This window comes from Lysobacter terrae (assembly GCF_054782215.1).
Map to the genome: position 1 here is coordinate 257,172 of NZ_BAAGSX010000010.1, position 56,635 is coordinate 313,806.

The following is a 56,635-nucleotide window of genomic DNA, read 5'->3' on the forward strand; positions in this document are numbered from 1 at the left end:
GCGGGTGATCGCGCCGCTGGCGGGTTCCACGCGCGCCAGGCCGAGCTGCCAGCTCGTCCACACATGGCCGCGGCGATCCTCGAACACACCGGAAAGCCCATAGCCGTTGCCGACATCGCGCGCGACATGCACGGCCTTGCCGGTCTCCGGGTTGAGGCGATCGAGCGTGCTACCGCTGCCCACCAGCCACATGCCGCCATCGGCCGCCGGCGCGATGCCGCGCACCTGCGCGTTGGCGATCGAATCGGCCGCATCGGCGCGCTGCGACAGCACCGAGAAGCGGCGCCAGTTCGTCGGCAGATACCACAGGCCGTTGTCAGAGCTCAGAAACCACAGGCCGCCTTCGCGGTCCTCGTGCGCACCGACCCATGATGGGCTCACCAGGCCATTCGCGGCCGCGCTGTAGAGCGGCACCGTTTCGCCGTCGCCGCCCATGCCCAGTCCTGCCGGGATGTCGAGCCAGTACTGCCCGCTGCGATCGCGCGACAAGACCCGCCGCACTTTGGTGGCGCCGGCATCGCCCCACGGGGAACGCGCATAGCTGCCGTCCGGACGTCGCAGGCTGACGCCTCCCGGAGTGCCGATCCACAGCCGGCCATCGCGTTCGACCGTCAAGCTGTTCACTACGGACGAGTTCAATGCATCGGCGGGCAAGCGCTCGAAATCGCGACCGGTCCAGCGCGCGACACCACCCTGAGTGCCGATCCACAGCGTGCCGTCCGGCGCCATGGCCAGGGCCCGAACGCTGGCGCTGGGCAGGCTGCGCGGATCGCGGGCGCGTGGCATGAAACGGGACACCGATTTGCCATCCGCGGCGATCCGATACAGACCGGCTTCGGTGGTGCCGAACCAGATCGCGCCATCCGCAGTCGATACGACCGCACTGACATCGTCGCTCGCCATCGCCGGCGTGTTGCCGCGGTGGTAGTAGCGGAACTGCCGCCGCTGCGCGTCGAACACGCCCAGGCCGGCCTGATGCGTACCGAACCAGACGCGATTGGCGGCATCGACGTGAACTGCCCACACGACGTTGTCGTGCAGCCCCTGTTCGACCCGCCAGGTGCGGAAGTCGACGCCGTCGTAGCGCGCCAGTCCGTCGCTGGTAGCGATCCACAGATAGCCGGCGCGGTCCTCGGCCATGCCGTTGATGCGATTCGACGGCAGGCCGTCGCGCACCGTGAGTTGTCGCAGCCGCGGCGTTTCCGGCAAGCCGGCACGCGCGGTCGGCGCCAGGCCCGCGGCCAGCGCGATCGCGACCACGATCGCGAACCCCCACTTCGCACTTCCTGTTCCTGTGGCACGGAGGCAGCGCGGAACGACGCGCACCGCCAGTGCCCTAACGGCTCCTGCCATGGTTGCTCCCCCCGGATTCCCCGCCGCTAGGCTCGACGAAGCCGCAGCCGACTGCAAGTCACTCGCTTCGTTCAGCGCCGGAAGCTCAGGATCAGGGCCTCTAGAACCAATCACCCTAGAATTGCTATCCATGTGAAAGCACATTCAGCGAGGTCGCCATGCCGCACCGCGTACTCAGCATCCTGATCACGAGCCTCCTGGCCGCATGGCCGGCCCTGGCATCGGCGGCGCCGGAGACTTACACCATCGACCCGGTGCACACACGCGTCGTCTTCATGGTCAGCCATGCCGGTTTCTCGCACGCGATGGGCGCGATTTCCGGCAGTTCCGGCACGCTCCGTTTCGATCGCGACGACTGGCGCAGTGCGCAGCTCGACGTTACGGTGCCGGTCACCCGCCTGGACTTGGGCGACGCGAAATGGAACGACGCGGTGCTGGCCTCCAACCTGCTCGACGGCAAGCGCTATCCGCAGGCCCGTTTCATCTCCGGCGACGTCCAGGGCGTCGACGCTGATCACGCCAAGGTCTGCGGCGATCTCACCCTGCACGGCACGACCGCGCCGGTCTGCCTGGAGGTGACGTTCAACCAGCTCAAGCGCCATCCGCTGCCGCCGTTCCATCGCACGGCCGGCTTTTCCGCGACGGCGACGCTGAGCCGCAAGGCGTTCGGCATCACCACGTGGCCGACCGTGATCGGTGACGAGGTCAAACTGGTGATCGAAGCCGAGGCGGCGCGCCAGCGCGACAACGGCAAGACCGAGGAAGCCGCGCCCGAGGCTCCTGAGAATGCCAACGAAATCCAGACCCAAAGTAAACCCGAAACCGAACCTGTTCCCGTCCCGCCCCCCTCTCACTAACGAGCCCCTCCTCGAGACCCGACCATGACCTGGAAGAACAGCAACGACCGCTGGGGAGCCGTGAGCCAGCTACTACACTGGCTGATCGTGCTGATGATCCTTGGCCTGGGCACCGTCGGGTTGCTGATGACGGAGATGCGCAATAGCCCCGACAAGATCCAGCTCTATCTGCTGCACAAGTCGTTCGGTCTCACAGTGATGGCACTGATGGCGCTGCGCCTGCTGTGGCGTGTGTATGCAGGCGCGCCGCGGCCGGTGGCCGGCACGCCGCACTGGCAGGAGCGGATCGCATCGCTCACCCATGCCGCGCTGTACCTGCTGGTCTTCGCCATGCCGATCAGCGGCTGGGTGCTGAATTCCGCTTCGGGCTTCCCGCTGCGCTGGTTCAACCTGTTCAACCTGCCGGCGATCACGGCCAAGAACCCATCGCTGCACGAGCTCGCGGTGGAGGTGCACGAGTGGCTGTTCTGGACGCTGATCGCCGTGGCGCTCGTGCATGCGGCCGCCGCGATCTACCACCACGTCTTCCAGCACGACGCCACGCTCGCGCGCATGTTGCCGCGCGGCTGGCTGCGCGCCCCCGGAGCCGTTACCCACTCCCCCGTTGTCGAGGAACGTCGCGATGTCGCCTAAGTCCCTTCTTCTCGCCGCGCTACTGCTGGCGCCCTGCGCCCACGCTGCGGATTACACGCAGGCGCCCGGTTCCGTGCTCGCCTTCGCCGGCACCTACCAGGGCGAAGCGTTCACCGGGCGCTTCCCGGGCTTCGTCAGCAAGTTCTCCTTCGATCCCGCGCAACTGGCGACGGCGAAGCTCGACGTCACCATCCCGCTGGCGACCGCAAGCACCGGCAACAGCGACTACGACGGCGAGATGCGCGGCAATTCGTTCTTCAACGCAGCGAAGTTTCCGCAGGCGCGCTACACGGCGACGAAGTTCCGTGCGCTGGGCGGCAACAAGTACGTGGCCGACGGCATGCTGAGCCTGCACGGCGTGAGCAAGCCGGTCACCCTGGCCTTCACCTGGACACCCGGCGCGAAGCCGGTGCTGGCCGGCAAGGCGACGGTGAGGCGGCTCGACTTCGGCGTGGGCGAAGGCGATTGGGCCGACACCTCATTGATCCCGAACGAGATCGCGGTGAGCACCAAGGTCATCTTCGCCGCCGCGAAGTAAGGCGCCGCGCGGCCGCCATGCCGCGCTACGTTGCGGAGGGGGCGCCGCTGCGCAGCGCGCCGCCCGCCAGCCATGCACGGAGCTCGTCCGCGCCGAACGGCCAGTCGAGCTCCGCGCCGCTACCCGCATCGCGCAGCACCGGCACACGGGTGCCGTAGCGCGCTTCCAGCGCATCGTCGCCATCGATGAAGACGCTGTCGAATTCGGGCGCCCGCGCCAGCGCCAGCACCTCCAGGGCCAGGTCGCACAGGTGGCAGTCGTCGCGCTGGTAGAGGACTAGCGAAGGGATCGGCGAAGCCATGGTCGGGTTTTGCGGGCTAGATACGGCGGCTGGGCACGCCGGTTGGATACGCCGGCGAATAGTGAATACGCAAGGGCACCCCCGCGCGGGAGGCATAGAATAGGCGTATTCACGCAGCCGTCTGGCGCGTCTTCCGGAATCATCATGGCTGTCAGCACTTTCGACTTGTTCAAGATCGGCGTCGGGCCGAGCTCCTCACATACCGTGGGCCCGATGCGCGCGGCCTGCCGCTTCGCGCAGAAATGGCTGGAGGAGAACGGCAACCTGGAACGCACCGCGCGTGTCCGCTCGGAAGTGTTCGGCTCGCTGGCGCTGACCGGCCGCGGCCATGGCACGGACAAGGCCGTGCTGATGGGCCTGGAAGGCCACCTGCCCAATCAGATCGACCCGGACGTCATTCCCGACGCACTGGCGCGCATCCGCAGTGAAAAGAAGATCCGCCTGCTCGGCAAGCACGAGATCGCCTTCGACGAGAAGAACGATCTGATCATGAACAAGCGGCAGAAGCTGCCGTTCCACACCAACGGCATGCGCTTCAGCGCCTACGACGCGAACGGCGAAATACTTGCCACGCGCGACTACTACTCGGTCGGCGGCGGTTTCGTCGTCAATCAGGACGAAGCGGCGGAAGACCGCATCGTCGCCGATACGACCGAACTGCCCTACCCGTTCCACAGTGGCGCCGAACTGCTGCAGCAGTGCGAGACGCATGGCATGACCATGGCCCAGCTGATGTTCGCCAACGAACACGCCTGGCGCTCGGGTCCGGAAATCCGCGACGGCCTGCGCGAGCTCTGGACGGCGATGCAAGCCTGCGTCGCCCGCGGCATCCGCGAGGAAGGCACGCTCCCGGGCGGCCTGCATGTCGCCCGCCGTGCGCCCTCGCTGTACAACGAACTCTCCACGCGCCCGGAAGCGGCGATGCGCGACCCGCTCACCGTGCTCGACTGGGTCAACCTCTACGCGCTCGCCGTCAACGAGGAGAACGCCGCCGGCGGCCGCGTCGTCACCGCGCCCACCAACGGCGCGGCCGGCATCATTCCCGCGGTGCTGCACTACTACGACCGGTTCTGCCCGAGCGCCAACGAGCAGGGCGTGTTCGACTTCCTGCTGACCGCGGCCGCGGTCGGCATCCTCTATAAGGAAAACGCCTCGATCAGCGGCGCCGAAGTGGGCTGCCAGGGCGAAGTCGGCGTGGCCTGTTCGATGGCGGCGGCCGGCCTGACCGCCGCGATCGGCGGCACGCCCGGCCAGATCGAGAACGCCGCCGAGATCGGCATGGAGCACAACCTCGGCCTGACCTGCGACCCGATCGGCGGCCTGGTGCAGATCCCCTGCATCGAGCGCAATGCGATGGGCTCGGTCAAGGCGATCAATGCCTCGCGCATGGCCATGCGCGGCGACGGCAAGCACAAGGTGTCGCTGGACAAGGTCATCAAGACCATGCGCGACACCGGCCGCGACATGCAGGACAAGTACAAGGAAACCTCGCGAGGCGGCCTCGCCGTCAACGTGATCGAATGCTGAGCTTGGCCGCCACGCGCATGGACGGGCAGAAAAATGAAAACGTCTGGAGGAAGGCGGCGAGAATGGAAGCATCCAGTGCCCGGATTTGCCCTGTAGACTCGCCCTATGCACGGTAAGGCCCGCGACATCCGACGCTTTCTGCTGTGGACTGCGCTCTATTTCCTGTGCGCGGTCCTCGCCTCGCGTTATCTGCTCGGCCCCGAGGGCACCTCGATGCTGTGGCCGAGCGCCGGCATCGGCTTCGCCGTGGCGATCCGCTATGGCCTGCGCTGGACCGCCGTGGTGGCGGTGGGCACGTTCTTCTTCAGCCTGCTGACGAACGGACCGGATTGGCTTTATATCGCGCTCGCCGTGCTCGGCAAGACCGGGGCGACGGCGCTCGCCGCCTGGTACGTGCTGCGCGGCCGCTCGATGCACCTGCGCACCGAGGACGGCATGCGCCTGCTCGGAGGCGGCCTGATGCAGAGCGTGCTGAGCGCCGCCTTCGGTATCTTCGCGCTGCACCAGACCGGTCGCCTGGAGATGGCGCACGCGGTGGATGCCTTCATGCGCTGGGCATTGGGGGACATGCTCGGCATCGCCGTGGTGGCGCCGGCCATCCTGCTCAGCACGACCACGCGCAATCCGCATCATCAGCTTTCCCCCTTCCACGACGGCTCCACGCTGCGCGAACGGGTGTTCTGGATCGCGCTGCTGGGCACCAGCTTCCTGGCGATCCATTCGCTCGGCGGCCGCGGCATCTACGTGCTCGGCCTGATCAGCCTGCCGCTGGTCCTGCTGTTGTGGGCGGCGCTGCGGTTCTCGCCGGTGTGGACGTCGGTGGCGACCGGCGTCACGGTCACCTACCTGAGCGCCGCGACGGGCATGGGCCTGGGCGGTTTCACCGCGCCGAAAACGCTGCTGGAAACCGCCGTGCTCCTGCTGCTGCTGTGCCTGATCGCGGTGATCCCGGTGATGATGGCCCTGGCCGGCCTCGAGCAGCGCACCACGTCCTATGCGCTCTACCAGCGTGCCACCCGCGACACCCTGACCGGCCTGCTCAACCGCACCGCGTTCGAGGAAGAAGCGCGCAAGCGCCTGGCGGCCACGAGCACGCCGGCGACGCTGCTGTACCTGGACCTGGACAACCTCAAGATCATCAACGACAGCACCAGCCACGTGGCCGGTGACGACATGATCCACGCGATCGGCGGTGCGGTCGCGGCGGCGGTCGGTGACGAGGCGCTGGTGTCGCGCACCGGCGGCGACGAGTTCGCGATCCTGCTGCCCCGCGGCGAAGCCGGCGCGATAGTCGAGGCGCGTCGCCTGCTCAACGAGATCGAAGCGATGCGCGTGCCCTGGGGCGACCAGGTGCTGACCACGACCGCGAGCATCGGCCTGGTCTCGGCGACGACGCAGGCCGACGGCCGCGACTACGACACGCTGTTCTCGCACGCCGACGCGGCCTGCTTCGCCGCCAAGGAACTGGGCGGCAACCGCTTTCACGTCTCCTACCCCAGCAGCGACGAGGCCCAGGCGCACAGCGCGGTGATGCGTTCGGCGTTGCGCATCCGCGAAGTGCTGGAGCGCGAGCAGTTCCTGCTGTACGTGCAGCCGATCGTGCCAACCCGCAAGACCAGCGGCGAAGGCGTCCATTTCGAAGTGCTGCTGCGCTGGCAGGAGCCGGGCGGGCGCATCCACGTGCCCGCCGAATTCATCTCCGCGGCCGAACGCTTCCGCATGGGCCCGCGCATCGACCGCTACGTGATCGACGCGACGCTGCGCTGGCTGGAGCGCAACCCGCAGGCCGCGAAGGGCGTGGCCAGTTGCGGCATCAACCTCAGCGGCGCGACGCTGACCGACGAGCATTTCGCCGACTATCTCGCCGCGCGGCTGCGCCGCAGCAGCTTCCCGGCCGAAAACCTGTGCCTGGAAATCACCGAGACCAGCGTCGTGCGCGACCGCCAGCGCGCGCAGCGCTTCATCGGGCAGATGCGCGACCTGGGCTGCCGTTTCGCCCTGGACGACTTCGGCACCGGTTTCTGTTCGTTCGGTTACCTCAGCGATCTGGACGTCGACTACATCAAGATCGACGGCAGCTTCATCCGCGGCCTCGAGGCCTCGCAGCTCTCGCAGGCGGTGGTGCGCTCGATCGGCGACATCGCTCACGTGATCGGCAAGAGCACCATTGCCGAACAGGTCGAGACCGAAGCCGAACACCAACTGCTGACCGCGATGCAGGTGGATTACGCGCAGGGCTATCTGTTCGGGCGTCCGCAGTCGATCGAGACCTTCTTCGCCGCGCCGGCCGTGGCGTAACCGCCGCTCTGTTACCGGCGTCCCGCGGCAGCCTCAATGCCCGCGCGCGATGCGCAGGCAATCGTCCAGCAATCCCGCGGCCGTGACTTCGGCGCCCGCTCCCGGCCCCTGGATCACCAGGGGTTGGATGCGATAGCGGTCCGACCAGATCGCGACCTTGTTGTCGGTACCGGCGCCGCCGGCGAGCGGATGGTCGCCGGACAAGGATTCCAGTCCCACGCGCGCGCGCATCGCGCCTTGTGCATCGCGCTCCAGACGCGCGACGAAGCGGAGCTTCTCGCCGTTCTTGTAGGCGGCGGCGAAGCGTCGACGCAAGGCGTCGTCGAGCGCGGGCAGTGCGGCATCCACCGCTTCCTTCGACAGGATCGCCAGTTCGGGCGGAATGAGCGAGGTCACATCGACTTCGTGCGCTTCCAGTTCGATGCCCGCCGCGCGCGCCAGGATCACGATCTTGCGCCGTACGTCCTCGCCGGACAGATCGTCGCGCGGATCCGGTTCGGTGTAGCCGGCATCGCGCGCCTGCCGCACCAGTGCGGAGAACGGACGCATGCCGTCGTATTGATTGAACAGCCAGGCCAGCGAACCGGAGAGAACGCCCGCGATCGCGTGGATGCGGTCGCCGCCTGCCTGCAGCTCGCGCAGCGAGCGCAGCAGCGGCAGGCCCGCGCCGACGGTGGCGCTGTCGCCGTAGCAGGTCGCGGCGGATGCGCACGCGGCGCGGATCGCGCGCCAGCGCGCCAGCGTCGTGCCCTGGCCCAGCTTGCAGGCGGTGACGACATGCACGCCTTGCGCGAGCCAGCGCGCGTGCTGCTCGGCCACGGCCTCGCTGGCGGTGGCGTCGATGACGATGCGTATCGCCGCGTCGGCCAGGATGCCAGGCACGGTCGCCAGAGACGACGGTGACGATGCAGGTTCCGTAGCGCCGGGGCTCATGGGCAATGGGGCTTGTGTCGCCGAAACCAGTGCGTGCGCAGCGTGATGCGGGCACACGCCAGTCGGCGCCGAAACCGCGCGCCGCGAATTGGCGACATGCACCAGCTGTACCTGCTCGCCCAGCGCAGTGCCCGACCACGATGCAAGGCGCGCGAGCACGGCACGGCCGACCGTGCCCGTGCCCAGCAGCGCGACGCGCGCGCGTGGTGCGTGATTGCGTTGCCGATCGTCTCCGCGCGGATGCAGATCGATCGACTTTGCCGCGGAAAGCGCAGCGCTCATTTCGCCACGCGTCGTTTGCCGCCGCACGCGGCTTCAGCACGATCGAGCGCAGCCGCAATATCGGCCACCAGATCCTCCGCATGCTCGATGCCCACCGACAGGCGCAGCAGCCCATCGCCGATACCGGCAGCCGCACGCGCTTCCGGCGCCATGGCGGCATGGGTCATGGTCGCCGGATGCGCGATCAGGCTTTCCACGCCACCGAGCGATTCGGCCAGGGTGAAGCACTGCAGGCCATCGAGGAACGCGCGCACCGCGTCGGTACCACCTTCGAGTTCGACACTGAGCATCGCGCCGAAACCGCTCTGCTGCTTCGCCGCGACGGAATGGCCGACGTGGCCTTCCAGGCCCGGGTAATGCAGCGCCGCGACGGCAGGATGGCCGTCGAGCAATGCGACCAGTGCCTGCGTGTTTTCCTCATGCACGCGCAGGCGCGCGTCCAGCGTGCGCAGGCCGCGCAAGGTAAGGAAGCTGTCGAACGGCGAACCGGTCAGCCCCAGCGCATTGGCCCACCACACCAGCTGCTGGTGCTGCGCGGCGTCCTTCGATACCACGGCCCCGCCGACGACGTCGCTATGGCCGTTGATGTACTTGGTGGTCGAATGTGCGACGAAGTCTGCGCCGAACGCGATCGGCTGCTGCAGCGCCGGCGACAGGAAGGTGTTGTCGACCACGGCGAGCGCGCCGGCCTTGTGCGCGGCCTCGATGACGAAGCGCAGGTCGGTGATGCGCAGCAGCGGATTCGACGGCGTCTCGATCCACACGACTTTCGGCGGTTCGCGCAGGGCCTCGGCCAGCGCACGCGGATCGGTGAGGTCGGCGGTGACCAGCTCGAAGGCGCCCTTTTTCGCCAGCGCATTGAACAGGCGCCAGCTGCCGCCGTAGCAATCGTGCGGCACCACCAGGCGATCGCCCGGCTGCAGCAGGGCGTTCAGCAGCAGCGTGATCGCGCCCATGCCCGTCGCGGTGACGACGCCGCCGGCGCCGCCTTCCAGTTCGGCCAGCGCTTCGCCCAACAGGTCGCGCGTCGGGTTGCCGCTGCGCGTGTAGTCGTACTGCCGCTTCTGCTCGAAACCGGCGAAGCTGAAATTCGACGACAGCACGATCGGCGGCGTCACCGCACCGAAGGCGCTGTCGCGATCGATGCCGGCACGCACGGCGCTGGTACAGCGGTGGCGGGAACCAGGGGCGTTGGAACGGAAGGGCGTGCTCATGCGGCGGCCTCGATGGCGATGGGGTTCGATAGGGGCAACGCCGCGTCCTGCAGCGCCTGGGCGAGAACGGCCGCGATGGCGACCTCCTCCTTGAGGAAGGCATCGTGGCCATACAGCGACGAGAGGATTTCGGTGCGCGTGGGGCCGCTCAGGCGCTGCGCGAGCGCGCGGCTGTCGGCGATGGGGACTAGCCGGTCCTGCTCGATCGCGACGACGGTCGTCGCCACCTCGATGGTCTCCGGCTCCACGCGCTGCAGATCGATCGACTCGGACAGCCGCTGGAAAGCGACCGGCGAGGTGCGCGCCGTGTACTGCGCGCCGCAGTGATCCAAGTAGCTTTCCGCATCTACACGCACGCGGCCGTCCGCGACATGCGCGGCATCGAAGCGCTCATCGAACTCTTCCGGCGTGCGATAGCTGAGCACCGCCAGCTGGCGTGCCAGGGCCAGGCCATGGTTTTCGTCGCACTGCAGCGCGCCCAGCGCGACGGCGCGGCGTTGCAGCGCGCGCCATGCACTGGAGAACGGGTGGGCGCGATGCGCGCCGCTGATCGCGACGAGATGATCGAGCCGCGCACCGTAAAGGGCGGCGAACTGCAGGCCGACCATCGCTCCGTACGAGCAACCGACGAAGGCCAGCAGGCGCTCGATGCGCAGCGCATCCAGTACCGCGGCGACGGCGTCGGCCTGGTCCGCCGGATCGATGACGGCGTCCACGCTGCCGTCGCTGCCAACCCAGTCGAACGCGATCAGGCGATGGCTGCTGGGATCCAGGGCGCGCCCGGGACCGACCTGGACTTCCCACCAGCCGGCTTCGGCGAAGGCTTCGCTGCTGCCGACGTGGCGATGCGCGGAAATGCCGCCGGCGACGAACACCGCGGGGAGTCCCGCATCACCCACGGCTTCGTAGCGCAGGGTCACGACCCGCGTGCCGGAATGGCGCAGGGTCAACGGCACCGTGACTTCGCCGCGCAGCGCGGGCGCCGCGGCCTGCACGATGCCGGTGTCGGCCGTGTCGGTGGAACGGGAGGGGACGTGGGGGGAATAGCTGGCGAGGGTCATGTCGGTGATTCCGTCCGGAGCAGGACCACCGAGCGTCAGCTGCGCCTCGCCCGGCGTGGGCGAAGTCCGCAACCATCTTTCGACCCGCATAGGGGCCGCAGGAGTTGGCACCTTCCCACTGCACCGCAAGGCGGTGGAAGCGGTAGGTTGCCCCGGCGTCAAAGGGCCTGTCCCTCAGCCGGTCTCGATGGATAGACGCAGTCTGCCAGCCGCGCGGCGAACCAGTCAATCGCTTTATCTGGATAAAGCGATATAAATTCCAATTAGTCATAACCCGACCCGGAGCGTTCCTCTCGCCGGCCCCGCCCCCCATCGCACGGGTTTTCCGAGCGCGATGGTTTCGCCACAATCGGCGCCAGCACCGTCCTCGGCTTTCGTACACTGTTCGAATGAATCCTCGCCTCCTGACCGCAGCAGGCCTCGCGGCCCTGCTGACCGCCTGCGCCACCGCCCCGCGCCAAACCCAGCCCTCCGTTCCGGTCGCTGCTCCCAACCCGGTCACCGTCGTCGAGGCCTACGTCTCGGCCGACGTGCCGCAGGAGGAACTCGATTCGCTGGCCACCTGGCCGACCGAAGACGGCAAGACCTGGCTGATCGCCACCGGCAAGTCCAGCCATCGCCTGGTGGTGTTCGATGCGGACACCGGCGAGGAGCTGCGGACCTTCGGCGAAGAAGGCCAGGGTCCGGGCCAGTTCAAGCGCCCCAACGGCATCGCCGTGCAGGGCGACTACCTGTTCGTGGTCGAACGCGACAACCACCGCGTGCAGCTGCTGTCGCTGCCCGGCTTCAAGACCATCGGCACCTTCGGCGAAAAAGAACTGCGCAGTCCGTATGGCATCTGGCTGACCGAGAAGGAGCCGGGCGAGTACGACGTCTACATCACCGACAGCTTCATGTACGGCAAGAAGTTCGACGAAGTGCCGCCGTTCAACGAACTCGACCAGCGCGTGCGCCGCTATCGCGTGTCCTTCGACCAGAACGGCGCCATGCGTTCGCAGTACGCCGGCTCCTTCGGCGACACCCACGAGGAAAGCGCGCTGCGCATGGTGGAGTCGATCGCCGGCGATCCCGAGAACGACCGCATGCTGGTCGCCGACGAAGACCGCCGTCACCTGTCGACGCTGCGCGAGTACACCTTCAGCGGCAAGTACACCGGCCGCTCGCTGCCGCAGGACGCCTTCGGCGCCGAAGCCGAGGGCGTCGCGCTGTGGACCTGCCCGGATGGCAGCGGCTACTGGATCGCGGTCGACCAGCTGGCGCCGCTCACCATCTTCCATCTGTTCGACCGAGTGACGCTGAAGCCGGTCGGCAGCTTCCAGGGCGCCAAGACCGCACGCACCGATGGCGTGGCCCTGCACGCGGCGGCGATGGCGGGCTTCCCCGGTGGCGCGCTGTTTGCCCAGAGCGACGATAAAGCGGTCACGGCTTTCGACCTGCGCGATGTGGCAAGCTCGCTGGGACTGAGGCAAGGCTGCACCGAGTGACGGTGCGCGGGTCCGTTCCATGGCTTTCCAGCGTCATCCTGCTGTCTTCCTCGCCGCTGCACTGACGTGCGCGCTGGTGACGTACGCGCTGGCGACCAGCGCGTACGCGGCCAAGGTCTACAAGTGGACCGACAAGAACGGCATTACCCATTACGGCGACAGCGCTCCGGACGGCGCCAGCCCCGCGGTGAAGTCCGGATCGGTCAAGGTCATTCCCGTCATCGCCGAGCCGCGCGCCGTGGCTCGCCTGCGTCTGGAAACACGCGACGGCCGCTATCTCGCCTTCGCCGACAACAACCTCGCCGGCCCGATCGAAGTCCTGCTGCAGGCGCGCGGCGGCGGCGTCAGCAGCGACCCGCCCCTGCCCGCGCGTGCCACGGTGCCGGCGCGCGGTTCGATACTGGTTGCGGTGCTCGACGGTTCGCGCGACGGCGAACTGCTGATGGACAGCCTGCCGGGCGATCCGGGCGCGCGCCCGCGCGATTACGAATACCTACTGCCGCTGCAGCAGGTCGCCCTGCGCATCGACCAGGGCTTCGGCGGCGGTTTCAGCCATAACGACCCGCAGAACCGCTACGCCATCGACCTGGCCGCCGACATCGGCACGCCCGTGCTGGCCGCGCGCGAAGGCGTGGTGATGCAGGTCGAGAACGACTTCGAGAAAGCCGGACTGAACCGCGAGCGCTACGGCGGCCGCGCGAACTTCATCCGCATCCTGCACGACGACGGCACGATGGCGCTGTACGCGCACCTGAAGTCCGAGGGCGCCATGGTCCGCGTCGGCCAGCGCGTGCGCGCCGGTCAACAGATCGGACTGTCCGGCAACACCGGCTTCACCACTGGGCCGCATCTGCATTTCGTCGTGCAGGTGAATCGGGGCATGAAGCTGGAATCGCTGCCGTTCCGCATGCGCGGGCCGTCCGGGCCGCTGCGGATCGCAGGCGGCCCGCCGTAGCCTATAATTCCCGTCCTTCCCCGCTTCCCGACGCGCCCTGCGGTGCGCCGCTGCCATGTCCGACGTTTCTCTCGAAGCCCTGCGCCGCCGCACGTTCGCGATCATCTCGCACCCCGACGCCGGCAAGACCACGCTGACCGAAAAGCTGCTGCTGTTCGGCGGCGCGATCCAGATGGCCGGCTCGGTCAAGGGCCGCAAGGCCGCGCGCCACGCCACCTCCGACTGGATGGCGCTGGAAAAGGAGCGCGGCATCTCGGTGACCTCGTCGGTGATGCAGTTCCCGTACGAAGGCCGCATCGTCAACCTGCTCGACACGCCCGGCCACGCCGACTTCGGCGAGGACACCTACCGCGTGCTCACCGCGGTCGACTCCGCGCTGATGGTCATCGACGTCGCCAAGGGCGTCGAGGAACGCACCATCAAGCTGATGGAAGTGTGCCGCCTGCGCGACACGCCGATCATGACCTTCATCAACAAGCTCGACCGCGAGGGCAAGCCGCCGATCGAGCTGCTCGATGAAGTCGAAAGCGTGCTGGGCATCCAGTGCGCGCCGGTCACCTGGCCGATCGGCATGGGCCAGCGCCTCAAGGGCGTCGTGCACCTCATCACCGGCGAAGTGCACCTGTACGAAGCCGGCCGCAATTTCACCCGCCAGGACTCGACGATCTTCGCCTCGGTCGACGACCCGGCGTTGGCCGAGCGCATCGGCCCGGACATGCTGCGGGAACTGCGCGACGAGCTCGAACTGGTGCAGGGCGCCTCGCATCCGTTCGATCCGGCTGCGTACCTGGCCGGCAAGCAGACGCCGGTGTTCTTCGGTTCGGCGGTCAACAACTTCGGCGTGCAGCTGCTGCTGGACTTCTTCGTCGAGCAGGCGCCCTCGCCCAAGCCGCGCGCGACCACCTCGCGCGAGATCGCGCCGTACGAAACGCACCTGTCCGGCTTCGTCTTCAAGATCCAGGCGAACATGGACCCGCAGCACCGCGACCGCGTCGCCTTCATGCGCATCTGCTCGGGCAAGTTCAGCGCCGGCATGAAGGCCTTCCATCCGCGCAGCGGCAAGGAAGTGAAGTTGGCCAACGCGTTGACCTTCATGGCCTCCGACCGCGAGATCGCCGAGAGCGCATGGCCGGGCGACGTGATCGGCATCCACAACCACGGCACGATTTCGATCGGCGACAGCTTCAGCGAAGGCGAGATGCTCAGCTTCACCGGCATTCCCAACTTCGCGCCGGAACTGTTCCGTCGCGCGCGTCTGCGCGATCCGCTCAAGCTCAAGCAGTTGCAGAAGGGGCTGGCGCAGTTGTCGGAAGAAGGTGCCACGCAGTTCTTCCGCCCGCTGATGTCGAACGACCTGATCCTCGGCGCAGTCGGCATGCTGCAGTTCGACGTCGTCGCCTACCGCCTGAAGGACGAATACGGCGTAGACGCCAGCTTCGAGCAGGTCAACGTCGCCACCGCGCGCTGGATCCGCTGCGCGGACGCGAAGAAGCTCGAGGAGTTCCGCGACAAGAACGCGATGAACCTGTCGGTGGATGCCGCGGGCGAACTGGTCTACCTCGCCCCCACGCGGGTCAATCTGCAGCTGGCGCAGGAACGCGCGCCGGGCGTGCAGTTCCTGGCGACCCGCGAGCACGCCCACGCGGTCGCGATGGACTAAAGCTTGACTGGCTTCACACTTTCACCCCGATGAGCTAGTGTCCGGATGTCGCCAGGGGGCCGGCGGCATTCATCCATCTCGAGGGGAAAACCTATGTTCTGGTTGGGAGTCGCTCTTGGCTTCATCGGCTGGCTGTGGCTGGTCGTCAATGCATTTCGCTCAAGCGCGCTGTGGGGCATCGGCTCGCTGGTTATCAGCCCGATTGCGTTGATCTTCGGGCTGCTCAACTTTGCCGAAAACAAGATTCCGCTGCTGCTGAGTGTGCTTGGCCTAGTGCTGTACTTCATGGGCGCCGGCGCCGCGATGCAGCAGGCGATGACGATGGGGCAGTGACACCACGCGTCCGAAAGCCAAACGCCCGGCATCGCCGGGCGTTTTTCATTTCAGCGTCGCCAGCCAGTCCGGCTCGGGCTGATCGAGATCGTAGTACTCGAAGATCAGATGGATACGATCGGTATCGCCATCGTTGCGGACGGCATGGATCCCGAGATTGTTGACCTCCACCGCCTGCCCTTCCGGCAAGTGGTGGATGGTGTCGCCAATGCGGAAACCGACCCCGGGGTTGGTCAGCAATGGCACATGGATCTTGTGCGGCCATTGCGCGGCGGGATTGGCATCCACGTGTGGAAGAATCTCCCCGCCCGGCGCCATGCGCGCCAGCATGACGCGCGGATAGACAGCATGGGTGTAGCCATAGGGCCGCGTAGCCTGCTCCATCACCGGCAACAGACGGTCCCGCCATTGCGCCCAAAGCGGCCAGTCCGCGGATTCGCGCCAATCCAGATGATTGGTGATGAAGCGGAAGATGATGTGGCGCGTGTGGTTGAACGCGCCGTAGCGCTGATTGGGCTTGTCCTCGTTTTCGGCATTCCAGACCGACTCCGGAATGGCGAGCACGGCCCTGCGCAACTCGGCGATATCGACCGGGCCAAGCTGTCGCAACGATGTCGTTTTGCGGGGATTGGGCCACATGGTCAGAACTCGTATCCGAACAGCTCGATGTCCCGCTGGTACAGCTCGCGGACGCCATCGATCAGCGGCTGATCGTAATAGTCGCGATAGCTGCCGCGGCGCGAGCTGTTGACCTGTTCCAAGGCCTGGCTGGGGATGCCGATACGCTCGCAGATCGCATCGTAGGAGGTCTGCATCTCCTCTACGCGACCGACGTAGTCCGTCAGCAGCGCGCCATCCTCACCGGTGATGAAGCCGTGCTGCGGCTGGAACAGCACGTGATGCAAGGGGCGCACCTTGAACAGCAGATGGTTCATGACTTCACGCGGGTTGCGCTCGAACGCGCCGTTCTCGCGCGTCATGAAGGCGCAGTAGGACACGAATCGATCGAACGGATTGCGCACGAACGCAAACTTGAAGTATCCGGAAAACACCTCTTCGCCGACGAACGGGCGGACCTGCTGCAGCGAGAGGTGACCGTGCGAGATCTGGGCGAGTTCCGCGTAGGGAAAGCGCTTGTTGATGAACAGGCCGACCTGCTCGAGATCTTCCGGGCTCATGTGCTCCCGCAGCGCCCGACGGACCGAATGCGTACCGGTTTTGGGAATGGCGGCGAAGATGAAACGGTGCTGGTGCGAAATGATCATTGGACGGCGGGGCTGACAGTCGACGAATCATAGGCGACATTGGCGCACTGAGCATTTGCTCCAGACCCCCAGCCGATCCTGCCCCCATGACCGCGCCCTCAGCTTCGACCCCTCTGGCGGATCTTCGCGAAGAGATCGCCAACGCCCTGACCCACGGCCTGGGCGCGACCGCGGCGCTGGCCGGCGGCGCGGTGTTGATCACCCTCGCCGCGATGTACGGCGACGGCTGGCAACTAGTCAGCGCCATCGTCTTCGGCGCCTGCCTGCTGTTGCTGTACATCGCCTCGACGCTGTACCACGCGATACAGCACCCAGTAACCAAGGCCCGGCTGAAGGTATTCGATCATTGCGCGATCTATCTGTTGATCGCCGGCACCTACACGCCCTTTACCCTGATCGGCTTGCGCGGCCCCGTGGGCTGGTGGCTGTTCGCCGCGATCTGGACGCTGGCGCTGGCCGGCCTGGTCTTCAAGCTGTTCTTCACCGGCCGCTTCAAGCTGCTGTCCACGCTCATCTATATCGCGATGGGCTGGCTGGTGCTGGTGGCGATCGTGCCGGTATTCCGCGCGCTCGACGCCTGGACCTTCGGCTGGCTGCTCGCGGGCGGGCTGTGCTACACGTTCGGCACGATCTTCTATCACCGGCCGTCGATGCGTTATTCGCATGCCGTGTGGCATATGTTCGTTATCGCCGGCAGCGTGTGCCATTACGTTTCCGTGATGGCGCAGGTCGCCATACCGAGAACCTGACGTTCGCATCGCTGAATCGGGCACAACGCATTCACCGATGCTTGACCCGCGGTTGCCGATGGTGAGAACTCACCACGGCGCTCCGCCGCCGTGCGAACCGACTCGGCGATGGATACGCAACGCTCCCGCGAAAAAGTCCGTACCGCAGCCGCCACCGTGTGGCGGCATCCCTGGCGATCAGCGCTGGTCTTGATTGCGCTGGCGCTGGTTGCGCTCGTGCTGCTCTGGGACTGGAACTGGTTCAAGGGCCCGATCGAACGTCAGGTCGAGGCACGCACCGGCCGCAGTTTCGATATCGGCGGCAACCTCGACGTTGACCTGGACTGGCGCGCGCCGACGATCCGCGCCGATGGCCTGCGCTTCGGCAATGCGCGCTGGTCGAAGCAGCCGCTGATGGCATCGGCCGGCCGTGTCGAATTCAGCATTCGCGTGTGGCCGCTGCTGCGCCGCCAGGTTCGTATTCCCGAATTGAAGTTGACACGGCCGGTGCTGCATCTGGAGATGGGCCCGCAGCGGATCGGCAACTGGAAGTTCGGCGACGAGAACAGCCAGACGCAGGCGCAATTCGCGAAACTTTGGATCGACACGGGCCGCATCACCTTCCTCGACGCGGCCAAGCGCACCGATATCGGCGCCGACGTCACCAGCGTCGAGGATGCGGGCGCCGGCGCCTCCGCCATCCAGGTCGCGGGCGGCGGCCGCTGGCAAGACAACCGCTTCACCATGAACGGCCGCGCCGAATCGCCACTCGCGCTGCGCGACCGGCAACGGCCCTATCGCATCGATGTGCGCGGCAGCGCAGGCGCCACCCATGCGCATGCGCGCGGCACCTTGACCGACCCGGTGCTACTGCGCGATTTCGACTTGCAATTGGCGCTCTCCGGCCAGGACATGGCCGACTTGTATCCGCTGATAGGCGTGGTCACGCCGAACACACCGCCCTACACGCTCGACGGCCGCTTGACCCGCGAGATCATCGATGCGCGCAAACACGTCTGGCACTACGACAATTTCCACGGCACCGTCGGCGACAGCGATCTCGCCGGCGACGCGAGCGTGGCCGTCGGCGGTGCGCGGCCCTTCCTGCGCGCGAACCTGGTGTCCAAGCGCCTGGACTTCGACGATCTCGCGGGTTTCGTCAACAAGGCCCCGCAATCGGGCAAGGGCGAGTCGACCAATAGCCAGCTCGCGGCCCAGGCAGCCAGCGAGCGCGCGAAGACGCGGCTGCTACCCGATCGTCCGTACGACCTGGAAAGACTGCGCGCCATGGATGCCGAGGTGCAGTACAAGGCGCATCGCATCGACACACCGAAGCTGCCTCTCGACGACATGGATACGCACCTGCGTCTCGATGCCGGACTGCTGCGACTGGAACCGCTCAACTTCGGCGTGGCCGGAGGCCAGATACGCGCCATTGTGCGGATGGACGCGCGCAACACGCCGATCCGCACGCAAGCGCGCATCGATGCGAAGGGCCTGCAACTGCGCCGCCTGGTTCCGGACGTGAAGCTGGCGCAGGATGCCATCGGACGCATCGGCGGCGATGTCGCGCTCAGCGGCACCGGCAATTCGATCGCCTCGATGCTGGGAACCAGCAACGGCGACGTCAGCGTCGGCATGGGTAGAGGCCAGATCAGCAACCTGCTGATGGAGCTCGCCGGCATCGATATCGCCGAGGCGCTGAAGTTCCTAGTCCGCGGCGACCGCAAGGTGCCGGTGCGCTGCGCCTTCGGCGACTTCGCCGTCGACAACGGCGTGATGAACTCGCGCTCGATGGCCTTCGACACCACCGACACGATCATCGTCGGCGAGGGCACGATCGACCTGCGCGACGAAACCCTGCATTTGAAACTGCGGCCGCGTCCGAAGGATCGCAGCCTGTTCGCGCTGCGCTCGCCCTTGTGGATCGACGGTACGTTCAAGGATCCGGACTTCCATCCAGACTACGGCCGCATCGGTTTGCGCGGCGCGCTCGCGTTGACGCTGGCCAACATCGCGCCGCCGGCGGCGCTGCTTGCGACGTTGGAACTCGGCCCTGGCAAGGACGCGGAGTGCGGTGGCCGTTACGCCAAATAGGCCCGACGAAGCACGTTGAACAGCGCGAATCAGCTGGCGATGTAGCGCTGCAACTGGTCCAGTTCGACCTGCTGGTCCTCGATCACGGCCTTGACCAAATCGCCGATCGACACCAGGCCGATTACTTCGCCATTGCGCAGCACCGGCAGGTGGCGGATGCGCTCGTTGGTCACGATCTGCATGCAACGCTCCGCCGTGTCGTCCAGGCGGACGGTGACGACCTCGGCGGTCATGATCGTGCTGACCGGCGTATCGCTCGAGGAGCGGCCCTGCAGCACGATCTTCCGCGCGTAGTCCCGTTCGGAGAGGATGCCGACCAGGCGCGGCCCCTCCATCACCAGCACGGCACCAATGCGTTTCTCCGCCATCAGCCGGATCGCGTCGATCACCGGCGCCTCAGGCGAGATCGCGTAGATCTCCGGGGTTTTCGCTTCGAGCAGCTGCCGTACGGTGCGCATGGCTCTCTCCTCCAATGGCGGCGGATGGCGCGACGGATGACGCAGAGAATACTCCTGCGGCCGGCTTCCAGACATCGACCAGGTACAGCGGGCGGTGCTTGGCTTCCTCGTACAGGCGACCGAGGTACTCCCCGATCAAACCCAGCGCGATCAGCTGCACGCCGCCCAGGAACAGGATGACCGCCATCATGGTTGGCCAGCCGGCGACCGGATCGCCCCACAGCATGGCCTTGAGCACGATCCACAGCGCGTAAAGGAAGGCGACGGCCGCGGTCATCAGGCCCAGGTAGGTAGCCAGCCGCAACGGCGCGGTGGAGAAGCTGGTGATGCCTTCGAGGGCGAAGTTCCACAGGCGCCAGAGGTTGAACTTGCTGGCACCGGCGTTGCGTGCTTCCCGGTGGTAAGGCACCGCGACCGAGTTGAAGCCGATCCAGCCGAACAGCCCCTTCATGAAACGATGCCGTTCCCGTAGTTGCCGCAGGGCGGCGAGCGAGCGCGGCGAAAGCAGGCGGAAATCGCCGGTGTCGGCGGGAACGGGCGTATGCGAAAGGCGTCCGATCACGCGGTAGAACGCATGTGCGGTAGCGCGTTTGAGCCAGCTCTCGCCTTCGCGTTCGATCCGCGTGCCGTAGACGTCGTCGTAGCCCTCGCGCCACTTCGCTACGAATTGGGGAATGAGCTCAGGCGGATCCTGACAGTCCGCGTCCAGGATGATCGCCGCGCCGCCGTCGACATGATCCAGGCCTGCGGTGAGTGCTGCTTCCTTGCCGAAGTTGCGCGACAGGCGCAGCAAGCCGACTTGCGCATCGCTGGCCGCAATCTGCTGCAGCACCGCCCAGGTGTCGTCGCGGCTACCGTCGTCGATGTAGAGGATCCGACTGTCCAGGTCGGACATGCCGTCGAGCACGGCGCGCAGGCGCGGATGCAGCAACGGCAGGGCGTCGGCTTCGTTGAAAGCCGCCACGACGACGGTCAGCAGGTCACGGCTCATGGGGAGCATGGTATCCGGCACGGCAGCCCAACGCGCTAATCGATCCGCTGAAGGAAGGTCGGACCGCCCATGTAGCGCATCTGCCGCTGGATCGCACCGCTGCGCCTCTCTACGTACGGACCGGGTCGCGCGATGCTGTAACGGCGCGGATTGGGCAGCACCGCGGCCATGCGCGCGGCTTCGGCGGGCTGCAGATTCTTGGCGTCCTTGTTGAAGTAGGTGCGGGCCGCGGCCTGCGCACCGTAGACGCCGTCGCCCAGCTCGACCGTGTTGACGTAGACCTCGATGATGCGGCGCTTTGGCCACAAGGTTTCGATCAGCACGGTGTACCAGACCTCCAGGCCCTTGCGCGCCCAGCGGGTTACGCCCTGCCCTTTCCACAGGAACAGGTTCTTCGCCGTCTGCTGGGTGATAGTGCTGGCGCCGCGAATCCGCCGCACCGGCCGGTTGCGCTTGCGCGCCCGCTCCTCGGCGCGCTCGTTGTGCACGCGCGCCTTCTCGATCGCCTTGAAGTCGAATCCGTTGTGGTTGGCGAAGTTCTGGTCTTCCGACGCGATCATCGCCAACGGCACGTTACGCGAGATCTGATCGAGATCGCGCCAGTCGTAGGCGATGCGGAATCCAAAGTCGCCCGAGCCCCACGCCTCTAACTGGCGCCCGACCATGAAGGCCGAAAACGGCGGATCGATGAACCGCATCAACAGGACCTGCAGCACCGTCACCGCGATGAACAGCAACGGCAGCCGCCATAGCCAACTGCGCCAGCGCCTGCGTGCCGGCCTTGCCGCCGCCATGTCGGCCCCCTGTGGATTCTCGTCTTGCACCCGCTGTCCTCCGTCCCCATGTCGCGGCTACCCCGCAACCGATGGCGCGCATTATCGTGGATGCCGCGCGCCTTACCGTACGAGCCGCCATGACCACTGCCCCCGCGACGACCGCCCCCGCCCAAAACGCCGACCAGGACCAGCTCAGCCGCTTCCTCATCGAAGGCGCCGGCGTGCGCGGGGTGCGCGTGCACCTGCAGGACACCTGGCAGCAGATCCGTACGCGGACCGAATACCCGGTCGCGGCCGCCGAGCTGCTGGGCGAAGCCGCGGCCGCCGCCGCGCTCTTCACCGGTCACGCCAAGGTCGACGGCCGGCTGTCCGTGCAGTTGCGCGGCCATGGCACCCTGCGCACCCTGTTCGCCGAATGCACCGCTGCCGGCACGCTGCGCGGCATTGCCCAGCTCGACGAGTCGGGCACGGTATCGCGCGACCTGCGCGACCTGGGCCCGGACGCCATGCTCGCGATCACCATCGAGAATCCCTCGCGCGACGGGCGCGAACCGATGCGGTACCAGGGCCTGGTCCCGCTCGAGTCCGATTCACTGGCGGGTGCATTCGAGGACTATTTCCGCCGCTCCGAACAATTGCCGACCCGGCTGCTGCTGGCCGCGGACCAGACCGGCGCGGCCGGCCTGATGCTGCAGAAGCTGCCGGGCGATGCCGGCGACGACGATGGCTGGACGCGCGCGTCCGCCCTGTTCGACACGCTGGCTCCGAACGAACTTCTGCAGTGGACCGGCGAGCAGCTGGTGACCCGTTTGTTCCATGAGGATGGGGTGCAGATGCTCGGGGCCCGACCGCTGTCGTTCGCCTGCTCGTGCTCGCGCGAACGGGTGGAATCGATGCTGGTGTCCCTGGGCGAGGAGGAAGCCACGGCGGCCCTGGCCGACGGCGAGGCGGTGGTCCGTTGTGAGTTCTGCGGCCAGTCCTACCGGTTCAGCCCGGCGCAGATCGCCGGCCTGTTCGCCCTAGCTCCGGACATCCAGCCGGCGCCTGAGCGGACCCAGTAATGGGGTTGCGACGTAGCGCACGGATTGTTAAATAAGCATAAAGTAGCTATAGTCCTAGGCCCAGAAAGCGGGGAACTTCACCGACCGGATCCGGTCGTAACCACGCCATGAAAGCGCGCCTCCTCCAACTGCCACTCGCCGCATTGCTCGCCTTGGGCGCAGCAACGGGCGCGCACGCGCAGTCGGCGGGATGGAAGACTGACGCGACCTTGCTCCCGGTGTGGAATACCAACGGCAAGCTGGAAGCCGTGCTGCAGCTCGAACCGAGCACCACGCCGGTCGCCGGCGCACGCTGGCGCGTGGGCGGCAACACCCTCGATGCGGCATTCGGCGTCGCCGCGGGCGATACGCTCGGCCTGGTCTGTGATCGCAAAAGCGGGCTCGCTTCGACGATCGGCAATCTCGCCAACCACTGCATGCTGGCCACGCTCGACGGCGACGGCAGCGATCGGCAGTTCAATGCCGGCGCCAGCCTCACCCATGGCAGCAACCGTTTTGGCGTGGTCGTGGGCAATGCGCGGGACACCCTGCCTGCCTGGCTCAGCCCGAACAGCAAGGCCGGCAGGATCGATCAGAACAGCCTGACCCTGTATGGCCAGAAGAACATCGGCCGCGAAGCCACCGTGTCCATCGGCGGCACGCTCGCCCGCGCCCGCCTGATTCCAGCCGACGATATCCCCTCGGAAGTCGCCGACCGCTGGACCAGCAAGACCTTCACCATCGGTGCGGGCGTCGGCAATTTCGGCGCCAACATCATCGGCCGCGTCATCGACACCCCCGGCGTCCCCGGCCAATGGAGCGGCCTGGGCGTGGGCCTGACCTGGCGCACTCCCTGGAGCGGCCAGCTGACCGTCGGGGCCGAGAACGTAGTGACCCGCGGCAAGAATCCCTTCTCGCCCAGTGACAGCGACCGCGACGAGGGCACCGTGCCCTACGTCCGCTACGAACAGGACCTCTGAGTCCTCTCTCAGACCGACGACTCGGTCTGTTTTCTCCGTCACAAAAGTGAGTTTTGGCAGCGCCAGGACCATTCGTCGGCGTTTGTTAACGACACTTTAATTTTTCAGAAGAGCGGTCTACTATCCGGACGGCCTTGCCGGTTTTGGTGTCTTTCTTGACTCCGGCGGTGGGGTTCCCATGGGAAATAAACCAAGACCGACTTGGAGAGAGAGATGACTTTGAAGACCACCCAGCTCCGCGACGCGATCAAGATCGCGCTCGCAGTGGGCACCATCGCTGGCACCGGCACTGCGTTCGCGCAGGACGCCGCCCAGCCGCAAGAAAAGGAAGCCACCACCCTCGAACGCATCGAGGTGACTGGCTCGCGCATCAAGCGCACTGATATCGAAACCTCGCAGCCGGTGTTCTCGCTGAGCCGCGACGAAATCACCGCGCAGGGCCTGACCTCGGTCGGCGATGTGATCCAGAACATCACCGCCAACGGTTCGACCCTGAACTCCACGTTCAACAACGGCGGCAACGGTGAAACCCGCGTCAGCCTGCGTAACCTCGGCTCCAACCGCACCCTGGTGCTGGTCAACGGCCGTCGTTGGATCGGTGGTACCGGTCTGGGCGGCGCGGTCGACCTCAACACCATCCCGACCGCCGCGGTCGAGCGCATCGAAGTCCTGAAGGACGGCGCCTCGACGATCTACGGTTCGGACGCGATCGCCGGCGTGGTCAACGTGATCCTGCGCTCGAACTTCGACGGCGCTGAAGCCAACGCCTACATCGGCCAGTTCGACAAGGGCGACGGCACCCGTCAGGCCTACGACTTCACCATCGGTTCGGCGGGCGACCGCTGGGCAGCGATGCTGGGCGTCGGTTACGTCAAGGAAGAGCCGGTGATGGCCGGCGATCGCAAGATCTCCGAGCTGTCGGTCTTCGGCGCTGCGCCGGATGCCTTCTTCCAGGGCAGCTCGACCGTGCCGAACGGCCGCTTCGCGCTGTGCTCGGGCGTCTTCGCCAACGGCGCCTGCAGCGTCGGTCAAACCCGTCCCAACGGCACCGCCGGTCAGTTCACCTACAACGACGGCAACAGCGGCACCAACTGGCGTAACCGCGTCGGTTCCGACGTGTTCAACTTCGCGCCGGACAACTACCTGCTGACGCCGCAGGAACGCAAGTCGCTCTTCATGAACGGCTCGCTGGACATCACCGACAACGTCCGCTTCAAGGCCACCGCGACCTACAACCAGCGCACCTCCGAACAGCTGCTGGCGGCGATTCCGATCGTGCTCGGCACCGGCCCCGGCGCCTCGCCGAACGCCAAGACGATCAGCATCAGCCCCTTCAGCATGTACAACCCGTTCGGCCAGACGGTCAGCCGCATCCAGCGTCGTGCCGTGGAAGCGGGCCGTCGTAGCTTCGTGCAGGACGTGGACACCTTCGCGTTCAACGGCGGCTTCGAAGGCACCCTGGAGTTCGGCGACAAGGCGTTCGATTGGGAAGCCGGCTACTTCTGGGGCGAGAACCGCAGCCACGTCACCGAAAGTGGCCAGTTCAACCTGGTCGCGCTGCGTGACGGCCTGGGCCCGTCGATGATCGACAACCGCCCCGGCACCGCCACCTCGGGCCAGCCGGTGTGCGTGCGCACTCCGGGCGACCTGACCACCATCATCGGTGGCTGCGTGCCGATCAACCTGCTGGGCAGCGGCACGCTGACTCCGGAGATGTTGGGTTATGCGGCCGGCACGCTGCACAGCGAGCTGGAATACAAGCAGAAGTCCTACTACGCCAACATCGGCGGTGACCTGTTCGACATCGGCGATGCCGGTGCGTTCGCGTTCTCGTTCGGTCTGGAACACCGCTCCGAGTCCGGCTTCGACTCGCCCGACGCGCTGATCGCCGCCGGCAACTCGACCGGTAACAACCGCAAGCCGACCTCGGGTGGTTACTCGGTCGACGAAGCGTATCTGGAACTGGCGATCCCGGTGCTCAAGGATCTGCCGGGCGCCCGCCTGCTCGACTTCAGCGTCGCGACCCGCTGGTCCGACTACAGCACCTTCGGCGACACGCTGAACAGCAAGTTCGGTTTCCGCTGGAAGCCGATCGACGACCTGATGGTCCGCGGCAACTGGTCGGAAGGCTTCCGCGCTCCGTCCGTGGCCGAGCTGTTCACCGGTATCAGCGACTCGTTCCCGACCCTGACCGACCCCTGCAACCTGGGCAGCTTCCCGTCGCTGTCGTCCTCGCAGCAGGCACGCTGCATCGCGCAGGGCGTCCCGGCCGGTGGTTACGACCAGGGCAACCCGCAGATCCGCATCAACGCGGGCGGCAACCCGGACCTGCAGCCGGAAAGCACCACCACCACCACTCTGGGCCTGGTCTACAGCCCCAGCTGGCTGGAAGGCTTCGATGTCTCGCTGGACTGGTGGAAGATCGACCTGGATAACGCGATCAGCACCCCGACCGGTCAGTTCATCGTCGACGAGTGCATCCGCGGCAACGTCCAGTTCTACTGCAACTTCTACACCCGCGCCGCGGGCGGCGCGCTCGACCTGACCTCGCAGCCGGGCAACGTGGGCGGCCAGAAGGTGGAAGGCTTCGACCTGACCATCGGCTACCGTCTGCCGGAAACCTCGTTCGGCAAGTTCAGCTTCTCGTGGGATACCACGTACCTGAGCAAGTTCGACGTGGATCTGGACGGCGACGGCAAGTTCGGCGAGAGCATCACCACGGTGCCGAGCATCGGTCAGTCGACCGATACCTGGGAAATCGACGAAATCGCCAACACCCCCGGCCACTACCAGCAGAACAGCAATGCCTGGCGCATTCGCTCGAACCTGGCCACGCGTTGGGAGATGGGCGACTTCGGTGCGACCTGGAACGTGCGCTACTACGGTTCGCAGGAAGAGGATTGCCAGAAGTTCGTCGACTACGGCTACAGCTTCCTGTGCTCGGATCCGGACCGCTTCATCGCCGTGCCGGAAGACACCAACGGCAATGGCCAGTGGGACGGCACCGCCGGCGGCGACAGCTTGGTCGCGGTCAACCAGGCTCGCAACCACATCGCGGCGACCACCTACCACGACGTCAGCGCCTACTGGAATGCGCCGTGGAACGCCAAGATCACGCTGGGCGTCAACAACGTGTTCGACAAGGATCCGCCGGTCTCCCGCGCGGCCTTCGCGAACTCGTTCGATCCGCAGTACGAAGTCCCCGGTCGCTTCTACTACATGCGCTACACGCAGAAGTTCTGATCGACCCGGCTTCAAAGCAACACGTACACCGCAACACCGCTACGGCCCCGAAAGGGGCCGTAGTTTTTTGTTGGCTACAATGCGGATGACCGCCTTACGTTCGATGGAACCCGCGATGTCGTTCGAGATCAATCCCGTCTTCGCCGTGCCGTTTGCGCAGGATGTCCTGCCCAATGCCGAGGCCTTGAACGCTGAAATCAGGCAATTGCTGCTGGCGCGGGAAGCGCAGGGGGCGGCCTATGCCAACCCGAATCCTTCGTTGAAGCAGCAAACCGGCGTGTTCGAGAGCGATTTCAATCTGTTCGCCTGGCCGGAAGCCTGCATCCAACAGCTGCGCCAGTTCTGCTGGGCCACCCTGGGCCGTGCCGTGCAGCAGCTGAACAACTACGACGCGGACGAGATGCGTCGGCTACAGATCTTTTCGCACACTTGGTTCCACGTGACCCGGCACGGTGGATTCACCATTCTGCATACGCATCCGATGGCGTCCTGGTCGGGGGTCTATTGCGTCGATCCAGGCCAGACACCCGAAGACCGGCCCGAGTCCGGGGTCCTGCGATTCCACAATCCGCACCACTACAGCAACTACTTCCTCGACGCGGGAAACACGCGGCTGGCTGCGCCTTATCACCACGGGACGTGGAGCGTGCGCTTCAAGGCGGGGCAACTCGTGCTGTTCCCCTCCTGGCTGCAGCATGAGGTCATGCCGTTCTATGGCAGCGACGAACGCATCACGATCGCGTTCAACTGCTGGTTCGGCATGAAGCCCTGAGCCAGGCCGCGCAGCTCAGATCGCGCCGAGTTCCTGCAGGCGGTCGATCATGGGCTGCAGATGGGCTTCGTAGGGCTTCCACGCGGCGCCGCGGTTGGTGAGGATGCCCTGCCGCACGTGCGCCGTACTTGCCGTCGACACGGCGCCCGATGATCTTTCCACGTTCAGCGCATCCGCCTCGAAGGGGAGCCCGCAGAAATCGAAGATGCCGCGTACCGTCGCCTCGGTGTCGTTGACCAGGCCGTCATAGGAGATGTCCAGCACGCGCGACGGCATGACCGTACGCCAGTGCTCCATCAAATCGCGGTAGTGCCCGACGTAATTGGCCACATCGAGCTGATTGAACGAATACAGCGCGGCATTGGTGAAGTACGTGCGCAGGTTCGAGAAGCAGGTATCCACCGGATCGCGGACCATGTGCAGGATGCGCGCGTTCGGGATCGCCTTGGCGACGAACCCGGCATTGAGCAGGTTGGGCGGCAGCTTCTCGGTCAAGAACGGCTTGCCCTTGGCGCGCCACTTCGAGTCGGCGATGAAGCCGCGGCCCATCGCGTCGAAATCGGCATCCTTCAGGCGCTGCACCGAGAGCGGATCGACCGATTGCGAGCATTTGTGGTCGGTCGCGATCTTGATCTGGGCGGTGAACGAATAGGTCTCGCCACCGTCGGCCACCATGCTGTGGCCGCCCAGGATGCGTTCGAGCAGCGTGGTGCCGGAACGATGCATGCCGATGATGAAGATCGGCACGAAGTCGTCGTCCCGCGGCGCGGACTTCACGAAGTCCGCGGTGCAAAGCGATTTGATCGCAGCGAACAGTTCGCGCGTCTTGCTCTCCTGGTAGGGCTCCAGGCGGTTCTTTACCCGGCAGTAGCGGTCCAGAGCCTGCCAGGAACCTTCGTAGTCGCCCAGGTCGTGCAGTTCGTTGTGCAGCGCATTGGACAAATACGCCTCGGCCTCGCTATCGCGCGGCGTCTGCTTCAGCAACTGGCGAAGCCGGTCGATGTGATTGCGGTCGGACGACCACTTGCGCAACCTGGAAAGCACCCAGTGCGGCTGCGGGAACAAGGGCAACAGCCGAATGGCCGCCTCCAGTTCCTGCTCGGCCTCGTCCATGCGCCCCAGGAACATCAAGGCAGTGCCGCGCATGTAACGCGCCTGTGCATGTCGAGGATCGGCCTGCGTGGCCGCCGTGGTCAACGTCAGCGCCCGCTCCTGATCGCCGATCGAACTGACGATCAGCGCCATCTCGGTCAGCATCTGCGCATGGCCGCAGCGCACGAAAGTGGATCGGTCCAGTAGCGCCAGCAGGCGCGCGGGTTCGTGGAGTTCCCGCAGCTTGCGCGCGAGCTCCAGCGTAAGCCCCGGATGATCGATGGCCAGCGGCAACGCCGATAGCACTCGTTCGCGGGCGGTGCGATAGCGATCCAACTTGAGCAGCGCCGCCGACGACTTCAGCAAGGCCGGCAGATGGCCGGGGTTGTGGCTGATGATCCCTTCGAAGGCGGCAGCGGCCCGCGCCCAATCGCCTCGGGAGGCATAGGCCTCACCCTGCTGCCACAGGCGCTGTTCCTTGGTTTCCACGGAGTGATTCATTCGTTGGTGACTACAGTGAGGCTTTGGCGCATGTAAGGAAGCAGGTAGCGCTGCGCCCAGATTAGGGCGCTCTGAAGCTCCGCGGAGAACATATTGGCCACCATCTGCTTCTCCACGTCGCGCTTTTCCGAACCGTAAGCCGTATCCGGCACTTTCGCATGGCGTTGGGAAACCGCCGCGACATGCGCGGCGAACGCCTCCGCCGGCGGGTCCAGTCCAAGCCACTGGGCGACACGCCCGGCCATGGCGGCCACATCATCGAGGAGTTCGCGCTGGTCCAGTATCCACACCCGGTCAGTCCCGGCCGCTTGCTGTATGTCGAGAGCCAGTTCGCGCTGCGCGGCCCACTGCAACGCAGCGGCGCATAGCAGGCTCGGAGGTTCGAACGCCTGTTCGGGCAGGCTGTGGCGAAAGTGGCCGGCACGCAACGCACGCTGGGCCAGCTGCGGAATCTTCGCCTGCGTTTCCGCGGTCTTCTTCAGGTTGGAAACCAGGAAGTCATCGAGATCCGAGGTCAATACCACCGCGCGCGCAGCCGGCGTCTCCCGCAACAGATCAGTAGCCACGTTCAATGCGGCGTGCGTAGGCTTTATGACGATGCTTGCGCCGTCATCGCGGCGGCGCGCGAGCAGATCGACGATGATCTGCGGAAACCGCCCCAGCGCCACACCCTCCTCGCGCGCATCGCCCAGCCGTCGTAATACCAGCGGCTCCTTGAGGCAGATCTGATGGGGCGGAAAATGCAACGCACGCGCCAGCAGCGTCGAACAGCAGAAAGAGGTGTGGAATAGCCAACCTACGTGGCTACGAACCAGTCCCTGCGGCACCTGATCCACGCTCACCACCTGGCTCTGGCCGAGCGGCGCTTCCACCCGGTTGTCGAGGAAGGACGCGCTGCCGATGACGGCGTCGCTCAGCTCCAGGAAAGCGATCCGCCCGCCGCGCACATCGGCGTCGACGGGAAACCAGCGCGCATCCGCAAGATCCGGCATCCGATCGCTCATCGTCTGCGGCTTCAGCGCGCGACGCGCTGGAACTTGATTGCGAAGGTGTAACGCGGCGCGTAGCAGATGCGATTGGGCGGCCGCCCCACGTGCTTTATCGCGCCATCGAAAACCACCAGGCGCCCGGGGCGCGGCTGCACGGCGCACGCTATTTCATCGGCGCCATCGAAGAACATCGTCTCACCGCCCCACTCGATGTCCCAACGATCGCACAGGTACCACAGCGCGGTCAGGTCATGCTGATCCGGCAAACAATCGGTATGGGTGAACAACATGTCGCCGTAGCTGGCGACATTGGTGTACGCGCGATACGGCTCGTAGTCGAAACCCGCCACCGCAAAAGCGCCCAGCGCGCTGCGCGTGGTGTCATAGATCGGCTGCCGCAGCAGCGCTTCCAGTTTGACCTCGGTCGCCCAGTGCTTGTATTCGGCCGTTTCCGGACGCGCGATTTCCGAGCGCGTGAACGGAGCACGCGCCAGGGTCTGCACGTACTCCGCAACATTCGGCAGCAAGCCGTCGAACACCCGCAGCGGGCGGCCATCGATCAGCAGTTCTCGAGTGGCCGCGATGTGTGCTGCAGCGGCGGCGGGGTTCGACTCCATGGCGTGCGTCAGCCGGCCAGCGAATCGGCGATACGCCGCTGCTCTTCGTGCAATGCCTGCGGCATGCGCGGACCGTATTCCTTCAGGTACTCGCCGATGCTGTCGAACTCCGCCTGCCAGCCGGCGCGGTCGAAACCGAACAGCTTGGCCTTGGCTTCGTCGCCGAGCTTGATCTCGCCCAGATTGAGGTCTTCCGCGCGCGGCAGGTTGCCGATCGGCGTTTCCTGCGCGGCGGCTTCGCCCTTCACGCGGCGGATCATCCACTCCAGCACGCGCAGGTTGTCGCCGAAGCCCGGCCACAGGAACTTGCCGTCGTCGCCCTTGCGGAACCAGTTGACGTGGAAGATCTTCGGCAGCTTCGCGCCGTCCTGGTCGAACGAAAGCCAGTGGCTGAAGTAGTCGGCGAAGTTGTAGCCGCAGAACGGCTTCATCGCCATCGGATCGCGGCGCATCACGCCGACGGCGCCGGTGGCGGCAGCGGTGGTTTCCGAACCCATCGCCGCGCCGACCAGCACGCCGTGCGTCCAGTCGCGTGCTTCGAATACCAGCGGCACCAGCGAGGCGCGGCGACCGCCGAACACGATCGCGCTGATCGGCACGCCCTGCGCGTCCTCCGCCTTCGGCGAATACGACGGGCACTGCTTCGCGCTCACCGTGAAGCGCGAATTCGGATGCGCGGCCGGGCCGTTGCTGGAATCGTATTCATTTCCGCGCCAATCAATGGCGGGCTTGCCTTCGCCCAGGCCCTCCCACCACGGCTGGTTGTCCGCGGTGACTGCGACGTTGGTGAAGATCGCGTCGTGCGCGACAGTCTTCAGTGCATTCGGATTCGAGTTGATCGAAGTACCCGGCGCCACGCCGAAGAAGCCGGCTTCCGGATTGATCGCGTACAGACGTCCATCGGCGCCCGGACGCATCCAGCAGATGTCGTCGCCGACGGTCCACACCTTCCAGCCATCCTTGAGGTAGCCCTCCGGCGGGATGAGCATGGCCAGATTGGTCTTGCCGCACGCGGACGGGAACGCGGCCGCGATGTAATGCGTTTCGCCCTGCGGGTTCTCCAGGCCGAGAATCAGCATGTGCTCGGCGAGCCAGCCTTCGGACTTCGCCTGATGCGAGGCGATGCGCAGCGCATGGCACTTCTTGCCCAGCAGCGCATTGCCGCCGTAGCCAGAACCGTAGGACTTGATCGTGAGTTCTTCGGGGAAGTGCATGATGAAACGGCGGTTCGGATCGAGCTCGCCGATGGAGTGCAGGCCCTTCACGAACGAGCCTTCGCGCTCGATGCGTGCCAGCGCCGGTGCACCCATGCGGGTCATGATCCGCATGTTGGCGACCACGTAAGGCGAGTCGGTGATCTCCACGCCGCAACGCGACAGCGGCGAGTCGATCGGGCCCATGCAGTACGGGATCACGTACATGGTGCGGCCCTTCATGCAGCCCGCGAACAGCGCGTCCATCTTGGCGTGGCCGTCTGCGGGCGACATCCAGTGATTGTTCGGGCCGGCGTCGTCGCGCTGCGGCGTGCAGACGAAGGTCAGGTGCTCGACGCGAGCGACGTCGTCCGGATGCGAGCGGTGCAGCCAGCTGCGCGGATGGGTCTGCTCGTTGAGGCGGATCAGGGTGCCGTCCGCTTCCATCTGCGCGATGAGCATGGCGTTCTCGGCATCGCTGCCATCGCACCAGTGGATGGCGTCGGGCAGCGTCAGCGCAGCCACTTGCGCCACCCACGTGTTGAGCGCGGCAAGTTTGCTTCGGCCGGCGTTTTCAGCCGGAGCCGTCTGCGACAGGTTGTTCATCAACGGACCTTCTTACGGATTGGGAATCAGGGTTGCGGCCATGTGCTCCACATAGGCCTCGAATTCGTCGTGCTGCATCCGCGTCTGGTGCAGCTGCAGGTTGAGCTGCAGGAATCCGACATACGCCGAATACAGCAGCTGCGCGCGATGGCGCGCGTCGGTGCGGATCAGGCCCGCCTGGCGGAACGATGCCGTGAGGTAGTCGAGACGGCGCTCGGAAACGCGGCCGATCACCGGCTGCACCGCGGGATGGTCCATCGCCTTGATCAGCTCGGAATAGACCACGTGCGACTTGTACTCGTGCGCGACCAGGGTGAAGAGTGCGCGCAGGCGAGCGCGCGGATCGTTGATCGGTTCGAGTTCACCGAACAGCAGATCCTGCTCCATCTTCTCCCAGCGCTCGAGCGCGGCGACGAGCAAGGCCTCGCGCGACGGGAAGTGCCAGTAGAAGCTGCCCTTGGTGACGCCCAGGCGCCGGGCGAGCGGTTCGACCGCTACGGCGGAAACCCCCTGCTCGGCGATCAGATCCAGAGCGGCGGAAGCCCAGTCGTCGGCGCTGAGGCGCCCGGTGCGCTCCTTGGCGTCGGATTTGGCGGCGGAGTCGGTCTTGGTCGCGGCAGTCGTCATGTCGGTCAGTTTAACCATACGGTGGCGACTGTGACAGTACGCACAGCGCCGGGAGTCCGTCTTGCGCGCGGTTGACAGCGCCTTCGAAACGGAACCATACTCGTCCGTATGTTAAGCGTTTCATGCCGCTGTTTGAATCCGGCCGAAGCCAGGCGCTTTGGCCGGTACAGTGACGGAAGCGCTCGACCAACTTGACCGCTAGCCCGTCAACGCCGCGTCGCGCCGGAGCCTTTCATGAGCATAGTTCTTCCCTTCCTCGCCCTGCTGGTCGTGGGTGCCATCGCCGCCTATCACCGCCTGCGCCTGGTCATCTGGGTCGCGGCCACGGCGACGGCGCTGATCGCCTGTCTGCTGCTGGGCGCCAACATCACCTCCACCATCATCGCGACCTTGCTGGCCGCGCTGGTCGCGGTGCCGCTGCTGGTGCCGCAGATTCGCCTGCCCTTCATCACCAAGCCGCTGCTGGGCTTCTATACCAAGATCCTGCCGCCGCTGTCGGAGACCGAGCGGGTCGCCCTGGAAGCCGGCACCGTCGGCTGGGAAGGCCAGCTGTTCTCCGGCAAGCCGGACTGGGACGTGCTCTTCGACCAGCCCAAGCCGGAACTGCGCGCTGACGAACAGGCCTTCATCGACGGACCGGTCGAAGAGGTCTGCCGCATGACCAACGACTGGCAGATCACCCACGTCAACGCCGACCTCACGCCGGAAATCTGGGACTACATCAAGAAGAACAAGTTCTTCGGCATGATCGTGCCGAAGGAATACGGCGGCCTCGGCTTCACCGCACTGGGCAACCACAAGGTGATCCAGAAGCTGGCCACCGTGTCGACCGTGCTGAGTTCCACCGTCGGCGTGCCCAACTCGCTCGGCCCCGCCGAACTGCTGATGCACTACGGCACCAAGGAACAGAAGGACTACTACCTGCCGCGCCTGGCCGACGGCCGCGAAGTGCCCTGCTTCGGCCTGACCGGCCCGTGGGCGGGTTCGGATGCGACCTCGATCCCGGACTACGGCATCGTGACCATGGGCGAATGGAACGGCGCGCGCGTGGTCGGCGTGAAGCTGACCTTCGACAAGCGCTACATCACCCTCGCGCCGGTGGCGACGCTGATCGGTCTCGCCTTCCGCATGTACGACCCAGAAGGTCTGATCGGCGACAAGAAGGACATCGGCATCACCCTCGCGCTGGTGCCCCGCGACACCGCCGGCATCGATATCGGCCGCCGCCATTTCCCACTCAACTCGCCCTTCCAGAACGGCCCGATTCATGGCCGCGAAGTCTTCATCCCGCTCAGCCAGCTGATCGGCGGCGAAGCCTATTCCGGCAAGGGCTGGCAGATGCTGGTCGAATGCCTGTCGATCGGCCGTTCGATCACCCTGCCCTCCACCGCCAGCGGCGGCGCGAAGTTCGGCGCCGTGGTCACCGGCGCGTATGCGCGCATCCGCAAGCAGTTCGGCCTGTCGGTTGGACGTTTTGAAGGCGTGGAAGAAGCGCTCGCGCGCATCGGCGGCAAGGCCTTCGCGATCAGCGCGCTGTCCGAAGCGGCCGCGGCCGCGGTCACGCGCGGCGAACTGCCCGCGGTGCCTTCCACCATCGCCAAGTACCACTGCACCGAGATGGCGCGCGAAGTTGCCACCGACGTGATGGATATCCACGGCGGCAAGGGCATCATCCTCGGCCCGAAGAACTACGCCGGCCGCAACTGGCAGGCATTGCCAATCATGATCACGGTGGAAGGCGCGAACATCATGACGCGCTCGCTGATGATCTTCGGCCAGGGCGCGATCCTGTGCCATCCGTGGGTGCTGAAGGAGATGAAGGCCGCCGGCCTCGCCGATCCGCAGGAACGTTTGAGCGAATTCGACCGCAACCTGTTCGGCCATGTCGGTTTCGCCTTCTCCAATGCCGTGCGCAGCTGGTGGTACGGCTTCACCAGTGCGCGCATCGGCACGGCACCGGGCGATGCCTACACGCGCCGTTATTACCGCAAGCTCAATCGCTATTCCGCGGCGCTGGCGCTGGCGGCGGACACCTCGATGCTGCTGCTCGGCGGCAAGCTCAAGTTCAAGGAATCGCTGTCGGGTCGTCTGGGCGACGTGCTGAGCCAGCTCTACATCGCCAGCGCGATGCTGAAGCGTTACGAAGACCAGGGCCGTCCGGTGTCCGACCAGCCGTTGCTGGCCTGGGCCTTCCACGATGCGGTGAACAAGATCGAGACTGCCTTCTCCGCCGCGCTGCGCAACTTCCCGGTGCGTCCGGTCAGCTATCTGCTGTGGATGCTGATCTTCCCGTGGGGTCGCCGCGCGCAGGCGCCCAGCGATCGCCTTGGCCACAAGGTCGCTTCGCTGTTGATGTCGCCGAACGAAGCGCGCGACCGCCTCGCCGCCGGCACCTTCCTCACGCCGTGCGCCAACAACCCCGCCGGCCGCGTCAACAGCTACCTGCCCAAGGTAATCCTGGCCGAACCGGTGGAGCGCAAGTTCCTCAAGGCGCTGAAGAACAGCGACATCGAAGCCTTGGATTTCGCCTCGCAACTGGACGAAGGCGTGCGCGAAGGCTGGATCACCGCGGACGAACGCAAGCAGCTCGAAGAGTTGCGGGAAATGACCGTCGATGCGATCAGCGTGGACGATTTCGATCCCGAGGAGCTGCGTTCGGCCGGCTATCGCCGCGAGCAGTACGACAGCCGGGCCGCGGCCTGAGCCTCGACACCGCGACGACCACACGACGGCGGGCCTGACCCGCCGTCGTCTTTTCAGGGATTCTTCCTAGGAATTTCGCGCATGGCCGCTTCCGTGCTTTCGATGTATCGACGCCTCAACCGATGGCCGGCGGGACAGTGGCTGTTCTCGCGTGCGGTGTGCCTGCGCGCGCCCTACTTCGCCACGATCGCGCCGCGCTTCGTCGCGCTCGAACCCGGCCGCTGCGAAGTCACCATCAAGGACCGGCGCCGCGTGCACAACCACATCGGCACCGTGCATGCCATCGCGCTGTGCAATCTGGCCGAACTCAGCGCGGGCGTGATGACCGAGGCTTCACTGCCGGCGACGATGCGCTGGATTCCCAAAGGAATGACGGTCGAATACCTGAAGAAGGCCCGAGGCACCATGCATGCGACCGCCACGCCCGACGTCGCCATCGCCGAATCCGCGAACGGCTACGACCTGCCGGTCACCGTTTCCGTGCGCGATCCGCAAGGCGAGGAAGTCTTCCGCGCCCGCATCATGATGTGGCTATCGCCGAAGTCACGTGGACAGGACAGCGGCAAGCGCGAGTAGCGCTGGCAGCGACTGCACGAAGAAGATCCGCCGGTTCACCGTCGCCGCCCCATAGAGGCCGGCGACGATCACACAGCCGAGAAAGAAGAACTCAAACTCGCGCGAGGCGGTGGCCACGCCATACACGAGGCCTGCGGCAAGAAGGCCGTTGTACAGCCCCTGATTGGCCGCCAGCACCTTCGACTGCTCGGCCTTCTCCGGCGACTGCCGGAAAACCTTGAGGCCCAGCGGCTTGGTCCACAGGAACATTTCCAGCACCAGGAAATACAGGTGCAGCAGAGCCACGAGCAGAACGAGTACGACCGCGAGCGACTGCATCATTTCGATCCCCATTGAAGATGTGCCATTCGAAAAGGCGCGGAAGACGCGTCAGGTCGCTCCGACCTGATGCGCCGGCAACGAATTCTCGCGGCGCGCCGTGTCCGCCAGTCGCCACCCGACCGCCGTCGCCAGGGCACCCCACGACGCGGCCAGCAAAGAGAAGCCGGCCACGCCCACGCCGAACCCGCGCAACCCATCCATGATCGAAGCGACGGTGAGATCGCCGAAACGCCAGACCGCGGTATCGACCGCATTCTTGCCTTTGTAGCGGACACTGCGCGGCACCATCGAGAACAGGCTTTCGCGCGCAGGGCCGACCATTCCGTACGCCAAGGCGCGGCTCACGACCAGCGCCATGGCGACCCAGGGCATCAGCAGCAGGAATCCGACCATCGATCTAACCAGCTCCGTTCCGAACCAGTTGCCCGGAATATCGGCCACTGTCCGTGCAACCCGGCCCGCGTCCAATCCGGTCACGGCGGCGTGCGGATCGGCCGCAAAAAACACCAATAGCAGAACCACCATGACGCCCGTGCCCCACAGCGCTATGAGCAGACCCGCACCCTTGCGCGGCAACAGCCAGCTGGTAACGAAGATCTGCAGGAAGACCTGGAGGATATTCGTGGTGAGATCCATGCCACTGAAGAACTGCGTACGCGCGACCGCGTCGGTGAAGTGGTCCTTTGCATAGTCGGCCACCAACGCATAATTGACGGTACCAATGCCGTCGCCCAGCAACAGCAGCAGCGACATGCCGCGAATGAACGGATTGGCGAACACTTGCTTCAGCCCATCCCACATGCTGCCGCCGACTGCGGCCTCATGGCCGACTTCGAACCGCCGCGCACCATGCACGCGCGCCCATCGACCCAACACCACCGCGCAGCTCGCAGCGACAGTCAGAAAGGTCGCCGACACCATCAGCAGCGGCGCGACGCCAATCCGGCCGACAAGTATCTGCGTCAGGGCTGGTCCGAATATCGCTCCCGCGGTACCGCCCAGCGCGATGATCGGGAACAAACGCCGAGCCTGCCCTTCATCCCAGATGTCCGCCATGAAGCTCCAGAACACGGCGACCACGAACAGGTTGAAAACGCTAACCCAGACAAAGAACACCACGCCCAAGGCAAAGGGCGTGATCAACCCGGCATGGGTAAAGAAGGGAACGAACCCGAACAGGCACACGATGAAGAACGCATACACCACCGGCACCACCACCCGGCGCGGGTAACGCGACGCCAGCGCGGAGAAGACCGGGGTCAGTCCGAGCGTCGCGGCGAACACCGTGGCATAGAACCAGGTCTGGTTGGTCGAGCCGCCCACGGCCGCGAAGAGCTGTTCGCGGACGGGGCGCAGGATGTAATACGCGGCCAATACGCAGAAGAAGTAAGCGAACGACAGCACCACCGCCCGCCATTCGCCGGTATGAATGCGCCGGCTGGTCTCGCCTGCGGCGTGATACGTCCCCATGCGACCACTCCGCAGAAACTGGCGCCACGGTAGCCCATGCCTGCCGCGTCCGCTACCGCGCAGGCGGGACGCCAGAGCGTCGGTCACCCGGACTCAGAGCAAATGCTCTAGGCGCCGGGCATAGCGTCGGCGCCGTCATGACGCGGTAGCAATATTGGGGACGGCACGTTGTACGACTACATCATCATCGGCGCCGGCTCAGCCGGCTGCGTGCTGGCCAATCGCCTGACCGAAGACCCCGACTGTCGGGTCCTGCTGCTGGAAGCCGGCCCGCGCGACTGGCATCCCTTCATCCATATGCCTGCCGGACTGGCCAAGCTGGTCGGCAAGAAAGGGGTGAACTGGGACTACGACACCGCTCCCGAGCCGCAGCTCGACAACCGCAGGCTGTGGTGGCCGCGCGGCAAGGTGCTCGGCGGCTCCAGTTCGATCAATGCGATGTGCTACATCCGCGGCGTGCCCGGCGACTACGACGATTGGGCACGGCAAGGCGCAACGGGCTGGAATTGGAACAGCGTTCTTCCGTTCTTCAAACGCAGCGAGCGCAACGATCGCGGTGGCGATGCCCTGCACGGCGAGAACGGCCCGCTGTACGTGTCCGACCTGCGTTACACCAACCCGCTCTCGCGCGCCTTCATCGAGGCCGGAGAGCAGGCAGGCTACGCGCGGAACCGCGACTTCAACGGCGCGCAGCAGCAGGGATTCGGCCTGTACCAGGTCACCCAGAAGGACGGCGCCCGCTGTTCCGCGTCCGTCGCCTACTTGCACCCTGTTCGTGAGCGGCACAACCTCACCGTCATCACCGGCGCACGCGCCAGCCGTGTCACCTTCGACGGCAACCGCGCCAACGGCGTGACCTACAGCGTCGGCGGACGCGCCTTCCATCAGCTGGCGACACGCGAAGTCCTGTTGAGCGGCGGCGCGATCAACTCGCCGCAATTGCTGATGCTGTCGGGTGTCGGCCCTGCGGCAGAGCTGCGACGTCATGGCATCGATATCGTCTTCGATGCGCCACAGGTTGGTGAAAACCTGCAGGATCACCTCGATATCTGCACGCTGCAGCACTCGACCCAGCGCGTGACCTACGACCGCCTCAGCGACGCGAAGATCGCCTTCGACTACTACCTGCGCGGCCACAGCGGCCCGGGCAGCAGCAACATCGCGGAAGCCGGCGCCTTCGTCCGCTCGCAATACGCGCCCGACGAACGCGCCGACATCCAGTTCCACTTCGTCCCGGCCATGCTCGACGACCACGGCCGCCACCGCCTGGCCGGCGACGGCTACACCGCGCACGCCTGTTTCCTGCGTCCGCGCAGCCGCGGCCGCATTCTGCTCGCCAGCGCCAGCGCCGGCGACAAGGCCCGCATCGAAGCGAACTACCTGAGCGACCCCGAAGGCTTCGACCTGAAGATGATGGTCGAATGCGCGAAGTTGTCGCGCGAGATCTTCGCCCAGAAGGCCTTCGATGCTTACCGCGGCGCGCCGATCTTCCCCAAGCGCAACGATCTGTCCGATGCCGAACTGGTCGAATTCGTGCGGGCGAAAGCCGAATCGGTGTACCACCCCATCGGCACCTGCCGCATGGGCAACGACGACGCGTCCGTGGTGGATCCGCAGTTGCGTGTGCGCGGCGTCGAGGGCTTGCGCGTGGTCGACGCTTCGGTGATGCCGACCCTGATCGGCGGCAACACCAATGCGCCGACCATCATGATCGCCGAGCGCGCCGCCGATCTGATCAGCGGGCGGATTTCCTGAGCCAAGGCGTCAGCTGCGTCCGAGCATCGGCGGCAGCGGACAGTGCAAGGTGCTGCAGATCGTGCGCAGCAGTTCGGCTTCGGCGATGGCGATGCGCCCGTCCTGGCCGATGGTGGCGGTGATGGCTTCCACCAGCACTTCCTTGGCCATGGGTTCCAGCGCATCCAGCGGCGACCAAACCTCGTCGAGCACCAGCACGCCCTGCTCGCGCGGCAGATAAGGCAGTGGCTGATCCGGAAGAATGCGCTGCATGCCAAACAGATACGCTTGGCGTGCCGCCTCCGCGTCGGTATTGCCGGATTGCGCGACGACCGCCAGCAGCGTCGCGATCTCGCCGCGCACTTCGCTGATCTTGCGGCGGCCGAAGCGCGCATAGCGCGACGGATCCAGCGACTCGCGCACGTGCACGGTCAACAGCCGCGCCAGGCAATATTCGAACAGCGATACGCGACCATCCGCGTACACCATCGCATTGACCGCATCGAGGAAGACATCGAGGTCCGGCCGCGGGCGCAGGCGCAACACCGGGAACGCCAGCGACGCCAGCGGCAACCGCAACGCCGGATGCAATGAAGCCAGCACCTCCCGGTGCAGCCTTTGTGCCTCCAGCGCGACCGTCTTGCCCAAGCGCGCGCCGATCTCGTCCATCTGCCGCTCGGCGACTTCGGCCTGTGCGTCGAGCAACAGCGCCAACAGCAGCGGTACCACGGATTCGCGTTGTGCCGCCAGCATCCGAAGTTCATCCGGAAGGTTCGCGGTGATCGCATCGGCACGGCGGTAATCGTCCGCACCAGGCTGGGCGACCTGCGCGGCCACGGCGGCCGGCGTCACCGTTTGTTGCGCCGACGCCGCGGGAAGTGGCGGCGGCCCGGCCGTTGCGGCCAGGCCCAGATGCGCGTCTTCTTCCAGACCATCGGGCGGCTCGGTGTGCCATTGCGCGCGCAGGCGTTCGAGTTGCTCGCCGCTGAAACCCGGCTCCAGCGCCTGGATGCGTTCGAGCAGCGGCGGATGCGTGGCGAACCAACTGCGCAGGCCCACGCCGTCGCCGAACAGCATGTGGCTGATCTCCTCCGCGTCGCCGCGATGACTCAGCTTGCTGCCTTCGTCGATGCCGCCGATCTTCTTGAGCGCACCGGCGAGCCCCGCCGTCTGCCGCGTGAATTGCACCGCAGAGGCATCGGCGAGGCGTTCGCGCGAACGGCTCACGCCCGCCTTGATCAGCCGGCCGAAGAACAAGCCGATGTAGCCAACGACCATCGCGATCAACGCCGCCACCAGAATTGCGCCGGCATTGCGATCGCGCCCGCGTCCGAGCTCGAGCACCTTGCGACCGATGATGGCGAGCATGAGGATGCCGAACAGCACGCCGATCAGGCGGATGTTGAGGCGCATGTCGCCGTTGAGAATATGGCTGAACTCATGGGCGATCACGCCCTGCAGTTCGTCGCGATTGAGGCGTTCCAGCGCACCGCGCGTCACCGCGACGACGGCGTCCGATGGCGAGTAGCCGGCGGCGAAGGCATTGATCGCCGCTTCGTGCTCGAGCACGTACAGCCTGGGCATCGGCACGCCCGAGGCAATGGCGATTTCCTCGACGACGTTGCGCAGGCGCTGCAGCTGGAAGTCGTTGCCGTGCTCGGGTACCGCGACGCCGCCCAGTTGCAGCGCCACCGATTCGCCGCCACCGCTCAGGGTCGCCACGCGATACAGCGAACCCAGCCCGATGATGCCGAGCGTCGCCAGCGTGGTGAACACCAGCATCGCACCGGTCTCGCCCGGCAACGCATCGCGGTGGGCGAACACCAGCCACACGGCGAAGTCCACCGCGAAGGCGATCCCGAGCACCGCCAGCACGAACAGGATGACCAGCCGCGTGGAATGGCGCCGCGCTGCGGCCTGGTGTTCGAAGAAATTCATCTCGGGCGCCTGAGGAGCGCCGGGATTTTAGAACTGCACCTTGGGCGCGGCGCGGACCTGCGCCTGCTGCTCCGACGGGATCTCCAGCAGGGCCGCCGGGGCGAAATTGAACATGCCGGCGACGACGCTCGACGGGAACACTTCGCGGCGGTTGTTGTAGGCCATCACGCTGTCGTTGAAGGCCTGGCGGGCGAAGGCGACCTTGTTTTCGGTCGAGGTCAGCTCCTCGGTGAGCTGCATCATGTTCTGGTTGGCCTTGAGGTCGGGGTAGGCCTCGGCCACGGCCAGGAGGCGGCCGAGCGCACCATTGAGCTGGCCCTGGGTCGCCGCGAGCTGCTCCATCGCGACGGGGTCGCCGGGGCTGGCCTTGGCCGCCGACAGGCCGGAAATGGCGGCGCCGCGGGCGGCGATGACCGCTTCCAGGGTCTCTCGTTCGTGTCTTAAGTATCCCTTGGCGGTTTCCACCAGGTTGGGGATGAGGTCGAACCGGCGCTGCAGCTGCACGTCGATCTGGGCGAAGGCATTCCGGAAGGCATTTCGGGCCGTCACCAGACCGTTGTAGATGCCCACCGCCCAGAACGCCAACACGATCACCAAACCCAACAAAATCAGCAAGCTGAACATGATTCCTTCCCCCATCCCTTGAAGTTTGGCGCTATGATCAGGCGCGTTTTAGAGCATACGCAGGCGCTGAGAGCGATGAAAGCACCATCCAGCCGCCGGCCCCGCAGGATGTGGCAAGCCGGGTTGATTCTCTCGTGCCTGATGACTCAGGCCCTCGGCACGTCCGCGCAGACGCCTCTGCGTTGGGAAAAGACCGCTCCGCAGGCGGCCGCCTCGCCGGGCTCCGCATCGCGCTCCGGTTTCATCGATCGCGCCACCCCGCAGAACCTGCTGCCCCTGGGCTCGAACTTCGACGTTCCCCAGTTCGAAGCCATGGCCGAGCAGTTGGTCGCCAACCGCCGTATCCCCGGCATGGCGATGGCCATCGTGCACAACGGCCGCGTGCTGAGCGCGCGCGGCTACGGCATCACCGATACCCGCGCACCGCTGCCGGTCGACGGCCACACCGTGTTCCGCCTGGCCTCGCTGTCGAAAGCCTTCGCCGGCACCGTCACCGGGCTGATGGTCAACGACGGTACGCTGCGCTGGGACACCCGGCTGACGCAGTACGACCCCGATTTCCATCTCGCCGATCCCGCCGCCGCCGCCCAGATCACCGTGGCCGACCTGCTGAGCCATCGCGTCGGCCTGCGCCACAACGCCTTCGATCGCGATCTGGAAGCGAACGTCGACTTCACCACCCTGACGCACAAGCTCGCCTACGCGCCGATGGAGTGCTCGCCGGGCACCTGCTACGGCTACCAGAACATCGCTTTCAGTCTGGTCGGCGACATCATCCAAGGCGCCTCGGGCACCCCCTACGCGCAGCAGGTGCAGAACCGCATTTTCCGTCCGCTCGGCATGAAAGACGCGAGCGTCGGCCTGGACGGCATCCTGACCAGCCAGAACTGGGCGCGTCCGCATGTGCGCACCCGCGGCGGCTGGCTGTCGCTGACGCCCAAGCAGGCGTACTACAACGTGTTGCCCGCCGCCGGCGTCAATGCCAGCGCCAGCGACATGGCGCAGTGGCTGCTGGCGCACACCGGCCATCGTCCCGACGTGCTGTCGGCGCCGTTGCTGGCGACCCTGCACCAGCCGCTGGTGACCACGCCGACCGAACTGCGCGGCTCTTCCTGGCGCCGTGAACGCCTCAATGCCGCCAGCTACGCGCTGGGCTGGCGCGTCTACGACTACGCGGGCAACAACCTGGTCTTCCACGGCGGCGCCGTGCAGGGCTATCGCGGCGTCGTCGCGCTGTTGCCGGACCGCGACCTGGGCATCGCCATCCTCTGGAACAGCGAAAGCTCGCTGCCCACCGGCATGTTGCCGACCATGCTCGACCGGGCCATCGGCCTGAGCGATCGCCCGTGGCTGGACATCGAGTTCGACGAGCCGACGCTGTTTGCCGGCAACAATGCCGACAAGCCGGCCGATGCCACCGCTGCGCCGGTCCGCAACGAAGCCGGTACCGCGACCACCAAGTCGACCGCGGCTCCGCACTGAGCGAAGTCGCGGTGCCTGTCCGACCGATACGCTTAAAGCGCTTCGCATAGCCCGACTTTGCATCCGCACGGCGGATTTATCGGCTCCCAGCTCATACGTGCCGCGGGACCGCCGCCGCGTCTGCATTGCCCGTATGCGGGGGATGCGGCAAGCTAGCGGCCGTTTGTATGGAACCGGATGCCCGCGTGCGCCCCAGCCTTCGCCTGCTCCCGTTGTCGCTCTGCATCGCGCTGGCGCTGCCCGCCTACGCCCGCGACGACGATGACGAGAACTGGGGCCTGTGCCCCGTAGTCGATGCGCTGCCCGGCTTCGACACACCCACGCCGCCCGCCAGCGCCGCCGCCAGCACTACTCCGGAAGAGCGCACCCAGCAGCCCACCGACATCGAGGGCGACGAGCTCCAGGATCTGGAGAACGCCAGCACGCTGGTGCAAGGCAACGTGTCGCTGAGCCGCGGCGATCAGTCCCTGCGCACCGACAAGCTCACCTTCAACCGCGAAACCGGCGACTACGTCGCCGAGGGCAGCGTGCGCTACCAGGACTCGGGCATGCGCGTGCTCGCGGAACGCGCCTCGGGCAACCAGGACAAGGACACGCACCGGATCGAAGACCTCCAGTATCAGTTGACCCGCCGTCGCGGCAACGGTGGCGCCAAGGCCATCGAGATGCACGGCGCGCAAGGTGCGCTGCTGGGCTCGACCTATTCGACCTGCGATCCCGGCCAGCGCGTGTGGGAACTGCGCGCGCGCCGCATCGACATCGACACCGAAGAAGGCATCGGCGTCGCCCACAACGCGACCCTGCGCATCGGCAGGGTGCCGGTGCTGCACGTGCCGTGGGTGATGTTCCCCGTCGACGAACGCCGCCGTACCGGCCTGCTCTATCCGTCGGTATCGCTGTCGGGTCGCAATGGCTTCGACTACCGCCAGCCGATCTACCTCAACCTGGCGCCGAACTACGACGCGACGCTGATCCCGCGCCTGATGGCCAAGCGCGGCATCTCGCTCGGTGGCGAATTCCGCTGGCTGTACCCGCAGGGCAGCGGCATCGTGTCCGGCAACTACATGCCGAACGACCAGCTCCCGGACGACGAGCCCGAGCGCTACGCCAACGACCGCAACGGACCGCCGGGAAACAATCGCGGCAGCTTCCGCCTCGACACCATCCATCGCCTCAACGGCACCTGGTTCGCGAGCGCGGACCTGGGCTGGGTCAGCGACACCCATTACTTCGAAGACTTCAGCAACAGCCTCTACGGCCAATCCTCGTCTTTCGTCACCAGCCGCGCGGGCCTGTACGGCCGCGGCCGCTGGTGGGACGCCGGCTTCGTGGCCGAACACCACCAGCTGGCCGACTACACGCTCACCGAGCGCAGCCTGCCGTTCGATCGCCTGCCGCGCGCGTATTTCCATTGGGCGCAGCCGTTCGGCGACTGGTTCCAGGCCGGCCTCGATACCGAACTGGTGCATTTCGAGCACGAGGACCTGCAACAGACCGGCCCCGACCTAACCGCGCCCGGCGGCAGTCGCTTCGACTTCAAGCCCTACGTGACCCTGCCGCTGGAAGGCAACAGCTGGTTCCTGCATCCCAAGCTCGCCTGGCGCTATACCGGTTACGACCTGGGCGGCACGGCGCAGGAACGGGCGGACTGGTTCGGCGGTACCGCCGCGCAGTTCAGCGACGACCACCCGAGCCGCAGCACGCCCATCAGCAGCGTCGACATGGGCCTGTTCTTCGATCGCGAAACCACCATTCGCGGCGACCGCTATCTGCACACGCTGGAACCGCGCCTCTATTACCTGCGCGTGCCGTACGAGAATCAGGACGGCCTGCCGATCTTCGATACCTCGCCGCTGACTTTCAGCTGGGGACAGTTGTTCCGCGACAACCGCTTCGGCGGTGCCGATCGCCAGTCGGATGCCAACCAGCTCACCGCCGCCGTCACTACCCGCCTCATCGGCGAGGACGACGGTCGCGAACGCCTGTCGGTGAGCCTCGGCCAGATCAAATACTTCGACGATTCCCGCGTGGTCCTGCCGGGCGAGCCGCCGGTGCAGCAGGGCAAGTCCGCGTGGGTCGCTGAAACCACGGTCGCGCCCAGCGATCGCTGGAACATTTCCGCCGCCTACCAGTGGGATCCCAAGTTCCACGGCACCAACCTGGCCAGCCTGCGCGCGCGTTACCTGATCGGCGACGAAGGCATCGTCAACATCGGCTACCGCTATCGCCGCAACGCGATCACCCGCGACGATCTGTTCAAGCAGGCCGACTTCTCCTTCCTCTATCCGATCAATCCGAACTGGAGCGCGGTCGGCCGCTACTACTACTCGCTGCTCGACCACAAGCCGCTGGAGCAGCTGGCCGGCGTGCAATGGGAAAGCTGCTGTCTGGCGGTGCGCGTGCTGGCGCGGCGCTACCTGCGCAACCGTACCGGTGAGCTGAACAATAGCTTGCAGGTGGAGTTCGAACTGAAGGGCCTGGGCTCCGCCGGACAGGACACGAGGCGTATCCTGCGCCGTGCTATTCTCGGCTACGACCGCGACGACCTCTATCTCGTCCCGCCCTCGTCGGTGAATCGCTCCACCGATCGCGACCTGGTTCCTGACCCGATTCCATGAAGAAACTCTTTGCGTGCCTCCTCGCGGCAGCCGCGCTGTCCGGCGCCACCGCTTTCGCCCAACAGGCTGCCGGCCTGCCCGCTTCCAATCTGCAACCGGTAGACCGTATCGCCGCCGTCGTCGATGAAGACGTGATCCTGCGCAGCGAACTCGACCGCGCCGTCGCCAACGTCACCCATCAGTACGCCGGCCGCGAGAACCAGTTGCCGCCGCGCGAGGTGCTGGAACGTCAGGTGCTCGAGCGCCTCGTGCTGATGAAGCTGCAACTCGCCCGCGCCGAACAGACCGGCGTGCGCGTCACCGACCAGGAAGTCGATTCGGCCATTTCCGGCATCGCCCAGCAGAACCGCTTGAGCATGGATCAACTGCGCCAGCAGGCCGTGGCCGATGGCGGCAGCTTCGAAGACTTCCGCGAGTCGATCCGCGACGAACTCACGGTGCAGCGCCTGCGCCAGCGTTTCGCGCAGAGCCGCGTTTCCGTCAGCGAGGCCGAGATCGAAGCTGCGATGACCTCGCAGAAGAATGCCGGCACGCAATTCCACCTCGCGCACATTCTCGTCTCCCTGCCCGAGGGCGCGACTGCCGAGCAGATCGCCACTGCGCGCAAGAAGATCGAAGGCGTGCAGAACCTGATCGACACCGGCGAGATGGATTTCTCGGCCGCTGCGGTGCGCTACTCCGACAGCCCGAACGCGCTGGAAGGCGGCGATCTGGGCTGGCGTTCGGCGGATGAAATCCCCGCCGCGTTCGCGACCCTGGTGAAGAGCATGAAGCCGGGCGACGTCAGCGCTCCCTTGCGCGGCTCCAGCGGCTTCCAGCTGCTCAAGCTGGTGGAAGTGCGCGATGAGGCCCAGTCGACCGGCACCAACATGGTCAACGAGGTGCACGCGCGCCACATCCTGATCCGGATCGGCGACACGACCACCGATGCGACCGCCAAGGCCAGGATCGACACGATCGCGGCGCGCCTCAAGGGCGGCGCCGACTTCGCCGAGGTCGCGAAGCAGGAGTCGCAGGACCTGAATTCGCAGGCCAAGGGCGGCGATCTGGGCTGGTTCGTTCCCGAGCAGTACGGCACCGATTTCGGCGGCCAGGTCGCGGCGCTGAGCGATGGCCAGATTTCGGCTCCGTTCCGCACCGACGCGGGCTGGCACATCGTGCAGCGCATCGGCACCCGCCAGACCGACGCCGGCGAAAAGAATCGCCGCGCCCGCATCAGCGACACCATCGGCCGCCGCAAGCTGGAAGAGGAATGGAACCGCTACCTGCAGGAAATGCGCGGCGAAGCCTACGTCCTCGACATGCGCAACGGCCTGCCGGCAGAGCAGGCCGCACCGGCGGCGGGAAAGACCAAGCCCGCCTCGAAGCCCAACGGCTGAGCGCATGAATCCCGTCCGGCTCGCGCTGGTCCCGGGCGAACCGGCCGGCGTCGGGCCGGAATTGTGCGTGCGGCTCGCCCAGCAGCCGCGCGACTACCAACTGACCGTCTTCGCCGATCCGCGCAGCCTTCGCGCCGCGGCTGAAGCGCTGTCCTTGCCCCTCGTACTACACGCAGCCGGCCGTGAATCGACGCGCCCCGGCGAACTGGTCGTGGTGGAAGTAGCGAACGCGGTCATGCCCGCCTTCGGAACGCCCGACCCGCGCAATGCGAACGCCGTGATCGGTGCCTTGCAGCAGGCCGCCGCCGGCTGTCTGCGCGGCGACTTCGATGGCCTGGTGACCGGACCGGTGCACAAGGCCACGATCAACGAAGGCGGCATCGCCTACACCGGCACGACCGAATTGCTCGCGCAGCAGGCCGGACGCGATGTGGTGATGATGCTCGCCAACGACATCGTCCGGGTCGCGCTGGTCACCACCCATCTGCCACTGCGCGCGGTCGCCGATGCGATCACGCCGGCCGTGCTGGAACGCACGCTGCGCATCACTCATGCGGCCCTGCATGCGGACTTCGGCCTCGCCGATCCGGTCATCGCCGTGCTCGGCCTCAATCCGCACGCCGGCGAAGGCGGGCATCTGGGCGGCGAGGAAATCGAGATCATCGAACCGGTGCTCGCGGCCTTGCGCGACGAAGGCATGCAGCTGGTCGGGCCCCTGCCGGCGGACACCGCGTTTCTTCCCGGCAAGCTGCGCGGATTCGACGCGGTGGTGGCGATGTATCACGACCAGGGACTGCCGGTGCTGAAGTTCAGCGGTTTCGAGCAAGCGGTGAATCTGACCCTGGGCCTGCCCTACCCGCGCGTCGCCGTCGATCACGGCACCGCGCTCGATCTGGCCGGGCGCGGCCTCGCCGATCCCTCCAGCCTGATCGCCGCGGCGGAGACGTGCGCCAGCATGGCGATGCGTCGTGCACGCGAGCGGCGATAATCCCTCCATGACCCGCCCCAGCGCCTTCACCGAACCGGCCAAGAAACACCTCGGCCAACACTTCCTGCACGAGCGCGGGATCATCGCCAAGATCGTGCAGGCGGTGAACCCGCAGCCAGGCGATCGCCTGGTGGAGATCGGCCCAGGCCAGGGCGCGATCACCTTCCCCCTGCTCGACCGGCACGGCGAACTCACCGTCATCGAGTTCGACCGCGACCTGATCTTCCCGCTCACCGAAGCGGCGCGCGCGCACGGCACCCTCGAGATCATCCACCGCGACGTGCTGACGGTGGACTTCACCGCGCTGGCACACAACGGCGGCGACAACGCACGCCTGCGCCTGGTCGGCAACCTGCCCTACAACCTGTCCTCGCCGATCCTCTTCCACGCGCTCGAACACGCGGCGGCGATCCGCGACATGCACTTCATGCTGCAGAAGGAAGTCGTCGACCGCATGGCCGCGCAGCCCGGCAGCAAGGTCTACGGACGCCTGAGCGTGATGCTGCAGGCCTATTGCCAGGTGATCCCGTTGTTTACGGTGCCGCCGGGTGCGTTCCGGCCGCCGCCGAAAGTCGACTCGGCCGTGGTGCGGATGGTGCCGCTCGACCCAACCACCATCGACGTGCGCGATCCTGCCCGCTTCGAAGCGGTGGTGCGCGATGCCTTCGGCCAGCGCCGCAAGACGCTGCGCAATGCGTTGTCGCAGCAGTGCGATGCGGCGGCGATCGAGGCCGCGGGATTGCGGCCGGATGCGCGTGCGGAGCAGGTCGAAGTCGCGGGGTTCGTGCGCTTGGCGAATTTGTTGGCAGGCCAGGAGCGCAGCGACGCTGGTTGATTCGCTGCTCCAGGGCGTCTTTTACCGCAGACAGACGCGCACTACACTGCGGCCATGGAAAGCCCTTACGCCATCGACATCGATGTCGCCACCCGCTATCTCGACGACCAGTCCGAGCCCGAGCAGGATCGCTACGTCTTCGCCTACACCATCCGTATCCGCAACACCGGCAGCGTTCCCGCGCGCCTGCTCGCCCGCCACTGGATCATCACCGACGCCAACGGCAAGACCGAGGAAGTCGAGGGCGAAGGCGTGGTCGGCGAACAGCCCTATCTGCGCCCCGGCGAGAACTTCGAATACACCTCGGGCGCGGTGCTCGAAACCGATCTGGGCACGATGCGCGGCGGTTATCAGATGCTGGCTGACGACGGCACGCGTTTCGAAGCGCCTATCCCGGCGTTCACCCTGACGATCCCCCGGACTCTGCACTGATGGCGGCCCTGGCATGACGGTTTGGGCGATCGGCGACCTGCAGGGCTGTTACGACCCGACGCAGCGGTTGCTGGAAAAGCTGAAGTTCGATCCGGCGCAAGACACGCTGTGGTTCTGCGGCGATCTGGTCAACCGCGGCGGGCAGTCGGTCGAAACCCTGCGCCTGGTGCATTCGCTGCGCGCGAACAGCGTGGTGGTGCTGGGCAATCACGATCTGTCGCTGCTGGCCATCAGCGAGCGGCGCGAAGAGGAACAGCGCAAGGTCAATCACGACCTGCAGGGTGTCTTGTTCGCGCCCGACCGGAACGAACTGATCGGCTGGCTGCGCATGCAGAAGCTGCTGCACGTCGACCGCTCGTTGGGCTGGATGATGGTGCACGCCGGCCTGGCGCCGAAGTGGACTACGACCATGGCCGAGCGCCACGCGCGCGAAGTCGAAGAGCGCCTGCAGGGCGACCAGCCGGGCCGGCTGCTCAAGAACATGTATGGCGACAAGCCTGCGTGGCATCCCAAGCTCGCCGGCGTCGACCGCCATCGCGCGATCATCAACGTCTTCACCCGCCTGCGTTACTGCACACCGCGTGGCCGTATCGGCTTCGAGGACAAAGGCGCACCGGGCACGCAACCACCGGGTTTTTATCCCTGGTACGAAGTGCCTGGCCGCGTCGAGCGCGATCTGAAGATCGTCTGCGGCCACTGGTCGACGCTGGGGCTTTTCATCGGCCACGGCGTGCACGCGATCGACACCGGCGCGGTGTGGGGCGGCAAGCTCACCGCACTGCAACTGGACACCGACGAACTGCGCATAGTGCAGGTGCCGGGTCGCGACGTGCCGGCCAATCCGCCCAAGCCGCGCCCGCCGTATCACCGGCCGCCGAATGATCAGCGCAGCGGGTCGACGCGCACGTAATCGACGAATTCGAACGCGAGCGCGTGCTTCGCATCCACCGGATGCGATTCGCGCGCGGTGATGCGCCATTGCGCGGGATCGAACGCCGGGAAATACACATCGGCGCCATCGACTTCAGTGTCGACATGGGTGAGGTACAGGCGCGAGGCCAGCGGTAGACACAGCGCATAGATTTCCGCGCCGCCGATGACGCAGAGCTCGTCGATGCCATCCGCTTGCGCCTGCTGCACGGCAGCATCGAGCGAGGCGATCGCGTCCATGCCCGCAAACGGCACGCGCCCGGCACGCGTAAGCACCAGATTGCGCCGCCCCGGCAACGCGCGTCCGAGCGATTCGGCGGTCTTGCGCCCCATCAGTACCGGCTTGCCCAGGGTCAGCGCCTTGAACCGCTTGAGATCGTCGGGAAGATGCCAGGGCAGCGCATTGCCCTTGCCGATGGCGCGCTTGCGGTCGAGCGCCGCGATCAGATGCAGCTCGGTCACGTCTCGTCCCGGCTCAGCGCAATCAAACCGCCACCGGCGCCTTGATGGCCGGCGCCGGGTCGTAGTCTTCGATCGCGATGTCGTCGTAGGTGAAATCGAAGATATCGGTCACCGCTTCGTTGAGCTTCAACCGCGGCAACTTGCGCGGCTCGCGCGAGAGCTGCTCGCGCGCCTGTTCGTAGTGGTTCGAGTACAGGTGCGCATCGCCCAGCGTATGCACGAAGTCGCCCACGCCCAGGCCGCAGACCTGCGCGACCATGTGGGTGAGCAACGCGTAGCTGGCGGTGTTGAACGGCACGCCGAGGAAAATATCGCCGCTGCGCTGATAGAGCTGGCAGCTCAGCTTGCCGTCGACGACGTAAAACTGGAACAGCGTGTGGCACGGCATCAGCGCCATCTTCGGCAGATCGGCGACGTTCCAGGCGGACACGATCAGCCGGCGCGAATCGGGATTGCGCTTGATCTCGTCGACGACCCAGCGGATCTGGTCGATCTCGCTGCCATCGGCGCCGGCCCAGCGACGCCACTGCTTGCCGTAGACCGGGCCGAGTTCGCCATCGGCGTCCGCCCATTCGTCCCAGATCGAAACCTTGTTGTCCTTCAGATAGGCGACGTTGGTTTCGCCCTTCAGGAACCACAGCAGCTCGTGCACGATCGAGCGCAGATGCAGCTTCTTGGTGGTGACCAGCGGAAAGCCGTCTTCCAGATTGAAGCGCATCTGCCAGCCGAACACGCTGCGCGTCCCGGTGCCGGTGCGGTCGGATTTTTCCGCGCCCTGTTCGAGCACGTGGCGAAGGAGATCCAGGTACTGCTTCATTCGTGCGCTCCTACTAGTACGCCGGCTGCAAGGTCGGCGAACGCCGCGACAGCCACAACCAGAACAGGCCCAGGGCGATCAACGGCAGGCTCAGCACCTGCCCCATGGTCAGCCAGCCGAAGGCGATATAGCCGATCTGCGCATCGGGCACGCGCACGAATTCGACTACGAAGCGGAACAGGCCATAAAGCAGCGCGAACAGGCCCGACACCGCGTAACGCGGACGCGGCTTGCGCGAGTACCACCACAGCACCGCGAACATGGCCAGCCCTTCCAATCCCGCCTGATACAACTGCGATGGATGGCGCGCGAACTGATCCAGCGCACCGGTCGCGAACTGCTCGCGGATCTGCTGCATCGAGAGGTGCTGCAAGGCCGGATCGGTCGGAAACACCATGCCCCAGTCGGCACCGGTCGGCTTGCCCCACAACTCGCCGTTGATGAAGTTGCCCAGACGGCCGAAGCCGAGCCCCGGCGGTACCAACGGCGCGATGAAATCGACGGTGTCGAACAGATGCAGCCGGTACCGGCGCGACCACCACCACGCGGCGAACACCACGCCGAGCAGGCCGCCGTGGAAACTCATGCCGCCCTGCCAGATCTTGAACACCTGCAGCGGCTGATCGAGATAAGTCTGCAGGTCGTAGAACAGGATGTAACCCAGGCGCCCGCCCAGCACCACGCCGAGCGCGCAGTAGAAGATCAGATCGCCATACGCCTGATCGTCGACGCCGGGAAGGCGACCGGCGCGCACGCGCAGACGCCCCAGCCACCATGCGGCGATGAAGGCGAGCAGGTACATGATTCCGTACCAGTGGATCTGCGGATGCACGCTGCCCAGCACGGGCAGATTCCAGGTGCCCAGGTCGAGGGCGATCGGGTCGATCTGATGCAGTACGGTCATGCCGGAAAAGCGCTCCGCGGGGGACGCCGTATTGTGCCGCAGCCGCGAGTTGGATCGCGCCGCGAGTTAGGTCAGGGGAGAAACGCTCAAACGCGCCGCAGCGCGAGAGGATCCCAACGTTCCCATCTTTCCGCTACCGGCCCGCCCTACAACAAATGCGGGTCGTCAGGCAGTTCATTCTCGTCGACGTAGCCCGCCTGCCGTGGGAAGTGCGCTTCGATCAGCGCCGACAGCGCCTCCACGCCGCGCAACACGCCCGCCTCGGGCTCGCCCGCGGCCAGCCTTTCCTCGATCAGCTGGCAGGCCCCGCGCCACTGCTCCGGACTGACCAGGCCGCGGAAGCCGCGGTCGGCCACGATCTCGATGCGGTGGTCGGCCAGCAACAGGTACAGCAGCACGCCGTTGTTGGCGCGGGTGTCCCAGACGCGCAACTGGGCGAAGACTTCCTCGGCACGATCCCGCGCCTGCATTCCGGCCAGCACGGCGCGCGGATGCAGGGCGCTCTCGACGGCGAAGCGGATCTCGCCGGTATGCCGTGCTTCGCTGGCCGCGATCGCAGCCGCGATGCGCTTGAGCGCGTCGCCTGCGAACAACCGGCGCGAGGGCATGGCGAACAGATGTCTGAGCAGTCGCATCCCGGCCTCCTACCAGCTGCCGGAGGCGCCGCCGCCCCCGCTCATGCCACCGCCACCGGACCAGCCGCCTCCGCCACCCCCGAAGCCGCCACCTCCTCCGCCGAAGCCGCCGCCCCAGCCGCCACCGCCGCCGAATCCACCCCAGCCGCCATGGTCCGCATAGCGTCCGCGCGGGAGTCCCGCCAGGCCGACCAGGAACCCGATCAGGCCACCCAGCCCACCGACGAGGAACAACGAAGAGATCAGCCACGCCACGCCGCCGGCCGCGGCGCCACCGACGATCCCGCGCAGGAATGAGGGCAAGGGATTGAGAAACGCACGCGCGACCTGCGCAACGATGAAGGCCGCGAACAGGGCGAACAGGAAGCCACCGCCCGCGCCGCCACGCCGATGCTCGCGCTGCGGCTCGGCCAGCGGAGCGGGCAACTCCTCACCGTCGATCAGCTTCACGACCGCGGCGGTGGCATCGATCAGGCCGCCGTTGAAGTCGCCGGCGCGGAACTTCGGCGTCATATATTCGGTGATGATGCGAATCGCGATCGCATCGGGAATCGCGCCTTCCAGTCCGTACCCGACTTCGATGCGCGCGCGGCGGTCGTTCTTGGCGACCACCACCAGCACGCCGTCACTGGTGCCCTTGCGCCCAAGCTTGTACTGGTCGTAGGCGCGCACCGCGTACTGCGCGATGTCTTCCGGCTGCGTGGTCGGCACGACCAGCACCTGCAGCTGGCTGCCCTTGCGCTGCTGCAGGGCGAGTGCCTGCGCTTCGAGCTGCTGCTTGGTCGCCGCGTCCAGCGTCAGCGTGGTGTCGATGACCGGTCCAGTGAGCGGCGGAATCGGCGCGAGTTCCTGCGCCTGCGCGATGGCACAGGCGAGCAGGAGGACGAGCGATGCGGCCAGGCGTCGCAGCATGGACACCTTCAGGGCGATCCGCTCGCGCCTCAGCCGCCTGCCGGCGCCGGCTGCTGCTGAGCCGGTTGCTGCTGCGGTGCAGGAGCCTGCTGCGCGGGCGGTTGCGGTGCCGCGGCGGGCTGGCCGAAATCGACCTTCGGCGCTTCCTGGATCTGCTGTTCGTTCTCGACGGTGAAGTTCGGCTTGGTCTTGTAGCCGAACATCATCGCGGTGAGGTTCTGCGGGAACGAGCGGATGTACGTGTTGTAGTCCTGCACCGCCGTGATGTAACGCTGGCGTTCGACCGCGATGCGGTTCTCGGTACCTTCCAGTTGCGCCTGCAGCTGCAGGAAGTTCTGGTCGGCCTTCAGCTGCGGATAGTTCTCGCTGACCACCAGCAGGCGGCCGATCGCGCTCTGCAGTTCGCCCTGGGCCTGCTGGAACTGCTGCAGCGATGCCGGATCGTCGGCATTGACGTTGATGCTGCCGACCTTGGAGCGCGCCTCGGTCACCTGGGTGAGGACCTGCTGCTCGTGGGTGGCATAACCGCGAACGGTGGCGACCAGGTTGGGCACCAGGTCGGCACGGCGCTTGTAGACATTGAGGACCTGCGACCAGCCGGCCTTCACCGCTTCGTCTTTCTGCTGGATGGTGTTGTAGCCGCAGCCGCTGAGCATCGTGGCCAGCGAAACCAGGACCAGCGTCATGAGGAGCTTGCGCATCGTCGTTCCCGCCCGGTGAGGTGAATGGGACTATTGCAGCATTGGCGAATTAAGCCAATGTGAACCCACGCCACTGTAACCGAAGATCAATCCGCCTCGACCCGCCGCAGCGCATTGCGCTTGGCCCACAGGTTGAGGCATTCCACCAGCGCCGAGAAACCCATGGCGCCGTAGATGTAGCCCTTGGGAATATGCAGCTCGAAGCCTTCGGCAATGAGGTACACGCCGACCAGGACGATGAAGGCCAGCGCCAGCATCTTGATCGTCGGGTTGCGCTCGATGAAATGGCCCAGCGGGGTCGCCGCCATCAGCATCACCGCCACCGCGAGCAGGATCGCCGCGACCATCACCGGCGTCTTGTTGGCCATGCCGACCGCGGCGATGACCGAGTCCAGCGAGAACACGATGTCGATGACCGCGATCTGCGCGATCACGCCCATGAACGACACCGCCGGCCTGGTGTGCACGTCCTCGGACTCTTCCTCGCCGACGATCAGGTCCTTGACCTCGGCCGTCCCCTTCACCAGCAGGAACACGCCGCCCAGGATCAGCACCAGGTCGCGCATCGAGATGCCCTGGCCGAACACATGGAACAGGTCGGTGGTCAGGCCCGCCAGCCAGGCCAGCGTCAGCAGCAGGCCGATACGCGTGAGGCAGGCGACCGCGATGCCGAACTTGCGCGCCTTCTCGCGCTTGACCAGCGGCAGCTTGCTGACCGCGATCGAGATGAACACCAGGTTGTCGATGCCCAGCACGATCTCGATCGCGCT

At 66.2% G+C, this 56,635-nt stretch carries 51 protein-coding genes and 1 riboswitch (2 of these 52 only partly in view); of the genes, 25 read left to right on the top strand and 26 right to left on the bottom strand.

Annotated elements, in window-relative coordinates; translation table 11 throughout:
- Window positions 1-1,353, bottom strand: partial view of a two-component regulator propeller domain-containing protein gene (locus ACYVJ8_RS16160; RefSeq protein WP_460714277.1) — the 5' end (the start) only. 2,301 nt of this gene lie to the left of the window's left edge; the window shows 1,353 of its 3,654 coding nt (coding positions 1-1,353); it begins with the start codon at window positions 1,351-1,353; the stop codon falls past the left edge of the window.
- Between the two features lie 158 nt (window positions 1,354-1,511).
- Between ACYVJ8_RS16160 and ACYVJ8_RS16165 the strand changes: the two genes are divergently transcribed.
- Genes ACYVJ8_RS16165 through ACYVJ8_RS16175 form a run of 3 tightly spaced genes read left to right on the top strand, consistent with a single transcriptional unit; the run spans window position 1,512 to window position 3,381 of the window.
- On the top strand, window positions 1,512-2,210 hold the full coding sequence (locus ACYVJ8_RS16165; protein WP_460714279.1) for a YceI family protein: 699 nt from the start codon (window positions 1,512-1,514) through the stop codon (window positions 2,208-2,210).
- Window positions 2,211-2,234: 24 nt separating this feature from the next.
- Window positions 2,235-2,843 (top strand): cytochrome b, encoded by a 609-nt coding sequence (locus ACYVJ8_RS16170; protein ID WP_460714281.1) that lies wholly within the window; start codon window positions 2,235-2,237, stop codon window positions 2,841-2,843.
- Window positions 2,833-3,381, top strand: coding sequence for a YceI family protein (locus ACYVJ8_RS16175; RefSeq protein WP_460714283.1), 549 nt, complete (start codon window positions 2,833-2,835; stop codon window positions 3,379-3,381). Before ACYVJ8_RS16170 ends, ACYVJ8_RS16175 begins: the two co-directional genes overlap by 11 nt.
- A 25-nt stretch (window positions 3,382-3,406) precedes the next feature.
- Here the strand turns inward: ACYVJ8_RS16175 and ACYVJ8_RS16180 are convergent, their stop codons facing one another.
- Entirely contained in the window at window positions 3,407-3,682 is a 276-nt protein-coding gene (locus tag ACYVJ8_RS16180) for a glutaredoxin family protein (RefSeq protein WP_460714285.1), read from the bottom strand.
- 144 nt (window positions 3,683-3,826) lie between these two features.
- Between ACYVJ8_RS16180 and ACYVJ8_RS16185 the strand changes: the two genes are divergently transcribed.
- Window positions 3,827-5,209, top strand: coding sequence for an L-serine ammonia-lyase (locus ACYVJ8_RS16185; protein ID WP_460714287.1), 1,383 nt, complete (start codon window positions 3,827-3,829; stop codon window positions 5,207-5,209).
- A gap of 105 nt (window positions 5,210-5,314) precedes the next feature.
- Window positions 5,315-7,507: a putative bifunctional diguanylate cyclase/phosphodiesterase gene (locus ACYVJ8_RS16190; RefSeq protein WP_460714289.1), complete on the top strand. Its 2,193-nt coding sequence runs from the start codon at window positions 5,315-5,317 to the stop codon at window positions 7,505-7,507.
- A gap of 33 nt (window positions 7,508-7,540) precedes the next feature.
- Here the strand turns inward: ACYVJ8_RS16190 and ACYVJ8_RS16195 are convergent, their stop codons facing one another.
- Genes ACYVJ8_RS16195 through metX form a run of 3 tightly spaced genes read right to left on the bottom strand, consistent with a single transcriptional unit; the run spans window position 7,541 to window position 10,997 of the window.
- Window positions 7,541-8,722 carry a homoserine dehydrogenase family protein gene (locus ACYVJ8_RS16195; RefSeq protein WP_460714291.1) on the bottom strand — a complete coding sequence of 394 codons (1,182 nt, stop codon included), beginning with the start codon at window positions 8,720-8,722 and terminating at the stop codon, window positions 7,541-7,543.
- Window positions 8,719-9,936, bottom strand: a complete 1,218-nt coding sequence (locus ACYVJ8_RS16200; protein ID WP_460714293.1) for an O-succinylhomoserine (thiol)-lyase — start codon at window positions 9,934-9,936, stop codon at window positions 8,719-8,721. Before ACYVJ8_RS16200 ends, ACYVJ8_RS16195 begins: the two co-directional genes overlap by 4 nt.
- Window positions 9,933-10,997: a homoserine O-succinyltransferase MetX gene (metX, locus tag ACYVJ8_RS16205; protein WP_460714429.1), complete on the bottom strand. Its 1,065-nt coding sequence runs from the start codon at window positions 10,995-10,997 to the stop codon at window positions 9,933-9,935. The genes ACYVJ8_RS16200 and metX overlap by 4 nt, the downstream gene beginning before the upstream one ends.
- A 69-nt stretch (window positions 10,998-11,066) precedes the next feature.
- A riboswitch (SAM riboswitch) is annotated at window positions 11,067-11,191 on the bottom strand.
- Between the two features lie 195 nt (window positions 11,192-11,386).
- On the opposite strand from metX, the gene ACYVJ8_RS16210 reads away from it, so the two are divergent.
- From ACYVJ8_RS16210 to ACYVJ8_RS16225, 4 genes are all read left to right on the top strand, one after another.
- Window positions 11,387-12,481: a phytase gene (locus ACYVJ8_RS16210; protein ID WP_460714295.1), complete on the top strand. Its 1,095-nt coding sequence runs from the start codon at window positions 11,387-11,389 to the stop codon at window positions 12,479-12,481.
- Window positions 12,482-12,500: 19 nt separating this feature from the next.
- Window positions 12,501-13,436 carry a peptidoglycan DD-metalloendopeptidase family protein gene (locus tag ACYVJ8_RS16215; protein WP_460714297.1) on the top strand — a complete coding sequence of 312 codons (936 nt, stop codon included), beginning with the start codon at window positions 12,501-12,503 and terminating at the stop codon, window positions 13,434-13,436.
- 55 nt (window positions 13,437-13,491) lie between these two features.
- Window positions 13,492-15,096 (top strand): peptide chain release factor 3, encoded by a 1,605-nt coding sequence (locus tag ACYVJ8_RS16220; RefSeq protein WP_460714299.1) that lies wholly within the window; start codon window positions 13,492-13,494, stop codon window positions 15,094-15,096.
- Between the two features lie 93 nt (window positions 15,097-15,189).
- The gene (locus ACYVJ8_RS16225) at window positions 15,190-15,429 is read left to right on the top strand and encodes a hypothetical protein (protein WP_460714301.1); all 240 of its coding nucleotides are present in this window, start codon (window positions 15,190-15,192) and stop codon (window positions 15,427-15,429) included.
- Between the two features lie 45 nt (window positions 15,430-15,474).
- Here ACYVJ8_RS16225 and ACYVJ8_RS16230 read toward each other — a convergent pair whose 3' ends face one another.
- Together ACYVJ8_RS16230 and ACYVJ8_RS16235 are read right to left on the bottom strand one after the other, a co-directional pair.
- Window positions 15,475-16,068, bottom strand: a complete 594-nt coding sequence (locus ACYVJ8_RS16230; protein WP_460714303.1) for an aspartyl/asparaginyl beta-hydroxylase domain-containing protein — start codon at window positions 16,066-16,068, stop codon at window positions 15,475-15,477.
- A 2-nt stretch (window positions 16,069-16,070) separates the two neighbouring features.
- The gene (locus tag ACYVJ8_RS16235) at window positions 16,071-16,694 is read right to left on the bottom strand and encodes a sulfotransferase family 2 domain-containing protein (RefSeq protein ID WP_460714305.1); all 624 of its coding nucleotides are present in this window, start codon (window positions 16,692-16,694) and stop codon (window positions 16,071-16,073) included.
- Window positions 16,695-16,780: 86 nt separating this feature from the next.
- On the opposite strand from ACYVJ8_RS16235, the gene trhA reads away from it, so the two are divergent.
- Both trhA and ACYVJ8_RS16245 read left to right on the top strand, forming a co-directional pair.
- On the top strand, window positions 16,781-17,443 hold the full coding sequence (gene trhA, locus ACYVJ8_RS16240; protein WP_460714307.1) for a PAQR family membrane homeostasis protein TrhA: 663 nt from the start codon (window positions 16,781-16,783) through the stop codon (window positions 17,441-17,443).
- A 108-nt stretch (window positions 17,444-17,551) separates the two neighbouring features.
- Entirely contained in the window at window positions 17,552-19,519 is a 1,968-nt protein-coding gene (locus tag ACYVJ8_RS16245) for an AsmA family protein (RefSeq protein WP_460714309.1), read from the top strand.
- A 29-nt stretch (window positions 19,520-19,548) separates the two neighbouring features.
- Here the strand turns inward: ACYVJ8_RS16245 and ACYVJ8_RS16250 are convergent, their stop codons facing one another.
- From ACYVJ8_RS16250 to mtgA, 3 genes are read right to left on the bottom strand one after another with little or no spacing between them, the layout of a single operon-like run.
- Entirely contained in the window at window positions 19,549-19,977 is a 429-nt protein-coding gene (locus ACYVJ8_RS16250) for a CBS domain-containing protein (protein WP_460714310.1), read from the bottom strand.
- Window positions 19,916-20,968, bottom strand: a complete 1,053-nt coding sequence (locus ACYVJ8_RS16255) for a glycosyltransferase family 2 protein (protein ID WP_460714312.1) — start codon at window positions 20,966-20,968, stop codon at window positions 19,916-19,918. The genes ACYVJ8_RS16250 and ACYVJ8_RS16255 overlap by 62 nt, the downstream gene beginning before the upstream one ends.
- A 35-nt stretch (window positions 20,969-21,003) precedes the next feature.
- Window positions 21,004-21,762, bottom strand: a complete 759-nt coding sequence (gene mtgA, locus ACYVJ8_RS16260) for a monofunctional biosynthetic peptidoglycan transglycosylase (RefSeq protein ID WP_460714314.1) — start codon at window positions 21,760-21,762, stop codon at window positions 21,004-21,006.
- Between the two features lie 119 nt (window positions 21,763-21,881).
- On the opposite strand from mtgA, the gene hslO reads away from it, so the two are divergent.
- From hslO to ACYVJ8_RS16280, 4 genes are all read left to right on the top strand, one after another.
- Complete coding sequence (gene hslO, locus ACYVJ8_RS16265) at window positions 21,882-22,805, top strand: Hsp33 family molecular chaperone HslO (RefSeq protein WP_460714316.1); 924 nt, start codon at window positions 21,882-21,884, stop codon at window positions 22,803-22,805.
- A 143-nt stretch (window positions 22,806-22,948) separates the two neighbouring features.
- A complete protein-coding gene (locus ACYVJ8_RS16270) occupies window positions 22,949-23,764 on the top strand; it encodes an XOO1806 family protein (protein ID WP_460714431.1) in 816 nt (271 codons plus the stop codon).
- A gap of 213 nt (window positions 23,765-23,977) precedes the next feature.
- Window positions 23,978-27,007, top strand: coding sequence for a TonB-dependent receptor domain-containing protein (locus tag ACYVJ8_RS16275; protein ID WP_460714318.1), 3,030 nt, complete (start codon window positions 23,978-23,980; stop codon window positions 27,005-27,007).
- 85 nt (window positions 27,008-27,092) lie between these two features.
- Window positions 27,093-27,779, top strand: coding sequence for a TIGR02466 family protein (locus tag ACYVJ8_RS16280; protein WP_460714320.1), 687 nt, complete (start codon window positions 27,093-27,095; stop codon window positions 27,777-27,779).
- Window positions 27,780-27,794: 15 nt separating this feature from the next.
- Here the strand turns inward: ACYVJ8_RS16280 and ACYVJ8_RS16285 are convergent, their stop codons facing one another.
- The 5 genes from ACYVJ8_RS16285 to ACYVJ8_RS16305 are packed head-to-tail and all read right to left on the bottom strand — an operon-like array spanning window position 27,795 to window position 33,404.
- Window positions 27,795-29,372 (bottom strand): tetratricopeptide repeat-containing sulfotransferase family protein, encoded by a 1,578-nt coding sequence (locus ACYVJ8_RS16285; protein ID WP_460714322.1) that lies wholly within the window; start codon window positions 29,370-29,372, stop codon window positions 27,795-27,797.
- Window positions 29,369-30,376, bottom strand: a complete 1,008-nt coding sequence (locus ACYVJ8_RS16290; protein WP_460714324.1) for a hypothetical protein — start codon at window positions 30,374-30,376, stop codon at window positions 29,369-29,371. The genes ACYVJ8_RS16285 and ACYVJ8_RS16290 overlap by 4 nt, the downstream gene beginning before the upstream one ends.
- An 11-nt stretch (window positions 30,377-30,387) precedes the next feature.
- Window positions 30,388-30,978, bottom strand: a complete 591-nt coding sequence (locus ACYVJ8_RS16295; protein ID WP_460714326.1) for a 2OG-Fe(II) oxygenase — start codon at window positions 30,976-30,978, stop codon at window positions 30,388-30,390.
- A gap of 8 nt (window positions 30,979-30,986) precedes the next feature.
- Window positions 30,987-32,777: a phosphoenolpyruvate carboxykinase (GTP) gene (locus tag ACYVJ8_RS16300; protein WP_460714328.1), complete on the bottom strand. Its 1,791-nt coding sequence runs from the start codon at window positions 32,775-32,777 to the stop codon at window positions 30,987-30,989.
- Window positions 32,778-32,789: 12 nt separating this feature from the next.
- Window positions 32,790-33,404, bottom strand: a complete 615-nt coding sequence (locus ACYVJ8_RS16305; protein ID WP_460714330.1) for a TetR/AcrR family transcriptional regulator — start codon at window positions 33,402-33,404, stop codon at window positions 32,790-32,792.
- A gap of 234 nt (window positions 33,405-33,638) precedes the next feature.
- On the opposite strand from ACYVJ8_RS16305, the gene ACYVJ8_RS16310 reads away from it, so the two are divergent.
- A complete protein-coding gene (locus tag ACYVJ8_RS16310; RefSeq protein ID WP_460714332.1) occupies window positions 33,639-36,107 on the top strand; it encodes an acyl-CoA dehydrogenase in 2,469 nt (822 codons plus the stop codon).
- An 81-nt stretch (window positions 36,108-36,188) separates the two neighbouring features.
- Entirely contained in the window at window positions 36,189-36,683 is a 495-nt protein-coding gene (locus ACYVJ8_RS16315; protein ID WP_460714334.1) for a hotdog fold domain-containing protein, read from the top strand.
- On the opposite strand, the gene ACYVJ8_RS16320 is transcribed toward ACYVJ8_RS16315, so the two are convergent.
- On the bottom strand, window positions 36,651-37,001 hold the full coding sequence (locus ACYVJ8_RS16320) for a DUF1304 domain-containing protein (RefSeq protein WP_460714433.1): 351 nt from the start codon (window positions 36,999-37,001) through the stop codon (window positions 36,651-36,653). The genes ACYVJ8_RS16315 and ACYVJ8_RS16320 overlap by 33 nt on opposite strands.
- Window positions 37,002-37,052: 51 nt before the next feature.
- On the bottom strand, window positions 37,053-38,411 hold the full coding sequence (locus ACYVJ8_RS16325) for an NTP/NDP exchange transporter (RefSeq protein ID WP_460714336.1): 1,359 nt from the start codon (window positions 38,409-38,411) through the stop codon (window positions 37,053-37,055).
- 231 nt (window positions 38,412-38,642) lie between these two features.
- Between ACYVJ8_RS16325 and ACYVJ8_RS16330 the strand changes: the two genes are divergently transcribed.
- Complete coding sequence (locus ACYVJ8_RS16330) at window positions 38,643-40,229, top strand: GMC family oxidoreductase (RefSeq protein ID WP_460714338.1); 1,587 nt, start codon at window positions 38,643-38,645, stop codon at window positions 40,227-40,229.
- Window positions 40,230-40,238: 9 nt separating this feature from the next.
- Here ACYVJ8_RS16330 and ACYVJ8_RS16335 read toward each other — a convergent pair whose 3' ends face one another.
- Together ACYVJ8_RS16335 and ACYVJ8_RS16340 are read right to left on the bottom strand one after the other, a co-directional pair.
- A complete protein-coding gene (locus ACYVJ8_RS16335) occupies window positions 40,239-42,146 on the bottom strand; it encodes a M48 family metallopeptidase (protein WP_460714340.1) in 1,908 nt (635 codons plus the stop codon).
- A 27-nt stretch (window positions 42,147-42,173) separates the two neighbouring features.
- A complete protein-coding gene (locus ACYVJ8_RS16340) occupies window positions 42,174-42,770 on the bottom strand; it encodes a LemA family protein (protein WP_460714343.1) in 597 nt (198 codons plus the stop codon).
- 75 nt (window positions 42,771-42,845) lie between these two features.
- On the opposite strand from ACYVJ8_RS16340, the gene ACYVJ8_RS16345 reads away from it, so the two are divergent.
- The 7 genes from ACYVJ8_RS16345 to ACYVJ8_RS16375 all read left to right on the top strand — a co-directional run bounded on the left by ACYVJ8_RS16345 (window position 42,846) and on the right by ACYVJ8_RS16375 (window position 51,414).
- A complete protein-coding gene (locus tag ACYVJ8_RS16345) occupies window positions 42,846-44,252 on the top strand; it encodes a serine hydrolase domain-containing protein (RefSeq protein WP_460714345.1) in 1,407 nt (468 codons plus the stop codon).
- A gap of 185 nt (window positions 44,253-44,437) precedes the next feature.
- A complete protein-coding gene (gene lptD, locus ACYVJ8_RS16350; RefSeq protein ID WP_460714347.1) occupies window positions 44,438-46,870 on the top strand; it encodes an LPS-assembly protein LptD in 2,433 nt (810 codons plus the stop codon).
- Complete coding sequence (locus ACYVJ8_RS16355; RefSeq protein WP_460714349.1) at window positions 46,867-48,249, top strand: peptidylprolyl isomerase; 1,383 nt, start codon at window positions 46,867-46,869, stop codon at window positions 48,247-48,249. The genes lptD and ACYVJ8_RS16355 overlap by 4 nt, the downstream gene beginning before the upstream one ends.
- A 4-nt stretch (window positions 48,250-48,253) precedes the next feature.
- Window positions 48,254-49,237 (top strand): 4-hydroxythreonine-4-phosphate dehydrogenase PdxA, encoded by a 984-nt coding sequence (gene pdxA, locus ACYVJ8_RS16360; RefSeq protein ID WP_460714351.1) that lies wholly within the window; start codon window positions 48,254-48,256, stop codon window positions 49,235-49,237.
- Window positions 49,238-49,244: 7 nt separating this feature from the next.
- Window positions 49,245-50,072: a 16S rRNA (adenine(1518)-N(6)/adenine(1519)-N(6))-dimethyltransferase RsmA gene (gene rsmA, locus ACYVJ8_RS16365; protein WP_460714353.1), complete on the top strand. Its 828-nt coding sequence runs from the start codon at window positions 49,245-49,247 to the stop codon at window positions 50,070-50,072.
- 54 nt (window positions 50,073-50,126) lie between these two features.
- Window positions 50,127-50,504: a Co2+/Mg2+ efflux protein ApaG gene (gene apaG / locus ACYVJ8_RS16370; RefSeq protein WP_460714355.1), complete on the top strand. Its 378-nt coding sequence runs from the start codon at window positions 50,127-50,129 to the stop codon at window positions 50,502-50,504.
- 13 nt (window positions 50,505-50,517) lie between these two features.
- Window positions 50,518-51,414 (top strand): symmetrical bis(5'-nucleosyl)-tetraphosphatase, encoded by an 897-nt coding sequence (locus ACYVJ8_RS16375; protein WP_460714357.1) that lies wholly within the window; start codon window positions 50,518-50,520, stop codon window positions 51,412-51,414.
- On the opposite strand, the gene ACYVJ8_RS16380 is transcribed toward ACYVJ8_RS16375, so the two are convergent.
- The 7 genes from ACYVJ8_RS16380 to ACYVJ8_RS16410 all read right to left on the bottom strand — a co-directional run.
- Window positions 51,387-51,887 carry a dihydrofolate reductase gene (locus tag ACYVJ8_RS16380; RefSeq protein WP_460714435.1) on the bottom strand — a complete coding sequence of 167 codons (501 nt, stop codon included), beginning with the start codon at window positions 51,885-51,887 and terminating at the stop codon, window positions 51,387-51,389. The two genes, ACYVJ8_RS16375 and ACYVJ8_RS16380, sit on opposite strands and share 28 nt — an antisense overlap.
- 31 nt (window positions 51,888-51,918) lie before the next feature.
- Window positions 51,919-52,713: a thymidylate synthase gene (locus ACYVJ8_RS16385; protein ID WP_460714359.1), complete on the bottom strand. Its 795-nt coding sequence runs from the start codon at window positions 52,711-52,713 to the stop codon at window positions 51,919-51,921.
- A gap of 13 nt (window positions 52,714-52,726) precedes the next feature.
- Window positions 52,727-53,617 (bottom strand): prolipoprotein diacylglyceryl transferase, encoded by an 891-nt coding sequence (lgt, locus tag ACYVJ8_RS16390; protein WP_460714361.1) that lies wholly within the window; start codon window positions 53,615-53,617, stop codon window positions 52,727-52,729.
- 146 nt (window positions 53,618-53,763) lie between these two features.
- On the bottom strand, window positions 53,764-54,252 hold the full coding sequence (locus tag ACYVJ8_RS16395; RefSeq protein ID WP_460714363.1) for a TPM domain-containing protein: 489 nt from the start codon (window positions 54,250-54,252) through the stop codon (window positions 53,764-53,766).
- A gap of 9 nt (window positions 54,253-54,261) precedes the next feature.
- Window positions 54,262-55,164, bottom strand: a complete 903-nt coding sequence (locus ACYVJ8_RS16400; RefSeq protein WP_460714365.1) for a TPM domain-containing protein — start codon at window positions 55,162-55,164, stop codon at window positions 54,262-54,264.
- Window positions 55,165-55,193: 29 nt separating this feature from the next.
- Window positions 55,194-55,865 (bottom strand): LemA family protein, encoded by a 672-nt coding sequence (locus ACYVJ8_RS16405; protein ID WP_460714367.1) that lies wholly within the window; start codon window positions 55,863-55,865, stop codon window positions 55,194-55,196.
- An 86-nt stretch (window positions 55,866-55,951) separates the two neighbouring features.
- Window positions 55,952-56,635, bottom strand: partial view of a TerC family protein gene (locus ACYVJ8_RS16410; protein ID WP_460714369.1) — the 3' portion only. 51 nt of this gene lie beyond the right edge of the window; only the last 684 of its 735 coding nucleotides appear in the window; its start codon lies off the right edge, out of view — the gene reads right to left on this strand; it ends in the stop codon at window positions 55,952-55,954.

Coding starts and splice junctions, on each gene's coding strand:
- ACYVJ8_RS16250 (WP_460714310.1), bottom strand. CDS start 19,977: ATGCGCACCGTACGGCAGCTGCTCGAAGCGAAAACCCCGGAGATCTAC.
- hslO (WP_460714316.1), top strand. CDS start 21,882: ATGACCACTGCCCCCGCGACGACCGCCCCCGCCCAAAACGCCGACCAG.
- ACYVJ8_RS16245 (WP_460714309.1), top strand. CDS start 17,552: ATGGATACGCAACGCTCCCGCGAAAAAGTCCGTACCGCAGCCGCCACC.
- ACYVJ8_RS16295 (WP_460714326.1), bottom strand. CDS start 30,978: ATGGAGTCGAACCCCGCCGCCGCTGCAGCACACATCGCGGCCACTCGA.
- pdxA (WP_460714351.1), top strand. CDS start 48,254: ATGAATCCCGTCCGGCTCGCGCTGGTCCCGGGCGAACCGGCCGGCGTC.
- ACYVJ8_RS16195 (WP_460714291.1), bottom strand. CDS start 8,722: ATGAGCGCTGCGCTTTCCGCGGCAAAGTCGATCGATCTGCATCCGCGC.
- ACYVJ8_RS16225 (WP_460714301.1), top strand. CDS start 15,190: ATGTTCTGGTTGGGAGTCGCTCTTGGCTTCATCGGCTGGCTGTGGCTG.
- ACYVJ8_RS16285 (WP_460714322.1), bottom strand. CDS start 29,372: ATGAATCACTCCGTGGAAACCAAGGAACAGCGCCTGTGGCAGCAGGGT.
- rsmA (WP_460714353.1), top strand. CDS start 49,245: ATGACCCGCCCCAGCGCCTTCACCGAACCGGCCAAGAAACACCTCGGC.
- ACYVJ8_RS16385 (WP_460714359.1), bottom strand. CDS start 52,713: ATGAAGCAGTACCTGGATCTCCTTCGCCACGTGCTCGAACAGGGCGCG.
- ACYVJ8_RS16340 (WP_460714343.1), bottom strand. CDS start 42,770: ATGTTCAGCTTGCTGATTTTGTTGGGTTTGGTGATCGTGTTGGCGTTC.
- ACYVJ8_RS16200 (WP_460714293.1), bottom strand. CDS start 9,936: ATGAGCACGCCCTTCCGTTCCAACGCCCCTGGTTCCCGCCACCGCTGT.
- ACYVJ8_RS16230 (WP_460714303.1), bottom strand. CDS start 16,068: ATGTGGCCCAATCCCCGCAAAACGACATCGTTGCGACAGCTTGGCCCG.
- ACYVJ8_RS16215 (WP_460714297.1), top strand. CDS start 12,501: ATGGCTTTCCAGCGTCATCCTGCTGTCTTCCTCGCCGCTGCACTGACG.
- ACYVJ8_RS16355 (WP_460714349.1), top strand. CDS start 46,867: ATGAAGAAACTCTTTGCGTGCCTCCTCGCGGCAGCCGCGCTGTCCGGC.
- ACYVJ8_RS16290 (WP_460714324.1), bottom strand. CDS start 30,376: ATGAGCGATCGGATGCCGGATCTTGCGGATGCGCGCTGGTTTCCCGTC.
- ACYVJ8_RS16235 (WP_460714305.1), bottom strand. CDS start 16,694: ATGATCATTTCGCACCAGCACCGTTTCATCTTCGCCGCCATTCCCAAA.
- ACYVJ8_RS16190 (WP_460714289.1), top strand. CDS start 5,315: ATGCACGGTAAGGCCCGCGACATCCGACGCTTTCTGCTGTGGACTGCG.
- ACYVJ8_RS16300 (WP_460714328.1), bottom strand. CDS start 32,777: ATGAACAACCTGTCGCAGACGGCTCCGGCTGAAAACGCCGGCCGAAGC.
- ACYVJ8_RS16220 (WP_460714299.1), top strand. CDS start 13,492: ATGTCCGACGTTTCTCTCGAAGCCCTGCGCCGCCGCACGTTCGCGATC.
- metX (WP_460714429.1), bottom strand. CDS start 10,997: ATGACCCTCGCCAGCTATTCCCCCCACGTCCCCTCCCGTTCCACCGAC.
- ACYVJ8_RS16165 (WP_460714279.1), top strand. CDS start 1,512: ATGCCGCACCGCGTACTCAGCATCCTGATCACGAGCCTCCTGGCCGCA.
- ACYVJ8_RS16345 (WP_460714345.1), top strand. CDS start 42,846: ATGAAAGCACCATCCAGCCGCCGGCCCCGCAGGATGTGGCAAGCCGGG.
- lgt (WP_460714361.1), bottom strand. CDS start 53,617: ATGACCGTACTGCATCAGATCGACCCGATCGCCCTCGACCTGGGCACC.
- ACYVJ8_RS16305 (WP_460714330.1), bottom strand. CDS start 33,404: ATGACGACTGCCGCGACCAAGACCGACTCCGCCGCCAAATCCGACGCC.
- ACYVJ8_RS16405 (WP_460714367.1), bottom strand. CDS start 55,865: ATGCGCAAGCTCCTCATGACGCTGGTCCTGGTTTCGCTGGCCACGATG.
- ACYVJ8_RS16280 (WP_460714320.1), top strand. CDS start 27,093: ATGACCGCCTTACGTTCGATGGAACCCGCGATGTCGTTCGAGATCAAT.
- ACYVJ8_RS16395 (WP_460714363.1), bottom strand. CDS start 54,252: ATGCGACTGCTCAGACATCTGTTCGCCATGCCCTCGCGCCGGTTGTTC.
- ACYVJ8_RS16175 (WP_460714283.1), top strand. CDS start 2,833: ATGTCGCCTAAGTCCCTTCTTCTCGCCGCGCTACTGCTGGCGCCCTGC.
- ACYVJ8_RS16375 (WP_460714357.1), top strand. CDS start 50,518: ATGACGGTTTGGGCGATCGGCGACCTGCAGGGCTGTTACGACCCGACG.
- ACYVJ8_RS16275 (WP_460714318.1), top strand. CDS start 23,978: ATGACTTTGAAGACCACCCAGCTCCGCGACGCGATCAAGATCGCGCTC.
- mtgA (WP_460714314.1), bottom strand. CDS start 21,762: ATGGCGGCGGCAAGGCCGGCACGCAGGCGCTGGCGCAGTTGGCTATGG.
- ACYVJ8_RS16400 (WP_460714365.1), bottom strand. CDS start 55,164: ATGCTGCGACGCCTGGCCGCATCGCTCGTCCTCCTGCTCGCCTGTGCC.
- ACYVJ8_RS16310 (WP_460714332.1), top strand. CDS start 33,639: ATGAGCATAGTTCTTCCCTTCCTCGCCCTGCTGGTCGTGGGTGCCATC.
- ACYVJ8_RS16185 (WP_460714287.1), top strand. CDS start 3,827: ATGGCTGTCAGCACTTTCGACTTGTTCAAGATCGGCGTCGGGCCGAGC.
- apaG (WP_460714355.1), top strand. CDS start 50,127: ATGGAAAGCCCTTACGCCATCGACATCGATGTCGCCACCCGCTATCTC.
- trhA (WP_460714307.1), top strand. CDS start 16,781: ATGACCGCGCCCTCAGCTTCGACCCCTCTGGCGGATCTTCGCGAAGAG.
- ACYVJ8_RS16320 (WP_460714433.1), bottom strand. CDS start 37,001: ATGCAGTCGCTCGCGGTCGTACTCGTTCTGCTCGTGGCTCTGCTGCAC.
- ACYVJ8_RS16180 (WP_460714285.1), bottom strand. CDS start 3,682: ATGGCTTCGCCGATCCCTTCGCTAGTCCTCTACCAGCGCGACGACTGC.
- ACYVJ8_RS16210 (WP_460714295.1), top strand. CDS start 11,387: ATGAATCCTCGCCTCCTGACCGCAGCAGGCCTCGCGGCCCTGCTGACC.
- ACYVJ8_RS16315 (WP_460714334.1), top strand. CDS start 36,189: ATGGCCGCTTCCGTGCTTTCGATGTATCGACGCCTCAACCGATGGCCG.
- ACYVJ8_RS16255 (WP_460714312.1), bottom strand. CDS start 20,968: ATGAGCCGTGACCTGCTGACCGTCGTCGTGGCGGCTTTCAACGAAGCC.
- ACYVJ8_RS16170 (WP_460714281.1), top strand. CDS start 2,235: ATGACCTGGAAGAACAGCAACGACCGCTGGGGAGCCGTGAGCCAGCTA.
- ACYVJ8_RS16335 (WP_460714340.1), bottom strand. CDS start 42,146: ATGAATTTCTTCGAACACCAGGCCGCAGCGCGGCGCCATTCCACGCGG.